This is a genomic window from Bacillus sp. FJAT-50079 (genome assembly GCF_018343515.1).
In the GTDB taxonomy this organism is placed as follows: domain Bacteria; phylum Bacillota; class Bacilli; order Bacillales; family Bacillaceae_C; genus Lederbergia.
In genome coordinates this window covers 288,358-346,028 of the sequence record NZ_JAGYPD010000004.1, presented here as the reverse complement: position 1 = coordinate 346,028, position 57,671 = coordinate 288,358, and the positions used below count along the sequence as shown (strand labels likewise).

The window sequence follows — 57,671 nt, the reverse complement described above, 5'->3', positions numbered from 1 at the left end:
CATTTCTTCATTGGGTCCAGATTCTGAATTACGGTCGTTCACTCCTATTCTAAGCATTGGCACGGGATGTTCTTCAACAAGTACTTCAGCAACAGCACTAGCAAGCCCCCCATAAATACTATGCTCTTCAGCCGTAACAATGACGCCTGTTTTTTCAGCCGCTTGAACAATCGCCTCGCGATCGATCGGTTTAATCGTTGGCATATGAACAACAGATACAGAAATCCCTTCCTTTGCAAGCTGTTCGGCCGCTTCTAGAGAGCGACTCGTTTGTGTCCCTGTTGAAATAATTGTCATTTCGTTTCCATCTATTAATGTGACCGCTTTTCCAAGTTCAAAGTTATAATCCTCCGAGAAAATAATGGGATATTCATCACGTGCAAGCCGAATATAAACGGGACCTTCATATTTATTGGCATATTCCATCATTTTTTTTACTTCTACACCATCCGCTGGTGCAAGAACGACCATATTAGCGAGAGTACGGAATATAGCGATGTCTTCCAATGCTTGATGCGATTTTCCAGTTAATCCAGTTAAAAGACCACTATATGCCCCTATCATTTTTACATTTAAATTCGGTTGAGCAATTTGTACTTGAATTTGATCGATTGCTCGTTTTGATAGAAAAGCAGCAAATGTCGTTGCCCATGGTTGCAATCCTGTTGATGCTAGTCCTGCGGCTACACTCATCATATTTTGTTCTGCAATGCCCATTTGCAAAAACTTACTTGAATTTTTACTAGCAACCACATCTACTTTTGTCGAGTTTGCTAAATCACCATCTAGCGCATATACTGTTTCATCCTCTAATGTAAGTTGAAGCAATGTTTCTCCAAATACATCTCTCATAGAAACTTTTTCTGCTGATAAAGTGCTTGTCATAGATTAAACCTCCATTTCAATTTCTTGAACAGCCTGTTTTAATTCTCCATTTGTAGGAACACGCGAATGCCACAAGTAAGCATTTTCCATAAAAGAAACGCCTTTTCCTTTGATTGTGTTTGCAATAATTATTGTCGGTTTCCCTTTTACTTCGCGTGCTTCTTTAAATGCCTTGTTTATTTGCTCAAAGTCATGTCCATCGATGGTAATGACATAGAAACCAAAAGCTTCCCAACGTTTTTTAGGATTAGTCACTGGGATTTCTCTACTTTCTCCTTCGCCATCCCAACCAAATTGTTGTAATTTATTGTAATCAAGAATAATAACAAAATTATCCAATTTATATTTAGAGGCAATATCGGCAGCTTCCCATACTTGACCTTCTTGGGACTCTCCATCACCAATCATGCAATACGTACGGAAATTTTTATTTTGGAGCTTGGCACCTAGAGCGATTCCAACAGCTGCAGAGATACCTTGACCGAGTGAGCCTGTTGACATATCAACGCCAGGCAATGCATTCATATCAGGATGTCCTTGTAATCTTGAATTCAACGCGTCAAATGTTTTTAATTCCTCAATCGGTAAATAACCTCTAATCGCTAAAACTGAATAAAGTCCGATCGCGGAATGACCTTTTGATAAAACAAAACGATCACGGTCTTCAGCTCGTGGATTTTCTGGATCAATATTCATTTCATTAAAGTATAAATGTACTAGTACATCGACGGCTGACATAGGTCCACCAACATGACCAGCCCCAGCATGATAGACACTTTCAATAATTAATCTTCTTGCCTCTATTGATGTTTTCTTTAATAACGTGATTTTATCTTCTGTAAGAGTTGCACTCACTTTCCATTCCTCCTTCATTGCATTTCGTGGTAAAGTTTTGGTTAAGCGCTTAATCAAATAGATAGAATTAATAGACAAGGCAAGCACTCTTGCTTACCTTGTTCTATTAATCATTGTTTCACAGTTTCCAAATTCATTTTTACTGGTCGCCCTTCCGCAAAAGATTGTTTTGCAGCGTTCGCTATTTTCTCCGCTTGATAGCCATCATTTCCCGTGCAGCGAAGTGGCGTACTGTTTAATATTGAATCAATAAATGCATAAGTTTCAGAGATGTAAGCATCTTTATATCTTTCTAAGAAAAAATGCTTTAATTTATCTCTAAATACCCCAGCTTCTGTACTAATTTCCGCACTCGTTGGACGATCATTTTCAACGGTAATACAACCTTTCGATCCAAATACCTCCACCCGTTGATCATAACCATAGACTGCTTTTCGACTATTATCAATGACAGCTATTGCCCCATTTTTAAATTTCAATGTAGTAACGGCAGTGTCTATATCCCCGACTTGACCAATCGCAGGGTCGATTAAATTAGCACCATGTGCATATACTTCGATGACTTCACTCCCCGTTACATAGCGAGCCATATCAAAATCATGAATGGACATATCGAAAAACAAACCACCCGAGTTTTTAATATACTCTACCGGAGGGGGTTCAGGGTCTCTAGAAGTAATTCTTACGATATGCGGTTCACCAATTACACCATTTTTTATAGTTTCATGGATTTTCAAGAAGTTGCGGTCGAAGCGCCGATTGAAACCTACTTGCAAATGGACTCCAGCTTTTTCTACCGCCGCCAACGCAGCTTCTGTTTCCTCGATAGAGAAGCTAATTGGCTTTTCACAAAATATATGTTTTCCTTTCTCTGCTGCTTGTAAAATAATCGGAACATGCGTATCCGTAGGTGAACAAATAAAAACAGCATCAATTTCTGGATCATTTAAAATGGCTTCATAATCCGTTACTACATTTTCAATCCCAATTTGCGCTGCCCATTCCATTGCATTTTCTGCGAAAATATCAGAAATGGTTTTAATTCTCACTTGTGGAATATGAATAATATTTTCTGCATGTAAACGCCCAATTCTACCAGCACCGATAATTCCAATTGATATTTTCTCCATATAAGTCACCCACTTCTTATATTTGTAAAGCGCTCTCTTTAAGACATCTTTTATTTAAGTATTTCATTTGCAATGATCATCCTTTTACAGCCCCCATCGTCATGCCTCGAACAAGATGTTTTTGGACAATGAAGGAGAAAAATAGAACTGGTAAAATAGATACCGTTGCGGCTGCACATAATGCACCCCAGTTTGTTTTATACTGTGTAATAAACGTAGAAATACCTGCTGGTAATGTCATTACATCGGTAGAATTAAGTAAGAACATTGCAAAAAGAAATTCATTCCAAGTTAAAATAACAGTAAATATAGATGTAGCCACTAATCCAGGAATCGCCAATGGCAAAACAACTGTAAAAAACGCCATTATTCGAGAATGCCCGTCTATCATAGCCGATTCCTCTAATTCAACTGGAATTTCTTCAAAAAATGCTTTCATCATCCAGACGACAAATGGTAAATTAAACCCCGTGTAGACGATCAACATCGCCCATAATGTGTTCACTAATCCAAGTTTTTGCATGATTAAGTATAATGGTATAACGACAACAATTGGTGGCAGCATTCTCGCTGTTAATATAGCAAATGAAAGTCTCTCGGTTCTTTTTCCTTTTAATTTAAAGCGTGCAAGGCTGTATGCTGCAAAAGCGCCAATCGTTAAACAAAGGATCGTCGAAACAGAGGATACGATGGTACTATTAATAAAAAACTGCATAAATGGATTATTGGAAGAAAGGATCCCTTCAATTGAATCGATATAATGCTGCCATGTAATATTTTTCGGAAAGAATGTTTGTTTCGCTGCAAACAATTCGCCTTCCTTTTTAAAACTAGTAATGATCATCCAATAAAGTGGAAATAAAATAAACAGAATGGTGATTGTTAAAAAACAAGCCCGAAATAATTTAACTTTTATGCCGCCATCTCTTATTGATTGGACTGATTGCGCCATTACGTTTGTCCTCCTCTTAATTTAATTGTTGCGAGCGGTTCATTAGTCGAATAAGTGTAGATGAAATAATGATTGTAATGATAAGAACAATGAACAACCCTGCTGCTGCGAAACCAAAATCGGAAAACTTCATTGCAGTCCGATACATTAAGAAACTAATCGTTTCTGTAGCCCGGCCAGGACCACCTTGTGTCAAAACGAAAATTTGGTCAAATGTCCTTAGTGCATCCATTGTACGCATTACAAGCGCAACAATTAAAACAGGTTTCAACATCGGGATCGTGACATAGCGGATAATTTGAAACTTCGTTGCTCCATCGATTTCTGCCGCTTCAAATGGATCTTGTGGCAACGCCTGTAATCCAGCTAACAAAATTAAAAATACCATTGGTGTCCATTGCCAAACATCAACAAGAATTAAGGAAATAAATGCTAAAACAGGTTCCCCTAAAAAGTTGATTTTTGGAAGGCCCATCCCTTGCAACATATAATTGAGAATTCCCATATCTGTGTTTAACATTAATCGGAACACAATTGCCACGACTAAAGGAGAAACCATCATAGGAACGATTAATAGCCAACGTAATAATTTCATCATTGACCCATCTTTAGAAACACTTAAAGCAAGATTAAAACCTACAAATAATTGAACGGATACAGCTAAGGCAGTAAATGATAATGTGATGAAAATGGAATTCCAAAAAACTCCAGAAGTTAAAGCTTTTGCATAGTTTTTCAAGCCTGCGAACCCTGACATATTTCCAAATGTATCATAGGTAGACATTGACACAACAAGAGAATATAAAATCGGAAACACTGTGAGGAGCAATAAAAGAATTAATGTCGGTGCCATTAATAGATACGGAAGATTTTTGTCACTTCCTAGATTATATTTCCTTTTCTTGCTCTTAACTGAATTATTAACCCTTATTTCAGACAGGGTTATATTATTTTTACTATCCATTTTATTGCCTCCTTAAAGGTGTTGATACAGTGTAGACACTGTATCAACACATCGTTTAACATCAATACCCGTTGCTTTCCATCAATTCGCTGATCTCAGTTGCGGCTTTCTTTAGTGCCTCTTCTGGGCTTATGTCACCGATTAAAGCCTGATTTAAATACGTACCATAGAGTTCTTCAATTTGCGAATACAATGGTGTACGTGGACGGAAATTCGCATTTTCAAGACCAATGCTCACCGCTTCTAAGTATGGATATTCCTGTAATAAATCTGAATCAGTCAAAACACTCGTTCTTGTTGGAATTCCACCTTCTTTTGTCATCTCAACTTGAATTTCTTTTGAAGAAGCCCACTCAATAAATTTTAAAGCGTCTTCTTTTTGTTTAGATGCCTTTGGTATTCCAAAAATCCAGTTCCCAATCATTGGAGCATGATCTTCTCCTTCTGCTTTTGGCACTAATGAATAACCTATTTTCCCAGCAACCTCTGATTTTTCAGGATTTTCCATTGTTTCTCCCCAAGAAGGCCAAACGATTGCTGATAAAGCTTCACCTGTTGCCATTGCTCGCCCAACCTCATCTGCATTATAATTCGCAATTCCATCTGGGGCCGTTTCTTTGAAATTCACATATCTTTCCAATGCTTTGATTGCTTCTGGACTATCCAGTATGACATTCCAATTCTCATCGAAAAAGTCTGCTCCATGTGACCATAAAAATGCATTAAAGTTCGTTGCAATCGCATTCCCTTTCGCTCCCCGAGGAACGAAGCCATATTTAATGACATCTTTATTTTCTTGAATCGCCGCTTCAAGCTCTTCCCATGTTTCAGGTGCTTCGCCTAAAATATCTTTCCGATAAAAAAATAATTGAACATTTCCTACTTGTGGAACACCATAATAACGAGATTCAGCATCCGCATCTTCTCCTGGCAAACGCGGGCCGCTCGGTGCTGGCCACATCGCTACTTCTCGAGACATTTTCGCAAAATCTTCATCAGGTGTGTAGCCTAATTCATCCAGTGGGGTTAAAAATCCACCACCAGCAAACATTGGCATCCATGGATCATCTGCAAAAATAACATCGTACGACCCACCTGAGTTTCTTAAATCATTATAAATTCGCTCATATAAAGTGTTATAATCAAATTCATTCCACTTCACTTTAATTCCCGTTTCTTCTTCAAATTTTGGAATTAATTGCTTTATTGCTGACGATTCAGAACCTGCGACCATTGCAACTGTAATTGTCCCATCTTCACTTGAATTTTCTTTTTTATTAGTACCTCCCGTATTGCTTCCGCCACAGCCTGTAATCATAAGCAAGACAAGAATAGATAAAAAGCTAATTATTTTTTTCATATTAATCCCCCTAGTTTCTTTGGTTAAGGTAAGCGCTTACCAAAAATTCGATTCTTTGATAATATTAATCTTCAATAATACGTTTCTTACACGTATTAAATGTTTCCAACCTTTTGCAATAATTCGACTGTCGCCCCTGTTCGAATCGATTGAAAACACGCTTCTAGCACTTTCATATTGCTAATGCTACTTTCAGGTGTTTGTATAGGGAATATACCAGTAAGTAAACAATTCGATAAATGTTCTACCCCTAGCTTGTAATAATAATCTGTAATCGTCTCTTCTCTTCTCTTCCCATTATCAGTCGTAATTACAATGACTCCTTCTCCATCGACTCTTGGTATAAAAGCTCTTGGAACTTCGATTTTTCCTTTTGTTCCTACCACTTCATAAGAATTACGTTCAGTCATATTCATACCACAGTCGAAGTATGCTTTCATTCCATTATCTAGCTCCATGATTGCCACCGCGGACATATCTACATGATGAATTGGATGATTTTCTTCCACCGCATAAACTCTTACTGGTTCTCGATCTAAAATCGTTCGAATTGCATGGATACAATAACACCCAATATCATATAGACTTCCACCACCTAACTCCTTACTCATTCTAATATTTCCGTTCAGCTCTTCGAGTTGAAAAGTAAAGCTTGATCTCATTAACTTCACTTCACCAATTTCTCCTGAATCAATGATATCCTTTACTCTTTTGTGTTGTGGGTGGAATTGATACATTAAGGCTTCCATAAATAAAACGTTATTTTCCCTGCATACTTGAATCATTTCTTTCGTTTCCTCAGTAGTTAATGCTGCTGGTTTTTCACAAAGCACATGCTTTCCATGTTTCGCGGCTTCTTTGACCCATTTTGAATGCAGACCGTTAGGTAATGGAATATAAACTATATCAATCTCTGGATCGGCAAGTAGATCTTCATAACTTTCATATGTTTTAGGGATATGAAATTGCTTTGCCACTTCAGAAGCCTTACCACTTTCGCTTGCAATTGCAATTATATTTGCATTTTCAGCTTGATGGATAGCCGGTATTACTTGTTTTCGGGCGATTGTAGCGGTACTTAATATACCCCAATTAACGGCGTTTTTTTTCATCTATCTTCCTCCAACTTTAAGTAAAATCGCTTGTCCACTTTTCCAGCCTATAACAAGTATTAGGTTTTGCATTAATGTTTACTTGTTTTTCCTCCCCCTTATTCACACTTACTCAAGCTAGGGAGAGCGCTTAACTAACCAACCGCATTGATGAAATAACTTTATGTATCACTTGAGTAAGCGCTTCCTCTATCTGTATCATAACACAAGTTTTTCGGAAAATAAAGATGATTTTAATTATTCTTTCTCTTTTAACTCACTTCGTTTATGTTGAAATTCACTTTAAGGAGATACAATAATTTTTATCGCTTCTCCCTTTCGCATTATTTCAACCCCGTCATTTATTTGCTCTAATGAAATTTTATGTGTAATCAGGTCTTCTAAATTTAATAATCTTGCCTCTAAAATTTTTATTACTTTAGGGAAATCATTTTTTTGAATATAAGTCCCCTTTACATCTATTTCATTTAAAGTAAGATCATATTGTTTGATCGCTGGGTTCGCATGTTCATTCATTCCACATAGTAAAATTTGGCCACCTTTACGAACTAAATCTATCGACTGATTAAATAAAGCTCCTACGCAATCAATTACAACATCTGCTCCAACATTCGTTATTCTTTTAACTATTTCTAACACATCTTCTTTTTCAGGATTAACGATATGCGTAGCTCCAGATTTTTTTGAATAATTTAATCGATAGTCCGATAAATCAACACAAATCATTATACCTGCACCGGCGGCTTTTAGTACTTGAGTAAACAATTGCCCCATTGGACCTGCCCCTAGAATTACAACACTATCACCTGGTTGTACATTTATTTTTTCACTACCATTTATCACACAAGATAACGGTTCGGCGAAAACAGCTATTTCTGGTGGTACTTCCTTCGAGATTCTATATACATTTTTCGAAGGAACTACGCTATAACGTGCCCAGCCACCGTCAAGGTAAATACCAATACTAGAACTATTATTACATAGATTTTGCTCTCCAATTTGGCAATAATAACAGGAACCGCAAGTAGTTGTTGGATCAACAACTACGCGATCACCGATCCTTACATTTGTAACGTCCGATCCAATCTCAACAATTTCACCGACATATTCATGCCCTTGGATAATTCCTGGTGTCGCTGGATGCCCTGGTGGGTCCGATAAAATATGAACATCCGTTCCGCAAATACTTGCGACCTCCACTTTAATTTTTACATCTAGGGATGAAGAAATCTCTGGTATTTCCTGGTCTTGTAAAGCTAACTTGCCCCGCTTCTCAAATACAGCTGCTAACATATTGATTCCTCCTCGTTCGTTTTACGAGATATTATTGTATAAAATCGATATGTCTGTTAACGTTATATTTTTCCTGTATATTAAACCCTTTCCGCTAGTTTTAAATGAACGGTTTGCCCTGTTTTATATGATTTCGTTGCTGCCGTAGCAATTTCAAGAGCTACCTTTCCATCTATTGCTGTACATACTGGTTGTTGACCTTTTTGTAAACAATCAATAAAATGAACCATTTCCAATAAATAGGCATCATTAAATCTGCTCGGGAAATCTTGAATTAAATCGTGGGAACTCCCATTTTTCGTAAATATATTCACATCGTTATTCCGCATCGACCCAATTTGAATCGCTCCCTCCGTTCCAACAACTTCTCCGCGAATATCGTATGCGTATGGAGCAACGCGCATCGTTTCGATGTCTCCTGAAGCTCCTGAATCAAAAGTTAAGTATGATAGCCCTTGGTCGACATCCTGATATTTTTTCATAAATTGGTTTGAATCTAGTAAAATATTTCCGTTTGAAGTAATCGAGCTAACTTCCTGGTTCATCAAGTAACGAGCAATATCATAATCATGAATAGCAATATCTAGGAAAATTCCTCCGCTATGTTTAATAAACTCCTCATGCGGGACGTTTCCATCTCTACTAACGCCTTTAAAATAAAGTGGTGTTCCGATATCTCCAGCGTCAATTCTTTTTTTCGCCTCTGCATAGGCTGGATCAAATCTTCTCATAAACCCTACTTGGCAAATCGTTTTCTGTTTTTCAATGACTTCAATGACTTCATCTGCTTCATCTAACTCTTGAGTAAGTGGTTTTTCAACAAAAACTTGCTTTCCATTCTCGGCAGCTCGTATAATCATCTCTGCGTGTGTGCTTGTGGGTGTAACGATTACAATAGCATCAATTGTATCGTCAAAAAAAGCATCATCTGGATTTTGCGACCAATTCTTTATTCCTAGTTCCCTCGCCACTTCTTCTGCTCTACCTGCAAGGGGATCAATTACGCAAACCAGCTCGGCACCTTTAATTTTCGTCGCCAGGTTTTCAGCATGCCAATATCCTAATCTTCCTAGCCCTAAAACTGCACAGCGAATAACTTCTTTCATCAACTGTCAACTCCTTATCAATTAAGTAAACGCTTAATATATCCTTGTTTAAAATTAAGTTACTTTTACATTTAGGTTGGAATCCTTTCTATAAAATTCTTCTTTATTTAACGCCTTCCAAATTATTTTTTTGAATTTGTTGGATAAGTTCCCCAATATATTGTTTTGATTTTTTTGCATATTCATAGGGATTACATATTAATGGATCCTGCTCTCCTTCTATTAAAGCCCAATCTTTATATCCTTTTTCAATTAATATGTTAAAAACACCAGAAAAGTCGAGACATCCGTCTCCTGGAACTGTGAAAAGACCACTTCTAATACATTGTCTAATGCTGTATTTTTCCTCTCTAGCTTTGTCCAACACTTCTTGTCTCACATCTTTTAAATGTACATATTTAACACGATCATAATATTTTTCTAATAGCTGAACAGGATCATTTCCACCGTAATAACCGTGTCCAGTATCATATAATAGAGAAACTAAATGAGGATCACTCATTTCCATTAAACGGTCGATTTCCTCAGGTTGTTCCACGACAGTACCAGCATGATGGTGATACACTAAGTGCATTCCGTTTTCACGGCAAATTTCTCCCGCTTTATTCAAGCCTTCTACCATGTATTTCCATCCATCATCATCAAGCCGCTGAACATCCGTTTCGTCCTGTCCACGCCGAGGATCTTGATTAAGCATCGATCCACCAATTTCAGCAGTACTAACGACTTTACAACCAAATTTTTTTAAGAACTCTACATGTTTACGATAGGCTCTCAATTCACTTTCATGTCTATTCGGATCAGAAAAAAAGACAGATTTCCATTGGGTTGTTAACTGAAGTCCATAACGGGTAAGTGCCTTTTGCAACTCCACAGGATCTTCCGGAAATTTCCTACTAATTTCCGTACCTTTAAACAGTAATGATGAAATTTCTTCCATTACCTGCTCATATGTGTAAAATTCCCCGTGCTCCAATACATCTTCTCCTACCCAGTTAATTGGATGAATGCCTAGATTAAACGGAAGATTGAACGATGACATTTATATCCCTCCTATAATAGGTTTTTTCTTGCTTTAAGAAAGCACGTAGATGTTCACAAAGTCATGAAATGGACTTTGTGAACCTTCTTCATTTCGCTCTTCGTCTTTATGCACCCGTATATGATTGATCACTTCATTAACCATTCATGATCTTTGTCGTTTGTAAACTGCCATTTTCTGATTGGCCCTGCCATTACATTTAAATAGTATAAATCGTATCCTGGTGGAGCTGAAACCGGGTGATATCCTTCCGGCACAAGAACAACTTGCCCATCCTTTACAACAATCGTTTCATCCAATGAACGGTCGTCATTATATACACGTTGGATAGCAAAGCCCCGATCTGCCGGATTAATTTTATGATAATACGTTTCTTCCAAATACGTTTCATGCGGCAAATTATCTTGATCATGTTTATGAGGTGGAAAGCTTGACCAGTTTCCTTGTGGTGTAAATACTTCAATGACAAATAGACTATCTGCATGCTTGTTCTCCGGTAGAATATTGTGAATTTCTCGCTGCATGCTCCCCGATCCACGATTAGCGACCTCAACATCTTCAGGGCTAATCAGTCTCGCTTCATATGTACCTTTTCCAGGGGCAGTGCATACTGCGATTTCTAAATGAGTAAGCGCTTCTATTTTTATGGCATCATCGTTAGGAATATAGACAGTGTAAGCAGGTGTTTTTTCAAACACACTCATTCTTTTACCAATTTGATTCAAAGATTGAAGTTTAGTCGTCGCATTTGCAAGACCCGAAAGCAGCACAACTGCCATTTCCTGATCATGTGTTTCTTTTTCAAATACTTGCCCTTCTTTCAGCTGATACACTTCAAAGCCAACGTATTTCCAATTAGCGGATTCTGGAGTGATTCGTAAAATATTCCCATCTTGTTCAGGTTGCTCTTTTGACGGTACGACTAATTTCGATGATTCTAGTAGTTTTGACATGTTCTTTTCCTCCTCATTAATATTTTCTTGCTTCTTCTGCCTTCGCTTCCATATCTCTATGTGCTCGTTGTACCTTTTCACTGTTTGAGACTTCTGGCACTCCTAAGCGCCACCATGATTCATATCCAGTTGTACATGTTCCCGGCAACACTTTAATATCTATCAATGTAGATACTGTTTCGTTTTTCGCATTTTCTAGTGCCCCTTTTAATTCATCAAGTGTGCGAACGGAGTACCCTTTGGCTCCTAAACTTCTTGCATTTGCAGCAAAATCTATTTGTAGATATTCTCCTGTTAGTCGATTATCTTCCTCAGAACGATAACGGAACTCATTCCCGAATCCATCGCTTCCTTGGCCGACTTGTAAGTTATGAATGCATTGATACCCATTATTATCAAGCAGTAAAATCGTAATTTTCTTCTTTTCCTGTAAACTTGTCACAAGTTCTGAATGCATCATTAAATAGCTTCCATCCCCAACAAGCGCATATACTTCCTGATCTTGCTCCGCCATTTTTATTCCTAATGCCCCAGCTACTTCATATCCCATACATGAAAACCCATATTCCATATGATATGTTTTCGGTTCTGTCGTTCTCCAAAGGCGATGCAAATCTCCCGGCATACTTCCGGCAGCACAAACAATAATATCTTTTTCATCAATGAATTGATTAATCTCACCAAGTACGCGCGTCTGTGATAATCCATTATCACGTATATCTGCATATAGTCTATCCACTTCTTGATTCCAGTTTTCTTTCAACTCTTGTAATCTGCTAATTTCATGACGACTTTGATAGTCTTTAGCTTGCAGTTCATTCGTCAATAGTTGTAAAGCCGTTTTTGCATCTGCTACTAGCATTTGTGAATCTAGCTTCATCGCATCGAAAGGGCTTACATTTATATTTAGAAATTCAACCTCTGGATTTGCAAATGCTGTCTTTGAAGAAGTAGAGAAATCGGATAACCTTGTCCCGATGGCTATAACAAGATCCGCTTCTTTTGCTAGAATATTAGAAGCCTCTGACCCGGTTGCCCCGATACTCCCCATATTCATTTCATGCTTCCAAGATAGTGCACTTTTTCCTGCCTGCGTTTCCCCAACAGGAATATTAAATGTTTCTGCAAAGGTAGCTAGTTCTTCTGTTGCAAATGAATAGTGGGCACCTCCACCTGCAATGATAATTGGATTTTTCTTTCTAGAAATCAGTTCAACTGCCCGTTGTACAGCTTCTATTGATGGTGTTCTTCGCTCAATATAATGAACACGTTTTTTGAAAAATTCTTCTGGATAATCATAAGCTTCAGCTTGTACATCTTGTGGTAGAGCTAACGTCACCGCTCCAGTTTCAACTGGATCAGTCAAGACACGCATGGCATTGATCGCTGCAGTCATTAACTGTTCTGGTCTTGAAATTCGATCCCAATATTTGCTCACTGGCTTAAATGCATCATTCGCTGATATCGTATAATCTGCTGGATCTTCTACTTGCTGTAACACCGGGTCTGGCTGGCGGCTTGCAAAGATATCACCAGGTAACAAGAGTACAGGGATTCGATTGACCGTTGCAGTTGCTGCTGCAGTCACCATATTTAATGCACCAGGTCCGACTGATGAAGTACAAGCATAGATTTCTAATCTGTTTTTTTGCTTTGCATAAGCAGCTGCGGTATGAACCATCCCTTGCTCATTCTTACCTTGCAAATAGACAAGGTCTCCTGCCGCATGTTCTAAAGCCTCTCCCATCCCTGTGACATTCCCATGTCCGAAGATTCCAAATACTCCTTTTACAAATTTTCTTTCCTCTCCATCAAAATGAACATATTGTTTGTCCAAAAATTTTAAAAGCGCTTGTGCCATCGTTAAACGAATTGTTTTCATCGATTATTCTCCCTCCACAAATATTATAGAAAAACAACTTCATTCTTTTTAAATGAACGATCAGCCGCAACAGCTACTTCTAAGGAAGCTTTGCCATCATGTTCATCTACAAGCGGTCTCCTGCCCTTTTGAATACAGTCGATAAAATCCTCTAACTCAAGTAAAAATGAATCTTGGAATCTAATCGGAAAGCTCGGAACATTATCATGGTAGCTTTTATTTTTCGTTAAAATGATATTGTTATGGTATTGAAGTGAGCCAATTTGAATGGCTCCCTCAGTTCCTACTACTTCTCCACGAATATCGTAACCAAACGAGGAATTCCGACTTCCTTCAACGTCAGCAGCTGCACCGTTTTTAAAAGTAAGGAAAGTCATTGATTGATCGACATCTCCATATTTTTTCATAAATGGATGTACTTGCACTTCACCAAACGCTTGAACTGATTTCACCTCATCTCCAATAAGAAAACGAGCAATGTCAAATTCGTGAATACACATATCAATGAAAATACCGCCGCTATATTTAATAAAATCTTCTGGAGGTGAACCAGGATCACGGCTTATCCCTTTATAATAAAGAGGTTTTCCAATATCCCCTTGCATAATTCTTTTTTTCGCCTCCGCATAGGCTGGGTCAAAGCGTCTCATAAATCCAACCTGGCAATATACGTTATTTTCAGCAATCTCCTTAATCACTTCATCAGCTTGTTCAACTGTTTCAGTTAGTGGCTTATCAACAAAGATATGCTTTTTACTTCTAGCTGCTTGGATAATTAATTCTGCATGAGTCGTTGTTGGACTAACAATAATGACGGCATCAATGGAAGTATCATTAAATACGTCTTGCGGATTATCTGTCCAGTTTTTTACTCCTAACTCGCGAGCAGCCTTTTCTGCACTTTCCTTTCTTGAAGCAACGATTGTTACAACTTCTGCATTTGGAATGCGAGTCGCTGCATTCGTTGCATGAACAAATCCAAGTCTTCCTACACCAAATACAGCACAACGAACTTTTTTGTTCATACCATCATACCTTTCTCCATGGCGTTATCAGTTACAAAAATCTATTACATACAAACGTAAATAAAGCGCTTACCTAAGTAGTTCTCTGAACAAAACAAACAATGATATACTATGTTTTATTTTTGAACAACAAGTTAAGCGCTTACCTAAAAGAAGGCACTTTAGTAAAGCTGTCTTCCTTACACACTTTTCATTTTATTTTAACTTGTGTGAAAAATCAATACTTTTATAAGTAGTTTTATTAATTACTTCCATTTATTTACTACTGCATTTTGCAACATCATTTTGTTTTAAATGAACCGCTGATTCCCTTATGACCAAAGACGGAAGAAGCGTCATTCGTACTTTCTCTTTTCGTTCCCCTTTTATCATAGAAACCATTAAATTCATTACTTCAGTCCCCATATTTTGGATTGGTTGGGCGATGGTTGTTAAAGGGGGTTCTACAATCGTTGCAATAAGCGTATTATCAAAACCTACAACCGAAAGTTGTTCTGGTACATTTAATCCATATTCCTTCGCTGCTTGAATCGCGCCAATTGCCAACAAATCGTTACAAGCAAAAATAGCAGTTGGTCTATTTTGTTGAAGTAAATACTTATTCATAATCTCTTTCGCAGCTTTCACATGATCGATCCCTTTTCCCGCTTTCATATCACTAATATCTTTAATAAGTTCAAAGTAATCAATGAATGTTAGATTATTTTCCGCTAATGCCTGTTTAAAGCCACGAATTCTTTCCCTATTGCTCCAAACATCACGACCTATTACACCAATCGTTGTATGACCTAGTTCAATGAGGTGAGAGGCTGCTAAATATCCCCCCATAAAATCATCCAAAGCGACAGCATTAATGGAAAACATCGGAAAATCACGAGCAACGATCGCTACTGGTATCTCTTGTTGCATTAATTCTTTTACTTTATCTAAATTTTCAAATCCAGAAGCAAGAATAAAACCATCAACGCTTTTTTGTTTTAAAAGGCTTAAGTATTTATTTTCCTTATCCATTTGATAATCGGTGCTGCAAATGACAAGATTATATCCCAACTCATGACCCTTATCTTCAATACTTCTCGCAAGTTCTGAAAAGAATGGGTTAGCCAAATCCGGAATAAGTAATCCAATTGTTTTTGTTTGTTTTCCCATTAATGCAGATGCTAACATATTGGGCTGATAATCGAGTTGTTTCATAACTTCAAGCACTCTTCTTTTCGTTCTTTCACTGATGCGCCCCGTTTTATTAATGACCTTTGAAACAGTTGCAATCGAAACATTCGCTTCTTTTGCCACATCATAAATCGTTACTTTCATTTTTTCTCTCCTCATAAAATAAGTAGCCTTGTAAGTTTACTTAATTCTATATATTCAAACCATTTAATTATACTATTAGAATTAGCGTTTTCACAAATATTACTTATTTATTTATGCATTTCCTATCTTTGGAGCTTACTCGCCATTAGGAATAAACAGTACCTTGTATGCTTGTTTATTATCAACCATATCAATTGCTTCTTGCCATTGATCCAAAGTAAATTTTGTAGAAATTAATGGAGCTACGTTGACCTGTTTATTTTCTAACAATCTAAGCGCCCTTTCCCAAGAGGTTGGTTCTGATGCAAAGCCATTTGTTATATTAATCTCTTTTGTTAGAGCTAAGTCCATATCAAACATGATGTTTTTTCCATATAACCCAACCTGGATATATAATCCTGTCTTTTTCAACAATTTTAAACAATTATGAGCAGATGCTTCCACTCCAGCACATTCGAATGCAACATCTACGCCCGAGCCGCCGGTGATTTCAGTGATTTTTTGTTCCACGTCCTCTTCATCAATAACAATCGTTGTAAAAGCGCCTAACTCTGCGGCCAGGTGCAACCTTTCACGATCCGCGGAAGTACCAATGACAATTACATTTCCTCCATTCGCTTTTGCAACTTGCATAGTAAGTAAACCAATCGTCCCCGGTCCTGAAATAAGCACATAGTCTCCCGCTTTTACTGATCCTCTTTCGATAACACAACGAACCATACAAGCCAAAGGCTCAGTCAATGCAGCTTCTTCTAGTGTTACATTAGAGGGAATTTTATATGCAATTTCTTCTGGTATTACCATGAACTGTGCGAATGCACCATTTACGCCGGAACCTATTGATAATCGCTCATCACATAACATAAATAATCCAGATCTACAATACTCACAATCTTTGCATGTAACAGCGGCAGTTAACGAAACAACTCTATCACCAATTTGGAATTCAGTTACTTCAGAACCTACTTCCATTACCGTTCCCGCATATTCATGCCCCATCACAACAGGATAGTTGCATGGATATTCATCTTTAATAATATGCATATCTGTCCCACAAATGCCCGCAGCATGAATTTTCACTTTTATTTCCTTACTTTTTATCTGCGGTTCTTCTATTTCTAATAATTTTACTCCGTCTAAACCTGGTTTCACCTTTGTTAACGTTTTCATCTAACTCCTCCTATTTTAGTAGACTAACCCTCTAAAAGGTTAGCGCTTACTCACTTAGTGTAATGCTAGATAATATCATATTACCATCAAAATTTTAAAGCGTCTATTAGATTCTGAATTTACGGTCAATTATCTCCCTAATTACTTGATTAGTTATAAATTCACTCCAGCGAAGATTCATCAGCTCCACTTTATAACAAAAGTATTACCGCGGGAAAGATTAAGAGAAAAAATATTCCCTACCAATAATCCTTTAGATATCAAGGTAGGGAACTATAACTTTTGATTTATATTTTTAAGTCCATCGTATTTTGTACCATCCCGATTTTTACTAAATACTCTCTTGTTCGTTTAGCTATCGGAAAAGGCTTATCAAATGGAGCTGGATACATATCTTGCTCAACAATTGCCCAACCATTAAAATTTACGTCGCGCAAAACTTCCGTCAGTTCAACCATATTTACCACACCGAACTTAGGCTCACACATGATATCTTCACTCACAGCTTTAGCTAATGACCATTGTTCCTCTTTCATTCTTTCTCTTATCCTTAAATCACAGTTTTTTATATGAAGATACGAAATCCGTTGATGATATTTTTGCATAAATGCAACAGGATCACCACCAGCATATGCATGATGCCCTGTATCAAGACAGAGTTGTACATCTGTATTCTTTAATAATCGCTCAATTTGTTCTTCTGTTTCGACATGGGTTTCTGCATGTGGATGAAATACTACTTCAAGACCGTACTGTGATTTTGCATAATTTTTGATTAGATTAATATTTTGAATGAGCTTATCCCATTCAGAATCATTTAATATTCTTGGCCTAATTTGTTTACCAGTAAAAAGATCCGTATAGCAATCATCGATTAAAACAACATACTTAGCGCTTGGAAATTTTAATTGTAAGTGCGCCATATCGTCTAATAATGCTAGCATTTCTTCTGTTTTTCTGTCAGAGGTTAAATCGCCCATAAGTGTTGTTGCTGTCAGTTGAAGATTTCTCTTTTCCAGTTCCTCTTTTAGTCGCTTGAATTCATTGGGAAGATAGCCCCATGGGCCAAGCTCAACGCCTTCATATCCTGCATTTTCCATCTCATTTAAACAGCGTTCCCAAGGTATTTGTTTTTCGTTTTTAGGAAACCATATTCCCCATGAGTTTGGAGCAGTACCAAGCTTAATATTCATACGATTGCCTCTTCCTTCTTATTTACATTAATCCATTGTTGCTCAGCTGCTGATGTTAAAATTGCACTCACAGTTTGGTCAACACGAGCGCCGAATTCAAAGTCACAAATATAAGGTGTTCCATTTGCAATTGCTGACAGAAGTTCATGAACCTCTAAGATTTTAATATCATTAAAGCTAATATTGATTCCTGGAGCTGGATTAAATGTACTGTATCCGCGATGGTCTGGTCCAAGATAGACCGTTCTGAATCCTCGATTCATGCTTTCGTCGGATGTGAAATACACATTTACTTCATTCAATCGTTCAAGAGAGTAATGAACAGTGCCTTTCGTACCTTGTATTTCAAAAGCAAGGTAATTCTTCCGTCCGGTTGCTACTCGACTCGTAGATAGCGTACCTATTGCACCATTTTCATAATTTGCTATCACGGTTAAAAAGTCTTCATTTTCAACTTTTTGCATTTCAGTGGAACCTGGTGCGGAAGGTCTTTGTTTAATGAATGTTTTAGTTACAGCGTTTACACTTTCTATATTCCCAAGTAGAAAGTGTGAGACACTTAGAAGATGAGTACCAAGATCACCAAGAACTCCACTTCCCGATAATTTGTTTATATGGCGCCATGTAATTGGTAAGTTAGGATCCAATAACATATCTTGATCATAAGTACCTGAGAACCTCATAATCTCTCCTAATTTTTCTGAGCTTATTAGTTCTTTAATATAATGAGTTGCGGGATTCATGACATTATTAAATCCGACATAATTAACAACACCTTTTTCTTTAGCTAAAACCGCTAATTCTTTTGACTCCTTATAGCTAAGGGTTAATGGTTTTTCACAATAAACATGCTTTCCGTTTTCCAATGCAGCTTTCGCGATTTCATAATGGAATGCATTTGGAGTAGCAATATCAACTACATCTACATTTTTGTCTGTCACAACCGTTCGCCAATCTTTTGTCCATCTTGAAAAACCAAGCTTCTCACATGCTGCTTGTGCTGCTTGTTCACTGACATCTGATACTAGCTCAAATACAGGTTTTCCTGCTTCGGGGCCAAAAGCCATTAAAGCGTTCACAAACGCATTTGTATGAGCCTTCCCCATCCAACCAGCTCCAACAAGTCCAATACGAATTTCCATGTTTTTCCTCCTCATTAAAGAAATATTGCTATTTGATTTTTAGTCTATTACACTGATAATATACAATCATTAAATAAAATTGCTCTTTCTTTTAAGTTTCTTGCTAATCATTTGCTGAAAATTGCTATTTTCCACTTTTATTAGGAATATTGCTATTTTTCTTAAGGAGAGATCTAATGAAAGAAAAAGGGGTTTTACCGAGGTCTAGGATATATTTCCATACATCAAGTATGTTTGCTAAACAATCTCTTTATTATCTTTCCAATGCCGGGTCTTACTTCAGTTCGAATCTTTATGAGACAAAAAGGGATAAATATGAGCAATACTTATTTATCCATGTAAAAAAAGGGACAATGAAAGTCAAGTATGAAGATCAAGAGTTTATCGCTACTGAAAACTCTTTTATCTTTCTTAATTGTTATCATCCTCATTTATACAAGGCTTTGGAAAATACCGTTTTCGACTGGTTTCATTTTTCAGGAAATGCTAGTAAAGAATATTTTGACCTGCTTTTTCATAAAAGCGGATGTGTATATTCATTAGAAAATCATTGGATAATTCCTGAATACATAAGACGTATTTTAACGATGATGGAAAATAATAAAGTAGATGAACATGCTGCTTCCATTATTATTCATAAAATTCTTTATGAGCTAGACAAGCTTTCCAATCAAACAAATGACTCTCGTGAAGAGACTATTATAAGAGCTATTTCATATATCGAAAATAATTATAGTGAAGATATATCATTAACGGCTATTGCAAACGATGTAAAATTAAGTCCTTACCACTTTTCAAGGCTTTTTAAAAAACAAATGAATTGCTCACCGCATCAATACTTAATTAATTACCGGATCAACAATGCGAAAAAACTCTTATATAATACCAAGCTATCTATAAAAGAAATTGCATTTACTTGCGGATTTAATAGTGTTTCCCACTTTACAACAACCTTTAAAAAACATGTCGATGTTTCTCCTAATAAATTCAGAGAAACAATATTTTAATGTAATTCTATAAAATCAACAAAACCGGCCCCCAATAACGGATAGCCGGTTTCGTTTTTACAATTTTAATTCCCCCATGCGTAGTAGTTCCACAACGGCCTGGGATCGTCCCTTGACGCCCAATTTTTGCATGGCGTTCGATATATGGTTTCGAACTGTCTTTTCACTAATAAATAACTCGTTTGCAATGTCTTTCGTCGTTTTATCTTGGACTAACAGTTCGAATACTTCTTTTTCTCTTTTTGTGAGCAGCGGTTTATGTGTGAACTCATTCTCCTTCAACTATTGTAACCCTCCTTGCCTTCGCCAGCTTTAAACCGCGGGGATGGGTATTTTGGTTGTCACCTTATCATATGTGAATGGAATAATGTGAGTGACATTTGCAAGCAAGAAAAATTGAATTAGGCGAAAGTAAGATAAGGTTTGTATGATTTCCCCTCTTCATACAGGACTTGTTTTTTAATTAGTACGTAATTTCAAGCAAAGTATACGTAATTAAATAATATGCTTCCTTGGAAACAGCTGCTACAAAAATTGATATGCCTTCTATACAAAGCAATGTAATAAAACATGAATATCCCAGAGAATTCTGCTCCACCAATTATAGAAAAAATTAAAAACGATGTAATTATACGAACAAGAAATTGGACTTAATTTCTAAAGGAATTACTGCATTAAACAAACGAGCCGGGAACGTTGAAACGAAAAGCATTTTAGAATACCTTGAGTCTAAAATCGGATTCAATATATAATCATCAATAACAAAAAACATAACCAGAATTTTACCAGTGTTACCCTTCTGACTATGTTCATTGTTAATGTATAGTTGGCATTTTATCCACAATTCCTACTTCGTGTAACCCCCCCTCCCTTCTGATACAGAATCATCAAAATTGATGATATAAAACCAATCACCGCAAAACAAACCCACGGAAGAAGCAAATAACCGTTAAGACCTAAATCAAATAAATACCCGCCAAATAAATTTCCAAATAATCCGCCGACCGCAAGTGCTAAGCCGTTAAAGCCGAAAAAGGAAGCGACCAATTCAATTGGCGCGACTTCTGAAATTTGCTTGCTCATCATCGGTTGAACAAACATTTGCCCAAGACTAAAGCAAACAACACCAAAGCTAACAAGCAATACCGTTGGTGACAAACCAATTAATAAAAGACCGCTGGCGATCAATGAACTGCCAACCGCGATTAACAATGGAGCCGAATAATGACGGCTTAACATATTGATCAATGGTACTTGAAATAGAACGACGACAATTGCTCCTGTGCTATAAATAAGCCCAATATTTACATGCTCCATTTCTAACATTTGCAGTTTGACGGGAACGGCAATGTAAAGCTGAGCGGTCAAAAACCAAACACTCATCATAATGAGGCAAAATTGGGTATATCGTTTATTCATTGTGATTAATTTTAAGTTTGCTAGAAATGACATGGATGTCGGCTTTCCGATATAGTTCGGCAATCCAAGCAAGCTGATAAAAAACACGATAAGGAACATGATACCAGCAGCGATGCATACCCATTTAAAATTGATATGTAATAACATTGCGCCGATGACCGGCCCAAAGATAAAGCCAACATTGCTTAACATATCTCGAATCGAATAAACAGTTGCTCGATTTTCTTTCGTTGATATGATCGTATAAAGGGCAAAGCTGGACGGGTGAAAGAAAGCCCCGCCCAGCCCTGAGAGGACTGCTGCAATGAGTAATAATGGAACAGATTCCACAAAGCCAAATAAGATAAATCCGATCGCCCGTATAAATACTCCCCAGCAAATAACCGTCTTATACCCTAGCCGATCAGAAACAAAGCCCCCGGCAAGCATGAGTCCTTGTTGAAAAAAACCGCGTACACCTACGATTATGCCAACGAGTGTCACTGGTAAGATCAAGCCTTCTAATAAATATTTTGCCAGTAACGGGATGAGCATGAAAAAACCGATCGCCATCGTAAATGTATTGATGAATAAAATCCAAAGAGGGGCTGGAATTTGTTTTAAGTTGATCTGCATGTGATTATTTAGCCTTCTCCACGACCAATAATGGCCATCTTCCTGAGCTTGAATCCTCTTTTGAATAAATCGTTACATTTCCATTTTGCCCCTCTTGATCTGCGATAAGAAAACTAACTTTTCCGTTATGCTGCTGGACAAACTCACTAACATCCAAATTAATTGTGACAGGGTCTGAGCTATTGATTTCAATCGTCCCAAGCAAAAAAGCTGTCTCGCCAATTCCTGTTACATTCACTTTATCCAGCTCATGATTTGGCGAATTACTCCAAGTAATCGTTTCCTCATCCCATTGATGATCCATAATTCCAAAGACAGCCAATGTAACAACATCGGTATTACTACCTGTTTTTGCAGTTAATTGTAGCTTTGCATTTTTTATATGGTCATAGTCTTGCAAATCAAATTGCATATATGCGAGCCTTCCCTTCGACCCGTCCGCATTCCGTTTTACATTGAAATATTTATGAAAGTTTTGATCGGGTGCTGCTGCATCGATTAACGCCTGATCTGCGATACCGTAATTACTGTCAGGTCTTTCAATATCAACCAATGCGTCTTTGCTTGGATCGAGTGAAACAGTCAGAAGTTCCTCATCTTCCCCATCGTCTTCGTCATTAATAAGTGAAATAAAATCAACTTCGCGGGAGTTCTTTATTTTATTGTTTTCGATGATGATTCTTTTTCCTGCTTCTATCCTCATTCCATTCGTATTATTCATGACCTTATTATTTTCAACGACGATATCTTCAGGAATTCCGGCACCTTTTCCACCATTATTGCGATCACCAAAATCTTCGGCAATAAGAATGCCCCAAAAACCTGCCCCGCGATTGTTCATAATTTTATTGCCCTTCACAATCGTACGCGGCGCATTGAGCAAGTAAATTCCGCGGGCAACTGCCGGTTCAGTCGTATGCATAATAACATTATCTTCAATTCTCGTATCTGGCGACCCCATTAGTACAGTAATCCCATCACGCGTATTCGTTAAGTTATTATGATGAATATAATTGCCAGCACCAGACGCGGAGTGGCTGTTTGGCGGGGTTCCGCCCGTATTTCCAACACCTATGCCGCCTCTTGGAATATTTTTCACCGTATTATTGCGAATTTCGTTTAAATATTCTCCCTGTCCATGTAAATCAATTGCGTCATGAATGTTGCCATCATATGTGTTGCCATCGACTAAGTTGTTATGGGCAAAATTTTGAATAAGCGTTCCGTGTCTAATATACGGTCCAATGAATTTACTATCTCGTACAATATTAAAATACGTATCATTCGCATGGCCTAAACGATGAATCCCTTGTACGCCTTGAATAGCGACACCATATCCAGCACCGCCTCCGCCAACATCTGTCGCATATTGAAACGTAGAGTTTTGAACGATAATCCGGTTGCTTTTTTCAATTCTTACACCCATTCTTTGAAACTTTTCGACTGTTACATGATCAACCGTAATATGATAAGATGGCTTACTTGCATAGTCAGCTAGAAAAATTCCGTAAGCAGGACCGCCACGTTCCGAATTATTTTGTCCAGGATCATCTGAGTACGTTCTATCGAATGTAGATGTTAAAGTCATATTTGAAATGACGACATCGTGTTTTCCATAGCCGGTAATGATTTTGCTGCTTGGTACGTTTTGAACATCGAAATGTGAAACAAGCTTTACATGTTTTTCACTTTGTCCACGTAAATTGACTCCATCTTTTAAGTATATATGCGATGTACGATCATTGGGCATCGTACTGCGAAGCTGATACACTCCTTTTGGAAAATAAACCTCATCCCCCGGTTCTGCTTCTTCAATTGCCGCAAGAATCGCAGGTAAATCATCGTGCTCCTCATCCTTTGGATTGGCACCGTAATCAAGGACGTTCAATGTTTTTCCTATCACTTTATTTGGTGTATGAGGCTTGTATTTCGTTCCGTCTGGATACACGAGCCCTGGTTCAATAAACGGCTCCGCTTCCGGTTTTGGTCCCGGATGTACAGCTTCTAGTTCTTCAACGATTGGTCCTGCTGGATTTGGTGCATACACGTGAACAGCCGTTAAGCTATTCCAGTCATTACGCGAATTTCCAAGCCCGATAAATTTTACGTATCTTGCCGGTTGATCTTGAAAATCAAACGCTTCAAGATTGACAGAAGCTCCACTGCTCGCTTGATTTTCTAACACTCGATTCCATGTAACACCATCTGCTGACAACTCTAAATCAAAAAATGTTTGCCGAATATCACCACTATGGAAAGCTAGTCCAACATAACCAACTTCCGCCACTTTTCCTAGATCGACAATTAGCCATTGGCCTTCTCCTTGCGCAGACCAACGCGTGCCCAAATCATCATCAATTGTGTTTTCTGGAACATTTCCATCATGCTCGCTTGCTGTTACATCAACGATCTCATATTTAATCGCTGCCTGTTCAGCAGAAGCTCGATCATTTCGATTCGTTAATCCAATACTTCCTAAAATAACTAAAAAACAAGCAAATATTATCGTTATCTTTCTCATCCGGCCATCTCCTTTTCCATTATAAAAAGCCTGCCCGCAAATCGCTTCATTCCTTCGATAAACTGCCATTTTTATCTTGGTGGAAATCGCTCATTCTTGTGGACAGACTTTCTATTTCACTTAGTATGCTTTTGGTACTTCGACTCGGAATGTGTTTCCATCTTCCGTAAAATAACATTGTAAACCATGATCTTGATCATCGATAAAATGTGATACATATTTTGGCTGTGTCTTTTTCATCGGCTGCAGCAATGTGACGATGCGATGGCGCTTCACAGCTTTCGTTTGCGCTTGAATCCGCCAAGGGATTGGTAAATCGCCGATTTCGGACAAATCGACCTCAGGAAAATCTTGATGCCTATCAAGTTGCATTTCTCCACTTGAAGAGTAAATAAATTTCCCTTCTAAGCTTGCTTTTTCCCCTTCAATGACAAACCCTTGGTGCTTTACTTTCGGCTCATAAAGGGAATGGAGCAACCAATCAATTGTTCCTGGCTGTTCAAGATCAACGGTATCAATGATGACGAAGTAAGAACGATTCACAAAATACGTTTCTCTTTGATAATTTTCAATTTCAGGAGAATAATGCTTATATGCCTTCGTAGCATTCGCTCGGATATATACATATTCATCTGTTTCTTCTACTGCTTCGATTTTTCCTTGTGCGTTTTTCGCAATGAACTTATCTTTCTCAGCAAATTGACCTTTACCATTGATGAGAATAGCATTCTTCGAGATTGTCTGCCTTCTCCAACGCATATGCATTGTACTATTAAAGGCGACGTAATATCCGCTATGCATAGCTAACGGATCCCCAAAGGCATGGAGAATAAATGCATTTTGGTCACCATGGCTATGGCTGATTGATCCATAATGACTGCTTTTCGTTAAAAACATAATGTGTTCATTCGGATCATCCATTCGGTTATGAATCGCTACCCAATCGACATCTTTAAACCATTTTACAACCGGCAGATCAGCTGGAGATTTTGCTTCAATTTCAGGGAAATCATGTAAATACATCATTTCGTCGAAATAAAAATCCCACCAGCCCTTATTGTAAAATATATCATGCGGATCTTTATCTAGCTTTTTCGTTTGCTCAAAATACCATTGGTAATATGGATTGCCAGTCACTCCCGCGAACTGACGAATATTGAAACCAACCTTTAAACCTGGACGGTCTCCCAAATTGGATTGGTCACCAAAGCTTGAGCGATATGTTGTCGGAGGATACGTAAATAATGGGAAGTCTCCTGTTTTCTGAAAGAATGGTCTTTTATAAAGATCATAGCCATTAAATTTTTTCACGAGATTAATCGCATCAATAACATAGGCCATTCCTGTCATCCAATAATGCGGACCTTCTGCCCAGCCGCCATCCGCTCCACCCCAAGGTGTGTACAAGGCGTTATAATATTCCAATGTATAATCAAGCCAATCCTTCGCTTTTGGTTCATCTTCCAATAAGGCAATACAGCACGGAACGAGTACGGATGAAAGGGAGCGAACAGCATGGCTATCATATGGGACGTGATGAATTTTCGAACGTTCGATTACATGGTAGGCTACCTGCTCTGTTCGTCTATACAATTTTTGCTTTACTTCTTCACGCTCTTCGTCTGATAAATAATGATAAAGCCAATCATACCCCCATGCAAGCGCACCGGCAATTCGAAATGCTGATTCATCATTATAATCTCGAGCTGTTGTTCCTTCGGTATCCCATGAGCATAAATGCATGAGCCACTCTTTCGCTTTTGCAAGGATAGCTTCATCCTTTAATACAACACCAGCAACACTTAAATGTCGAACGGCATGGAGTGCCTCTTGGCAATCTAAGTACATTTGCCGCCATAAATCAGCAACTCGTTTATTGTTCGGATAAGGAGCAGGTTCTTTCGTAAACGGCAGTTCCATAAACGGTTTTACGGCGTTTTCTAAAAATGCGCTCCATTGACAATAGCTTTCGTCCTCTTCGACCTTGATACGAAATGTTTCCAATTCTTTTGGTGATAACCAAAGGCGCGGACGCTCCATATTGGCTTGATTGTAGCGTGCTTCCCTCGATGGTAATGGAGTTTCCGCTAATTCGTCTGGAACATCAAATCGCCGGACTCGACTCCAATCACTAATCCTTATTTGCATCGTTTCAAAGTCAAGCAATGCATATCTCCAATAGTACGTCCCAGGTAGTAAAACTTGATCAGGTGTAAAAAAATTATAAGGAATTGGCTCAAAACGAATCGTATCTTCATTAAGAAACTTCTCGGAATTAGATATTTCTAGCACATATACTTCTTCATCTAGTTTTGCTGGCATCCAAGTAAATCGTGGTGGATTTTCTATCAATTTTGTCGACTCATCGGGCTTATATGGAACGAATAGTTCCCCACTTTCTGGTTGATATAATCGAATCAAAGTGTCATTCATTGGATCTCCCCCTTAACGCATAAACATTCCGCCGTTAATTTCAATCGTCTCCCCAGTTAAAAATCTACTTACATCAGATACGAGATATAAAACAGCACCGGCTACATCCTCTGGCTTTCCTCCTCGATTTAACGGAATTTGTTTCACTGAATTTTTTCTTCCTTCTTCTGTATTAAAGACCGTGTGGAATGGCGTTTCATCAATAAATCCTGGCGAAACTGTATTTACATTAATATTGTAAGCAGATAGTTCTTTTGCAAGTCCTTTTGATAATGTGAAGATTGCCGCTTTTGAAGCCGCATATGCAGCCGCACCAGGTCCACCGCCATTATGGGCAGCTAGCGAAGCCATATTTACAATTTTACCGCCATTTTCTTTCATAAGAGGAATTGCTTTTTGAGTGACAAGAAACGTACTCGTTACATTCACATCGATGATTTTATGCCATAGCTCTTCGCTCATTTCTTCGATTGAAGATCTTTGAACAAGATGACCGGCATTATTGACTAAAATGTCAAGCTTACCGGAAAAAAATGTTTCCGTTTCTTTTAACAATGCTTCGATTTCATTGCTTTTCAGTACATCCGCTTGAACCGCAAGCGCTTTTCTCCCCATTTGTTCAATTTCTTTTACAACCTCTTCCGCCCCAGTACGATTGCTTCCATAATGGACGACAACATCGGCTCCAGCCTCTGCTAGTTTTAAAGCGATGCTTCGTCCAATTCCAGTACCTCCACCCGTTACTAATGCTTTTTTCCCCGTTACATCAATCATCTCAATCACCTTACCCTTTCCAACATATTTTTCATACTTTTCGTATGGTATGTACGAGCCAACCAGCTAATAGAAAGCGCTTACGATTTTTATGTTATCACTGTTTTTCATCCAGCCCTTAGGATTTTTTTTGATATATGTGGGATATTTTTAGGTACGCAAAAAGCGAACGACCCATAAATATCGTCGTTCGCTTTTTATTAAGCAGAATCCTTTGTCCACTCATTTCTCGGAAACGTTAATGTAACCGTCGTTCCTTCGTCTTCATTTCCAGTAATATGCAAGCCGAAATGGTGACCGTAAATCAATTGAATTCTTCTATGGACATTGCTCACACCAATTCCCATATTTTTATCGATGTCAAAAGATTCTTCCGCCTTCAAACGATTGTTGATTTCCTGTAATCGCTCTTCCGTTATGCCCGCACCATCATCACATACTTGAATCGTGAACGTATTTTCTGTAACGCTTGCACAAATATGGATTTCCCCGCGGTATCCCTTCTTTCTTAATCCATGATGTATCGCATTTTCAACGAGCGGCTGTAAGCTTAACTTTACCATTTCCTCACGCTCTAAATGCGGAGGGATATGTAAATGAACGCCGATCTTCTTTTGAAAGCGATGTTCTTGTACAACAAGGAAGTTTTTTACATGTTCGAGTTCTTCTTGCAATGTGACAACTTCAAAATTACGTACGGAATAGCGGAACATAGATGATAACGCTTCAGCCATTTCCGAAATCTCGTCTGCATCGTTTAAAATCGCATAGGCATTCATCGTTTCAAGTGTATTATGTAAAAAATGCGGATTAATTTGTGATTGCAATGCTTGCAGCTCTGATTTTTGTTTTTCAATCAATACTCTCTGATTTCGCAATTCAGATTTATATAAGTCCTCCACAAGCTGTGATAGTCTTTGAATCATTTTATTATAGCTATGAACTACACTGCTTATTTCATCATTCCCTTGCAGTGGTTTGATCATTTCCCATTCGCCTTTTTCCATTTTTCGCATTCCATTTTGCACTTTACGCAAAGGCTTGACAATGCTGCGTGTAAACACAAATGAAAAAATAACCGCAAATAAAATGGCAATCGCAGAGGCGACAAGCGCATTTTTCTTCACACCTGAAACTGGCTCAAGTATTGCTGATTCTGGCGCCATTGCAATCAATGTCCAACCTGTGTAAATTGATGTTGTATAATAAAATAACGTCCGTTCGTCTTCCCAGAGATCAATGAATGAACCTTCCGCTTGCTGCGAAAGTCTTTCTTGCAATGATCCAGCTACTTTTTTCCCTAAAAGGTTTGCATTAGAGTGATAGACAATTTTTCCTTCTGGATCCATAATCCATAACGATGTATCATTTTTTAATTGGCCGATATTCCATAGTTTTTCCAACGCTATGGCGTCAATATCAAATCCTAAAATTCCTTTTGGTACGAAGCTTGCCATGCCACGGGTTTGTCTTGACATACTAATAACGTATTGTGCTTTATCATAAATGCTTGGATTTCCTAGAATACTAATTTGGCCCGAGTCTGGGGTGATTTTCTTTAGATGCTCATAAATCTCGTAATTAGACGTCCACTCCGTTAAGGAGATCGGTCTATCTTCTGATAATACAACTTTGCCATTTTCTCCAACTAGATAAATCAAATTAATATCATTATTTTGAATGGAAATCTTTTGCATTTCCTTCTTGATTTCTTGTGTATAATTATATCGATCATATTCCTGATGATCTTCTAAGTCTAAAAAACCTTTCACAAAACGATTATTCAATAATGATAGTGAAGCCAATTCCAGACGCGATATATATCGATCCGTTTGATAGCTCGTATTTTTCGCAATATGCTCCAAATAGACACGTGTTTGCTTCTGTATTTGTGTTGTCGCTTCTTGATAAATAAGCCAGGAGGCAACGGTAATTGCGACAATAATGACTGTTGAAAAATAGAAGAGCATACGCTGGTTAATGTTTAAGCGGTAAATCCATCTTCTCATTACCCAATCCCCATCTTATTGCGGAATTCAGTTGGTGTTTGTCCCGTATATTTTTTAAATGTTTTTGTAAAATGTGGGTGATCATTTAACCCAATCATACTCGGAATATCAATGATGCGTATATCATTTTTCAATAATAATTCCTTTGCCATGTCCATCCGCAATCTTATTCGGTATTTAACAAATGTTTCTCCTGTTTCTTTCTTGAATAATTGACTGAAGTAGGAAGCGTTTAAGCCTAAGCGATTAGCAACCTCATCCAAGCTGATTTCCTTATCAAGATGATCGAGAATGTATTGCTTCGCCGCTTCGATTGGATCGATCTCATTTCCTTTCCTTCTCTCAGCAATCAATTCAATAATCTTTTCGCATCTTTGCATAAATAGATCATTCGATTGTTCGACTGTTTTCCCATTGATTTGGCCACTCGATGCTTGCACAATTTTACTTCCCCGCTTATTTAAGCGTACAAACAATGTATCTAAAACGTACGATAAAACATCATTATAATACGTAATGAGGAAGTTTTTATGTTCAATATTGCTTTTCCACGAACGAAAATGGACATGTAATTGTTGGTTATCGATCGACCATATCGCTTCCTCCACCTCATTTAAGAAATCTTCCAAATTTTTTGCCTCAACAAAATCATTACCGCTTTGATTTTTCCTCATTTCCAAACATCTTTCAATCGTTTCTTTTATTTTTATTTTTGCAACCGGTTTCAATAAATATTCTTTGACACCATAGCGAATTGCTTTTTGAGCGTATTCAAAATGGTCGTAGCCAGAAATAATTACCCACTGGGTATCTTCTCGTTCTTCCCTCCATTTTTCCATTAACTCCAATCCATTTTTATCCCCCATTTCAATATCGGTAAAAATGAGATCAAATACCTCTGTTTGTAAAAGTTGGTCTGCTTCTTCTGCATTTTCTGCTTCTACTAACTTATGAATATGGAAATCTTCCACGTCCGTTTGCATTAAAAGCTTACGAATTCCTTTACGGATCATCGGCTCATCTTCAATTAGTAAAATTCTCATTCAATATCCCCCTTAATTGAAAGCGCTATCGTTTTTTTCTCTATTATACTGTATTTCCCTTACTGTTTTTCGACAACTTTATTTTCCATCAAAAAAAAACACAAATCGGGCAAAACTTTCACTATTGTTGAAAACCCTTTCATTGATTACGATTGGTTACATAGACAACTAAAGGGGGATTACAATGAAGGCTAATCATATTGAAGAAAGCATTGACATGAATCAGTCGATACCTGTTAATGAGATCGTTCTTCCATCAAAAGCAAGCAGGCTAGCGAGAGCGATTTGGAAACATAAAGCATTGTATATCATTGCACTTCCGGGAATCTTTTATTTCTTTATTTTTAAATACATTCCCTTGCTCGGTACGGTGATTGCATTTCAAAACTACAATATATTCCAAGGGGTTACGGGTAGTCCTTGGGTCGGCTTCGCCCAATTTGAAAAAATGTTCATGTATCCAGAGTTTGCGAGAATTTTAAAAAACACGTTGATTATTAATTTCTATGATTTGCTTTTTGGCTTCACTGCGCCGATTATATTAGCGCTTATGTTAAATGAAGTAAGGAAGGTCCTTGCTAAACGGATTATCCAAACTGTCATTTATATGCCGCACTTTTTATCTTGGGTGATTATTAGTGGAATTTTTATTGGGATTCTTTCTCCTTCAACCGGGATTGTCAATACTCTTATTAAAGCATTTGGCTATGATCCTGTTTATTTTTTAGCGGAAGAAAGCTTCATTCGGCCGCTCATCGTCGGTTCGGGAATGTGGAGAGATGTAGGATGGGGAACGATTATCTATCTCGCTGCATTAGCAGGTATCAACCCACACTTATATGAAGCGGCGGAAGTAGATGGGGCGAACCGTTGGCAACAAACATGGAATATTACAATTCCATCATTGCTTCCAACAATTACAATTTTATTTTTATTGCAAATTGGTAACTTCCTAGATTTCGGCTTTGAACGAGTCTATGTATTTCTCAATCCTTTAAATCGTGAAAGCGGAGAAATTTTTGATACGTATATTTATCATGCCGGATTGCTGCAAAATCAGTTCAGTTATACGACAGCAATTGGAATTTTCAAATCGGTAGTAGGACTGATTCTCCTCGTTGGAGCCAATTTCCTTAGCCGAAAAACAACAGGAAATAGTTTATATTAAGGGGGATCATTATGGCAATTAAAGATAGCCCAGCACGTAAAGCTTTTTTAACAACAAATATGACGCTGCTTATTATCCTTTCACTCATTATGCTTTTGCCTTTCATCCATGTCATTGCCCAGTCGTTCAGTAGTTCCAGTGCAATCGACCGTGGTGAGGTCATTCTTTGGCCCGTGCAAGCGACATTGGATAATTACCAATATGTCTTTCAAGATAATACGATTTGGCGCGCTTTTAGTGTAACAATTTTTATTACGATCGTGGGAACATTGTTTAATTTATTTGCGACGGCTTCCCTCGCCTATCCACTATCTCGACAAGAATTTGTTGGCCGGAAATTTTTACTATTTATGGTTTTGTTCACAATGATTTTTTCGGCACCACTAATTCCAACGTATTTACTCGTGCAAAAATTAGGCCTGCTTAACTCAGTCTGGTCGTTAATCATCCCATCTGCGATTAGTGCCTTTAACTTTTTCGTTATGCGCTCGTTCTTTTTACAAATTCCAACGGAGTTAATTGATTCGGCACGAATTGATGGATGCGGAGAAATGCGCATTCTCTTCCAAATTGTGTTGCCGCTGTCCAAACCGGCACTTGCCACACTAGGAATTTTCTATGCGGTATTCCATTGGAACACATATTTCAATGCTTTGATGTATATTGAAGATCGCAAGCTTTACCCGCTTCAAGTAAAATTGCGAGAAATGATCGTCGATGATACTTTAGTCGCTGACCCAACATCCGATCTCTTTTCAACGATGCTTTCAAGCTCACCTGAAGGGATCAAAATGGCGACAATCATTGTCGCAACTGTCCCGATTTTGCTAGTCTATCCATTTTTGCAGCGCTATTTTATTAAAGGATTTATGCTTGGCGGGATTAAGGATTAATAGAAAAAGCCCTACGTTGTTATTACGAAACAGCGTGGGGCTTTTTGGCGACGATGATAAATCGATGCTCAAAAGTTTCAATATATCCCTCTTTTTCAAGCGTTTGTTGTAGTTTTATTAACTGATCTCTACATTTTTTTACGGAAAAACCAGGAAATTCCCATTCGATAATTTTTGCATAATAAACAATAGCTCCTACATCAAAGAAACGTAAATATGGAAAGTACTCCTGATTGAAGAGAAGAACAAAGTCATGTTCCATAAGTTTTTTACGTTCATTTTCAAGACAAAGGTTAGCGTACATCGGCCGATATGATTCAATTAACGAATGTGATAAGCACTCATTATTTTCCCCGCCAACTTGCTGAGTGATGAACATTCCACCTGGCTTTAAAATCCGCTTTATTTCCTTGACATCATACGCTTCGTGGCGGTTTATGATCATATCAAATGAAGGATCGGGAAAAGGCAAGTGCTCTTCCTTAAATAATTGCTTAACTGTAATTCCTAACGGTTCGAGCCTATTTTTACATTGTTCTACATTCGGTTCCCACGCCTCGGTTACGGAAGTGTTTTCGTATGGATGTCCAAGCGTTAATAGAAACTCTCCCCCACCCGTTCCCATATCTAATAGCTGATGATTGGGCTGCAAATATTGCAAGATAAACTTTTTATACTTCCAAGGAAGGCCTTCTTCATGCCATCGACCAGATAAATGGGTAAAGTCCCAGCCAAAGAACGGCTGCTGTTCCTCTATTAACCAGTGATTATATAACTCTTGTCTATCCATCTTCACCCTCCTCATTATTGGCTGCCCTAAAAATTACACAAATACAACTATATTTTTCACATTTCAAATTGTATCATAGATTGATAAATTAATTAATGAAAGCACTTACATATTTGAAGGGGGTACATTATGTTAAAAAGAAACGCTTTTCTTATTTTCTTGCTATGCTTGCTTTCAGCCCTATTGATCGGCTGTAATCAACAAGGCGCTTCATCTTCTGGAGATAATGAAGCACCAAAGGCAAATGAAGAAAATGACAATGCAGACAATGAAAACAAAGAACCACTTGCCTTTTCAATCTCTATGCGAACATTGGCAACACCGTATGTAGAAAATCACCCTGATATCAATGAAGATAAATGGGTAAAAGAGCTAGAAGAATTAACAAATACGGACTTAAACATTCGCCTCGTTCCGCATAAAGAATATGTAGAAAAAATGACATTGATGCTTGCATCAGGCGATATTCCAGATGTGGTTCAATCATCAGGTGGATTAAATGGCGCAGAATTAGCCGGAGCTGTACAAGCTGGTGTGTTCATGCCATTAAATGATTTACTTGAAAAACATGGACAAAATTTATTAGAAGTTATTCCACAAGCGGCTTGGGATCAAGTAACAGCTAGCGATGGAACGATCTACGCAATTCCTGACTATTTAGCGAACCGCAGCAGACGTGGACTTGCGATTCGGATGGATCTATTAGAAAAAACAGGACTTGATGTTCCAAAAACAACAGAGGAATATTTGGAAGTATTGCGTGCATTCAAGGATTTGGGTATAGAAAATCCTTACCAAGGACGCGAAACATTTAAATATGCTGACACGTTCTTCGGTGCTTTCGATGCATACCCATATCAATGGGAACTTTATGAAGATGAAGTTGTTCCGAAATTCATGGCTGGCGACAAAATTAAAGACGCCTTACAATTTTATAAAACAATGCATGACGATGGTTTAATTCACCCTGAATTTTTAACAACGCCACAACCTGAATACCGCAGCAATATTATCGCCGGAAAAGCAGGTATGTGGAGCATGAACGCCGAGGAAGTTCTTGCATGGGAACAAGAAATTAAACAAAATGTTCCTGAAGCAAGAGTGGAAATTATCGCTTCCCCGACCGGACCAGACGGACAAGGCGGTCATTATCTATACAACAGTGTTACACGTTCATTTTTAATTAATGCAAAAACAAAGGTAGATGTGGAGCGCCTGATCCAATTCTTTGATTGGCAAGTATCCGATGAGGCTTATAATTTCTTCACATATGGTGATCCAACTGGCAACAACGGCTATGTCATTCCAGAAGATTCAAACGGCTTAAACGAGCAACGTTACCGTACGTACTGGCTCTGGTTAATTCGCGATTCCACATACACAAAAGGAATTTTAGAATTAACAGATGACGGCAAGAAATTAATGAGCATTTTTGATGATCTACTCGCAAAAGAAGGACGTGACAGCGTTCAATTCGATCCACCACTAGAATCACTTGAAGCGAACCCAGACATTCGACCTGGCAGTGACACTCCGGCAGATCTTTGGATGACCGGTGCAGCTAAAATCATCCTTGGCCAAGAACCTATCGAATACCACGATAAAATCGTTGAAGATTGGCTGAAAAAAGGCGGACAACAAGCCATCGATGAAGCAACAAAACGCTATAAAGATAAAAAAGACATCACAATGCCAGAATAAGCAAAACGAGGTGGGGATTTTCCCACCTCGTTTTTTGTATGCTTCGATCTTTATTCCTCCGGCCTAGAGATATGTTTAACGAGGGTAAGTTCGCTTTTTCGCGGGCTTAGTTGTGCTTGTTTGTGAGCCATTTTGGTCTGATTTACGTGGCACTTACTCTGGTTACAAGCCACTCTCCTTGAGTTACAAGCCACTCTCCCTGAGTTACAAGCCACTCTCCCTGATCTACAAGCCACTCTCTCCGGTTTACAAGCCACTCTCCTTGAGTTACAAGCCACTCTCCCTGAGTTACAAGCCACTCTCTCTGAGTTACAAGCCACTCTCCCTGGTTTACAAGCCACTCTCCCTGAGCTACAAGCCACTCTCCCTGAGTTACAAGCCACTCTCTCCGGTTTACAAGCCACTCTCCTTGAGTTACAAGCCACTCTCCCTGGTTTATAAGCCACTCTCCCTGAGTTACAAGCCACTCTCCTTGAGTTACAAGCCACTCTCCCTGAGCTACAAGCCACTCCCTCTGAGTTACAAGCCACTCTCCCTGGTTTACAAGCCACTCCCTCTGAGTTACAAGCCACTCCCTCTGAGTTACAAGCCACTCCCTCTGAGTTACAAGCCACTCCCTCTGAGTTACAAGCCACTCCCTCTGAGTTACAAGCCACTCCCTCTGAGTTACAAGCCACTCCATCTGAGTTACAAGCCACTCCCTCTGAGTTACAAGCCACTCCATCTGAGTTACAAGCCACTCTCCCTGAGTTACAAGCCACTCTCCTAATTTCAGCTATTTTACTTGAATATACTTATAAAGCTGCGGCTAGTCCTCCATCTACATTCACCGCTGTTCCTGTTACATATGAGGCAGCATCTGAAACAAGGAATGTAATGACTTTTGCTGCTTCATCTGTATTTCCGATACGTCCAAGAGGTACTTGATGATCACCCTCCCTCGCATATTGTTCCCATGTAAGCTCAGGAGCTTGTTGTTTCCACCTTTTCTCAAGTTGATCACTGCGAATTAAACCGATACAGACAGTGTTCACTCGAATATTATCAGGTCCCAGATCCTTGCTCATTGCTTTTGTAAGAGCCATCCCCGCCGCTCGACTTACTGAAGTTGGTAAAGAAGAGGCTGGCGGAGTTTTTGCGAATGAGGCCGTCACATTTACAATCGCGCCACCACCTACTTGACGCATAAAAGGGATCGCATAGCGGGAACAATGGATCGCCCCGAATAATTTTAAATCAAGGTCCGCTTGCCAAAGCTCAGATTCAACCTTTTCAAACGGATGGGCTGAAGATGTGCCAGCATTATTGATCAAAATATCCAATCGGCCATACTTTTCGACAGTTGACATAACAATTTTTTTGCAGTCCTCTTCCTTTGTCACATCAGCCTCGATGTAGTGCACTTCAATATTAGTTTCCGCGAATATTTGATCAGCTGCTGCTTTTAGATTTTCCATATTTCGTGCACAGATGGTTACTTTCACACCTTCCTTAGCTAGGTGTATTGCCGTTCTCAGTCCTATTCCTTTACTAGATCCCGTAATGAGTGCTACTTTATTTTTTAAACCCAAATCCATTTTTACCTCTACCTCCCTTAAATGATGAATTATAAATAATAGTATAAGTGAGAAATTTAAATCGTGCGAATCATACATTATTCAGCCGAGTAAAATCATTTGTGCAGGTTCAATACTATTGCCCTCTGCCGGCATCAACTCACCATTCGCAAACACATATTCGCATGTTAATATGTAATCAATAGAGGAGGGCTAATCATGGAGAAATGTGAATATGTACAGTTACGTCATTTTTCAAATGTATATTCGGATATATTAAATTCCTTTGAACTTCCTAATGAACAGGGAAAATTTACATCATTGCCAAAAGAATTTCAGGAACATGTAGAGGACCAATATCGAATTGTTATTTTACATAAGTCAGAACCAGTCGGTTTCTTTATATTACACGCAACCGATCGCGTAAAAGACTATACGGAAAACTCAAAGGCGATGCTATTAACTTCATTATCAATCAACCATGTGCACCAAGGAAAAGGGTTCGCAAAACAAGCTATGTTTTTACTAAAAAAGTTCATTTCAATCGAGTTTCCAACCTGTAATGAAGTCGTTTTAGCCGTTAATCATAAAAATAATGTTGCCCAACAATTGTATGTAAAAGTTGGATTTCAAGACACAGGAAAGAGAAAAATCGGTCCCATTGGCGAGCAGTTTATAATGAAATTAATGATCCAGTGAGGGCAAGGGAAGAAAGTCGAAGTTTTAAAATGTGCTAATAGTTGAAGTGCGATTACCAAAAGAGTATATAGTAAGCCTAAGAGATAAGTTTAATAAGTTTGAGGATTATGCCTTATTCGCACGTAAATTGATACTGGAGACTGCTGCCACAGTCGCTCCCTTTTCATGGTAAGAACAAAAAGAAACACCTTTCTTGTAAAACGCTCAAATACAAGAAAGGTGTTTCAATCTAGAAGAATTAATCAAATCTCTTTCGCAAACATGACGTACATATTGGCCATCTTCCCTTCATCGTGATCTTGATTCCCACCAAGCGTTAATGTCGTATTCGCATTAACTGTTTTAGAAAATACTCTATGTGTAGACCCATTAATTGTAATGCCATCCTCCGCATCGATGAAACCTTCCATTAGCCATTGCGGTCTTTCTAAGCGGTCATCGTGAGCAATGTACACATTCGCGTTATTACCAATCGTAAAATGCATAAGGTCTAATGCTTGATATGATGCATCTTCATTCGCTACTTGTATATATTCTCCGCCAAGTAAATCATCCGGAAGGTTTTCAAATACGAAATCTTGATCAGAATAGATTTGATCACCATTTTTCACATTTACTTGAACACCATTTGAACAGTGAATACCAGAATATGAGAAATCATGGATGAGTTGTCGCTGAAGTTCTTTTGACCGTTTTACTCTTGTATCCTTAGGCCCTTCACCGATTGACGGTTCCACACCCGTTAAAACTAATTCAGGTATCAGCGGCATTTCCACTGAAAGTCCATCTTCGATTAATACTGGATGCGACATCACGTTTATCGTTGCCGATTTTAATCCTTTGATTTGCCCAGTCACTGTAATTGTTCCCGGAACGAGTGTTGACCGAACAGCTACACGATTGATCCCAGCTTCAATCTCTAAATGTAGATGATTCGTGGAGGCTTCCTTACCACTATTATAACCGCCTCTCCATATTCCCGGCCCTGTGATCGCAAAGTCAATTCGTCCATCGAAAGTTGAAACACGATCACCATAAATATCTACAACTTCCGCATCAATTAATACGACATCAGATCGGTCAGCACGCAATCCTTCAGGTCCCGTTATTGCGGTCAATTTGACTGCAACTGGTGCACCTGTTGTTTTCTTTTCATGTATGGCAATGACTTCATTATCTGAATTGTATGCAACTGCTTTAATCGTTCCCGCTTGCCAAGCAACATCATGAAATGTGAATAAATACGTATCACTTTTTGAACCGAATCCTAATGATTTCTCGTTAATAAAAAACTCAACACGATCACCATTGGCCATTACATATATGTCCTTCACCGTTCCTACTGGATAATTCCAATGACCAATAATATAAATTTGCGGATCATTTCTAAAGATCGCTTTGATCGCATAATATGCCTCTTTTGGAAGCATCACACCATCCACTTCTCCACTCGCACGGGCTACTTCCGAATGAACACGTCCATGACTTGTTGAGTCCGAGAAAATCCAATTCGCTCCGCCACAATGCTCAGGAGCGCTAATTTTTGCAAATTGACTCGCTTGGTTTTTAGCAAAATCTTCTGCCGTCAAATTATACGATGAATCAGGGGAAGTTTGGTAGTTTTCATAGCCTGGCGTGTAACGATCCCAAACGCGGCGCGGCGCTTCTTCTCGATTATATTCCCCTTCAACGACCGGGTGACCAGAGCCTTTTAATTCCCAGCTTCCCTCTGTCCCAATCGAAAGATCAATAAATTTATCCATTGCCGCATCGCTTCTTCGATGTGCATAATTTCTTCCACCATGTCGATCCCATTCTTGAACGATTTCTTTCAACGTCTCCGCTTCCGCTACTGGCACACTTTGATTCCCGCCTTCCCACGAAAGGATCGATGGATGATTTCGATAATAAATAACCATATCGCGGAAGGCGCTGGCTCTTATTTTATAAGCAACATCACTGTATACACCACCAACTGTGCTTCCTTCCCCATCTACACCAGGTTGAAGTGTGATCATTCCATATTTATCTGCTACTTTTAAATGTGTCGGCGAACCGGCCACATGTCCCCAACGGATAAAGTTGCCGCCGGCATCTTTCATCAACTTGATGACATGGTCATGCATCCAATCAGGATAGGCAGCACCTAAACCAGCCCATTCATTCGTTGCCTTTTGCCCCCACCCCTTTAGTTTCATCTGCCGACCATTAATAAAAAATCCTTGATCATTCGTAAACTCGAATGTTCTTATTCCTAACGGAGTAACGTACTCATCGACAATCTTATTTTCTACCTTTAATTTTGTTACCACCTTATATACATATGGATAATCAGGTGACCAACGATGTGGGTTCTTCAAAGTTTCCGTTGTAGCAAAAACAAACTTCTCCCCTGCCTCTACTTTCTTTTGATCTCTCATTGTGAGCACGACCTTACCCATACGATCAACGACTTCAACGATATAGTCTACGAATTTCGAACGACTATCCTCATTAAATACTTCCGCTTCAACCGTCACATCTGCCGAATCCTTCGTAATATTTGATGTGTGCACATACGTTCCTTGCGATTCTAGAAAACTATACAATGGCAATGTAATATGAAGCTTGTCCGTAATCGCCAAATAAACATTTCGATAAAGTCCGCCATGTGTCGGATGCCAATGGGAATCATGCCAGCTTAATACATCATCTGTCCCTTCCGACTTATAAGGGAAAGTATTATCTACCATGACAGCGATCAGATTTTCTTGGTCGCCAAAATAGAGATGCGGTGTCAGGTCATAGCCAAATGGAATAAAGCCATTTTCACATTTTCCAGCAAGTTTTACTCCATTGATGTAAACATCTGCTGTTTGACGTACGGCTTCAAATTCGATAAATACTTTTTTATCTTTATATTTTTCCTTGATTTTGAATTGTTTACGATACCATGACTTACCCGTGTACATATTTCTTTCGCCATTATGCCCTCCCTCCATAAAATTATCGAATGTATCGATGTCATTGAATGTATGTGGAGTACTGACCGTTTCCCATGTAGAATCATTGAATGAAGGCTCGTACGCATCTTTTATGTCTTTCTTTATAAATTTCCAGGCAGCGTTAAAATTACTCTTCAGCCTTGGCTGATCTTTCTTCGCTTTTTCAGATAGATGGCTATGCAGTTCTATTTTCCTCCCCATTTTCTCTCTCCTCGTTTTCATCCGACTATGTAAAAACGTCTTTACCTTATTCTACTACTATATATTGACAGCCAATTGTAAACGTTTTATTTCATGTTGTAATTTTTTTATATAAAAAAACAGGACTTGTCCCTATTGGACAAGTCCTGTTTAATCTTATTACTCTACCATATTGTCGCTTCCGAAGAAGTTTTTGAACATTTGGATGTTCGTCGCGCGGTTCATTGCTGCAATGGAAGTTGTAAGCGGAATGCCTTTTGGACAAACTTCCACACAGTTTTGTGAGTTACCGCACTGTGAGATTCCTCCATCGCCCATTAATGCTTCCAGACGTTCGTCTTTGTTCATCGATCCAGTTGGATGTGCGTTATATAAACGTACGAGTGAAAGAAATGCTGGGCCAATGAAATCTGTTTTGCTGTTTACGTTTGGACATGCTTCCAGGCAAACCCCGCACGTCATACATTTTGACAGCTCGTATGCCCATTGACGTTTTCTTTCCGGCATACGTGGTCCTGGTCCAAGATCGTGCGTTCCATCAATTGGAATCCATGCCTTGATTCGCTTCAATGAATCAAACATTCTGCTTCGATCAATAACAAGGTCACGAACGACTGGGAATGTAGCCATTGGCGCCAATCGAATTGGCTGTTCCAATTTATCAACGAGCGCTGTACAAGATTGACGCGGTTGGCCATTGATTACCATTGAGCAAGCTCCACATACTTCCTCAAGACAGTTCATATCCCAGTTTACTGGCGTTGTTTTTTCCCCTTTTGAATTGACCGGGTTACGGCGAATTTCCATAAGCGCAGAGATGACGTTCATGTTTGGTCGATAATCAAGAACGAATTCTTCTTCATATGGTTGAGATTCTGGATGATCTTGACGAGTAATAATAAAAGTAACAGTTTTCTTTTCACTCATGTTAATTCACCTCTTTCTGTTTTGAATAGTCGCGTTTACGTGGTTTAATTAAAGTGACGTCGACATCCTCATAACTGAATTCTGGTGTGTTCGTACTTGCATTATAATTCGCCATCGTTGTCTTCAAGAAGTTATCATCATCACGTTCTGGGAAGTCCGGCTTATAATGAGCTCCTCGGCTTTCATTTCGATTCAATGCACCAATCGTAATAACACGTGCAAGCTGCATCATATGCCAAAGCTGTCTTGTAAATAGTGCACCTTGATTGCTCCAGCTCGTCGTATCGTTAATATTGATGTTTTTCCAACGCTCCATCAATTCAATAATTTTATTATCGGTTTCTTGTAATTTATCATTGTAACGAACAACCGTTACGTTATCTGTCATCCATTCACCAAGCTCTTTATGAAGGACGTACGCATTTTCAGTACCATCCAAAGCCATAATATCTGCCCATTTTTCCTCTTCATGCTTTTGCGCACCTTCGAATAGGGATGATGGAAGAGCATCCGCGCTTTTCGCCAAGCCGCTTACATATTTAACTGCTTCAGGTCCCGCGACCATTCCACCGTATACAGCAGACAATAGGGAGTTAGCACCTAAACGGTTTGCTCCATGTTGAGAATAGTCACACTCACCTGCAGCAAATAAGCCTGGAATATTCGTATGCTGCTCATAGTCAACCCACAGTCCGCCCATAGAGTAATGAACAGCTGGGAAAATCTTCATTGGCACTTTACGAGGATCGTCACCAGTGAATTTCTCATAAATTTCAATAATACCGCCAAGTTTAATATCAAGCTCATGTGGATCTTTATGGGAAAGGTCAAGATATACCATGTTTTCTCCATTGATGCCAAGCTTCATATTGACACAAACATCAAAAATTTCTCGTGTGGCGATGTCACGCGGTACAAGGTTCCCGTATGCTGGATATTTTTCCTCAAGGAAATACCATGGTTTTCCATCTTTATACGTCCATACTCGTCCACCTTCCCCACGAGCAGATTCACTCATAAGGCGAAGCTTATCGTCTCCTGGAATTGCAGTCGGATGGATTTGAATAAACTCTCCATTTGCATAGGTTGCCCCTTGTTGATATACAATCGAAGCGGCTGAACCGGTATTAATTACAGAGTTTGTTGACTTTCCAAATATAATTCCTGGCCCACCTGTTGCCATAATAACAGCGTCAGCTGGGAATGATTGAATTTCCATTGTTGTCATGTTTTGAGCAACGATCCCTCGACAAACTCCATCATCATCTTTAATGATTCCCAAGAAGTCCCAGCCTTCATATTTGTTAACAAGGCCAGCTACTTCGTGACGGCGAACTTGTTCGTCAAGTGCATAAAGAAGCTGCTGTCCCGTTGTCGCACCCGCAAACGCTGTACGATGATGCTGTGTACCACCGAAGCGTCTGAAATCAAGTAACCCTTCAGGAGTACGGTTAAACATAACACCCATACGGTCAAATAAATTGATAATTCCTGGCGCAGCTTCACACATCGCTTTTACCGGAGGTTGGTTTGCTAAAAAGTCTCCACCATAAACTGTATCATCAAAATGGATAAGTGGAGAGTCCCCTTCACCCTTTGTATTTACTGCACCGTTAATTCCACCCTGCGCGCAAACAGAGTGGGAACGCTTTACTGGAACAAGTGAAAAAAGATCCACCGCGTTTCCTTGCTCAGCTATTTTTATAGTTGCCATCAGGCCGGCTAATCCACCACCGACCACGATGATTTTACCGTTACTCATCGTGTCATTCACTCCTTTTGTTTTCCCATGCCTATCCGTCTATTACATCATCGTTTAGACAAATAAATCTGGGTATACGAACGCAAGTGCCGCTCGGACACCAATGATTGAAGTAATAATAAATACGCCTCCCATTACCCAAGAAGAAATTCGTTGGGAGCTTGGAGATTGCGTAATTCCCCATCTTACTAAAAATGACCATAGACCATTAGAGAGATGGAATGTAGCGGATAAAATCCCTACCAAATATAAAATCAACACAACTGGGTTAGATAAAATATTTTCCATCATTTCAAAGTTAACTTCAGCACCGAAAAATGCTTTTTGAATTCGCGTCTCCCATACATGCCAAGCGATAAATAATAATAAAAGCACGCCTGTGAATCGCTGAATTGTAAACATCCAGTTTCTGAAATAACTAAGTTTCGTCGGATTGTTTTTAGCGGTGAAAGCAATGTAAAGTCCTAGAATTCCATGAAACAAAATTGGTATGTAAATGATTGCGAATTCAAGGAATATGACAAATGGTAAACTTGCCATAAAATTTGAGGCATTGTTAAATGCTTCTTCTCCGCGTGTAGCAAAGTGATTGATAATCAAGTGCTGCACTACAAAGATCCCTACTGGAATAACCCCCAGCAAAGAGTGCAGTCTGCGCATATAAAATTCATTTTTCCCTGCCACAATTTACCCCCCTTAGTAGTTACGCCTCTGTGTTGTGGACAAAATGTGATTGGAATATTCCTACGTTGTCGAACAACACAAAATTTTATAATTATGTGACATATCTATTCTACTCCCCACTTTATAAAGCGTCAAGGCAACGGTTTCATTTTCTCATTTTGATAAAAAAACAATTCTTCATGATAAATTCATTGTTTTTCATCAAAATGCACCTTTTTTTGTATATAATAGCTTTATACTGAAAGAGGGGAATCGATCTTTAATGACTAATAAACTTCAAACTCCACCTGTGATAGAAGAACTTCAATCTGTACCGGTTTTCGGTTATGAGCTCATTCGGGACGTTCTTCTACCTGACTTACTTGGAAAAGACACACCAGAAATTACGTATTGGGCTGGCAAGCATCTTGCACGCAAATTCCCGCTTCTTTCATTTGATGAAATGATTTCTTTTTTTATCGACGCAAGCTGGGGAACATTAACCGTTATAAACGAACGGAAGCACGAATTACAGCTCGAATTATCCGGTGACATTGTTACAAGAAGAATGCAATTGCATGAAGAACCATGCTTTCGATTAGAGACAGGTTTCATTGCTCAACAAATCCAATCGCAAAAAAAAGCTCTAACAGAAGCTTTTGAAGAAGTTCAACAACGCCATAAAAAAGTGCTGATCACGGTCCGTTGGGACTTGAAAGATCCTATTGATAAATGAATTGAGTGCTGAATACTGGATTTATATACAAAAGAGGTCTTGCTCTAATTGATAAAGCAAGTACCTCTTTTTCATAAGAAAAGAAAGTATTAATTTTTCGTTGCATTCATTTTGAAATAGCATATTCTTGTCTAGCTCCAGTCGCCCAGCGACTAGCTATACGATAAGTCAACATCGGCTCTATAGAAGCTGTGTTTAGGCCTGCATGATGCAGGTCACAACGGCGTTGCCACAGGACGTGGCGGTTTTAGCCGTTGATCTCATAGAATCTCGTCAGAATCGCAAAGGAAGTACGTCGCTAAACGGGCGCTTGCGCTTTTCTTATTTACTGTACTTTTTCTTCGACAAGCTCGAGATGAAAAGCATCGTGCAAAACTTGTGCAGCTTCTGTCATTTTTTCTTCTTCAACGACTGCAGATACTTTAATTTCTGATGTGCTGACCATTTTAATTTGAATACTCTCATCAGCAAGCACTTGGAACATTTTTGCAGCTACACCTGGATTGGAAACCATTCCAGATCCAACGATCGATACTTTTGCAAGTCCTGCTTCATATTCAATATTTTCAAATCCGATTGATTCTTTATGGCTTTCAAGCACACGAACAGCGGCTTGACGATCTTTATTATCAATTGAAAAAGATAAATTCGTTTTATTTCCGTCTGTTTGACTTTGGATGATAATATCCACATCGATTTGATTGTCAGCCAAAACAGAAAAAATAGAGGATAATCCTGTTATTTCATTTTTCAGACCGAACACCGTTAATCTCGTAATATCCTTTTCAAAGGCAACGCCTCTAACAACTAAATTTTGCTCCATTGATACTTCCTCCTCAATAACCGTTCCTTCCTCATTTTCCGTGCTTGATCGAACTTCTAATGCGACATTATAGTTTTTTGCAAATTCAACCGCTCGTGGGTGAAGCACACCTGCCCCCAAATTCGCTAGTTCTAGCATTTCATCATATGAAATTGATGCAAGTTTACGCGCTCCTTTTACAAAACGTGGATCTGTCGTAAATACTCCTGTTACATCTGTACAAATTAAGCAGCGTTCTGCTTTTAGAGCAGCGGCAAGGGCAACTGCAGTCGTATCTGATCCGCCTCTTCCAAGTGTTGTAATTTCCCCATCTTCCGTTACACCTTGGAAACCAGCACAAACGATAATATTTCCTTCATTCAATTTTCGCTGTACTTGAACCGTATTGACATCAATGATCCGCGCGTTTGAATGAACTTTTTCCGTGACAATTCCTGCTTGCCATCCTGTAAAAGAAACGGCTGGCATACCGATTTCGGTTAATGCCATTGATAATAATGAAATCGATACTTGCTCACCAGTTGCTAGCAGCATATCCATTTCACGCTTGGCCGGCTCATTCGTAATTTGGCCAGCAAGCCCTAATAATTGGTCGGTTGTTTTCCCCATTGCAGACACAACGACGACAACATCTTTTCCATTTTTCTTTTGTTCTGCAACTCGTTGTGCTGCATGTTTAATCTTATCTGGCGTGCTTAATGATGATCCGCCAAATTTGATAACAATTGTTCCCATGAATCTGCCCACTTTCTATAAATAGTAAAAGGCAATGAGATTATCTCATTGCCTGTGATACGCATCCATATAAACTGCTTTTACACACGATGAGATAGCTCTCCAAAATGAATCGATCATTTTGACAATCCTACATTTATTCAACGCAGGACCAGCAGAAAAATAACAAGGGGTTTTTCTCCACTTCGGCAAACATCCCTTTCAAAACCCATCCTTGAAGCCCATTCTTCTCCGGATTTTTACTCTTGATCGTTCGCAACCTCTATCAGAATTATGAAATTGGAATTATTATACCATCTTGTTTTTTCTTTTGCAACTCACTTTTCCAAATTTTCTTTCAGCGTCTTGGCAACATTGGCTGGTAAACCAAGTTCAATCAGCGCTTCAACTGAAGCTTCTTTTATTTTTTTCAATGAGCCAAAATGGCGTAAAAGGAGCTTTTTCCTTACCGGACCGAGGCCTGGAATATCGTCTAAGGCGGATTGGAAAGCCGATTTTCCGCGTAATTGGCGGTGAAATGTAATCGCAAACCGGTGTACTTCATCTTGTATCCGTTGCAGTAAATAAAACTCTTGACTATTACGATCAAGAGGGACAACTTCTAGTGGGGAACCAAATAATAATTGTGATGTCCGATGCTTTTCATCTTTCGCCAATCCAGCAACGGGAAGATGAAGCCCAAGCTCGTTTTCTAAAATATCTTTTGCTGCATCGATTTGTCCTTTTCCACCATCGATTAAAACTAAATCGGGTAGTGGCAGTTTTTCGCGCAACACACGTGTATATCGTCGCCTAACAACTTCTCTCATCGATTCGTAATCATCAGGACCTTTCACCGTTTTTATTTTGTATTTACGGTATTCTTTCCTCGCCGGCTTTCCATCGATGAACACCACGAGCGCAGAAACGGGATCAGCCCCTTGAATATTGGAATTGTCAAATGCCTCAATTCTAAATGGTGTATAGATGTCCATTGCCGCACCGAGCTTTTCGATCGCGTGAATCGTTCGCTCCTCGTCACGCTCAATTAACGCAAATTTTTCACTCAAAGCAATTTTCGCATTTTTACTTGCTAGCCGGACAAGTTCCCGCTTTTGTCCTCGCCTCGGCTTGGACACTTTAACTTGTACGAGCTGGGTCGCTAACTGCTCATCAACGCTTTCAGGTATTAAAATCTCTTTTGGCTTTAAATTCTGCGGCTGTGAGTAAAATTGACCAAGATACGTGAGAAATTCCTCTTCCTTATCCCCGTATACCGGAAATAATGATACGTCGCGCTCAATTAATTTTCCTTGACGCATAAAAAATACTTGAACACACATCCAGCCTTTATCAAGATAATATCCGAACACATCGCGGCTCGTGAAGTCCGAGGTCATCATTTTTTGCTTTTCCATCGTCGTTTCAATGTTGGAAATTTGATCACGATATTCCTTTGCTCGCTCAAACTCAAGCTTTTCCGCTGCTTCTAGCATTTTCCCCTGCAATTCTTCCTTAATCTCTGTATATCCGCCATTTAAAAATCGGACGATTTCATCGGTGATTTCTTTATATGTCTCCGGCTTTACCTCATTAACGCTCGGCGCTAAACATTGTCCAAGATGATAATAAAGGCAAACACGATTACACATCGTATTACATTTTCTAAGCGGATAAATTCGATCAAGCAGCTTCTTCGTTTCGTTCGCTGCTTGGGCATTCGGATACGGTCCGAAATATTTCCCTTTATCCTTTTTTACTTTACGAGTAATGATAAGACGCGGATGTCGTTCATTTGTTAGTTTAATATACGGATAGCTTTTATCGTCTTTTAACATGACATTGTATTTCGGATCATGTTTTTTTATTAAGTTCATTTCTAATATCAATGCTTCAATATCAGACGATGTAACGATGTATTCAAAATCTACGATTTCGCTGACAAGACGCTGTGTTTTCGCATCATGTGATCCTGTAAAATAAGATCGCACGCGATTTTTTAACACTTTCGCTTTACCGACATAAATAATGGTTTCGTGTCGATCTTTCATTAAATAACAGCCAGGCTGCTCTGGTAACACTTCCAATTTATGTTTAATATTTTCATTCATACAAACACCTACCATACTAATAGATGAGAGGTGTGTGCTCCTCTCAGATGTTAAGAAAAGCGTAAGCGCACGTTTAGCGACGTACAAACTGCGCAACAGGATGTTGGTGTGTCAACGTTGCCACAGGAAGTGGCGATCTTAGTCGGAATCCTTCAACCGAGATAAAGGAAACACGGTGAGCCCCAAAAGGCGAGCCGATGTTGACTTATCGCAGGAAGAAGAGTGAAGTTTGCTAGTCGCTGGGCGCTGGAGCTAGACACCAATACCTTGCCTTATAAATAAAGGCTGTACTAATTTTATATACTTTCATAACCTTTGAAAAAGAGACTGCCCCATTAGTGCGCGGCACTTTGTTTTGGGTCAGCCTCTTGTTTTTCAGATTACATATGTTTTTCTAATAATGCTGCTAGTTGGTCTTTTGATTGGAAGCCAACTGTTTTATCAACTTGTTGTCCGTCTTTGAAAACAAGCAATGTTGGAATGCTCATAATTCCGTATTTACCAGCTGTTTCTTGGTTATCGTCAACATCAACTTTAACGATTTTCGCTTTATCGCCAAGTTCTCCGTCAAGTTCTTCCAAAACTGGAGCGATCATTTTACATGGTCCACACCAAGGTGCCCAGAAGTCAACCAATACGACGCCTTCGCCAATTTCTGAAGCAAAGTTTGCGTCAGTTGCATTTATAATTGCCATTTACATTACCTCCTAATGAATACAGTTAAAACTAAAGCAAGTATATCATTCTGTTTTAGAAGTGGCTAATAATTTGCTTTCAAGAAGATTTAATTTTTTTAAATTCCTCCGTCAAAAGTGGCACGACTTCAAATAAGTCACCAACAATGCCATAATCTGCGATACTAAAAATTGTCGCTTCCGGATCTTTATTAATCGCAACAATGATTTTGGAGTTAGACATACCGGCTACATGTTGGATTGCTCCGGAAATGCCACATGCGATATATAAATCAGGTGTGACTACTTTCCCCGTCTGCCCTATTTGCAAAGAGTAATCGCAATAATCTGCGTCACATGCTCCCCTCGATGCACCAACTGCGCCGCCAAGCACTTGAGCAAGTTCCTTTAACGGTTCAAATCCTTCTGCGCTTTTTACCCCACGCCCTCCGGCAACGATCACTTTTGCTTCAGATAGGTCCACACCTTCACTCGCTTTTCTTACAACATCTTGAATGACCGAGCGCAAATCTTTGATTTCTAGTTGTAATGAGGTGACATCTCCACTTCTTGTCTCATCTTTTTCAAGTTTATCGATATTATTAGGACGAACCGTAATAAAAGCAAGCCCTTCTGAAATCATCTTCTTTTCGAACGCTTTCCCGGAATAAATTGGTCGGATAAAAATAAGCTCTTCCCCATCATTCTCAATCGATGTCACATCGGAGATTAATGCCGCTTGCAATTTATTGGCGATTTTCGGCGATAAATCTTTTCCAAGTGCTGTATGGCCAAAGACAATCGCTTCAGGCTTTTCTTGTTCAACAACAGCGAGAAAAGCTTGAGAAAATCCGTCTGACGTATAATGGGTTAGTTTCTCATCTTCGACAATAATGACTCGATTAGCTCCATAATGAATCATTGCTTGCCCGAATGCTTTCACTTCATTTCCTAATAAAACAGCGACTACTTCGCCACCATTAGCAAGTTGTTTCGCAGCAGCGATCGCTTCAAAGGAAACATTTCTAAGCGCGCCATCTCGCAATTCACCAAGTACTAATACTTTCTTGCTCATGTCGAACCCCCCAATTGTCTCAAATGACTTTCGTTAATAAGCTTGCCAATTCTTTCACCTGATCTTTGAGCTCACCTTCGAGAATTCTTCCCGCTTGTTTGGCAGGAGGAAGAAAAATCTCAACCGTTTTTGTTTTAACTGCCACATCATCTTCATCTAAATCAAGGTCATCGATTTCCAATTGTTCAAGTGGTTTTTTCTTCGCCTTCATAATCCCAGGAAGAGAAGGATAACGCGGATCATTCAACCCTTGCTGTGCAGTAACGAGCAATGGCAGCGTCGTTTTAATGATCTCTGAATCTCCTTCCACATCGCGTGTTACCGTTACCGTTTCTCCGAAAATATCCAATTTCGTAATCGTCGTAATATAATTCATATTTAATTGATCTGCAACCCGTGGTCCAATTTGCCCTGATCCACCGTCAATCGCAACGTTTCCAGCGAGAATGAGATCAGCTTCTTTATCTTTTAAATACTCTCCAAGAATTGTTGCAATCGTATATTCATCGCTTTCTTCTATGTCATCTTCAATATTAATCAATGCAGCTTTATCTGCGCCCATCGCAAGTGCCGTACGCAACTGCTTTTCCGCCTCTTCATTGCCGACCGTTACGACTGTAACTTCTCCGCCATGATCGTCGCGAACGCGAATCGCTTCTTCGATCGCATATTCGTCATAAGGATTAATAATAAACTCGGCATTTTCTTCATTGATAAGACCATCTACGATCGAAATCTTTTCCTCTGTATCAAACGTTCTTTTCATGATTACAAAGATATTCATAGAACATGCCTCCCATTATATGAATCTAGCTTATTTTCCTTTAAATTGCGGTTCTCTTTTTTCGAGAAAAGCACGGATTCCTTCTTGAGCATCTTCAGACGTAAATACAACACCAAATTTATTCGCTTCTTCTTTAACCCCTTCATAGAATCGATCAGATTTGCTATAACGGAGCTGATCAATCGCGGCTTTTAAAGCAATCGGGCTCTTCTTCGCTATTTTTTGCATCATCTCAAACGCCTTCGTTTGCAATACTTCCTCTGGATAAGATTCATTTGCAAGACCCCATTGCACCGCTTGCGCCCCCGTCAGAGGCTCACTCGTAAATAATAACTCTGCAGCCTTTGCAGAGCCGATCAAACGCGGGAGCCGCTGTGTTCCAGCAAAGCCAGGGATAAGTCCGAGCTGTAATTCAGGTAACCCAAGCTTCGCGGTTTCACTGACCAGCCGAATGTGACAGGCCATTGCTAGTTCCAGACCACCACCTAATGCAGCGCCATGAATCGCCGCAACAATTGGCTTTGGAAAGCTTTCAACCTTTTCAAACACATGTTGTCCGATCATCGCAAGTTTTGAAAATTCCTCTCCAGTTGTTACGGTTGTAAATTCCTTAATGTCAGCACCTGCGGAAAAAAACCGCCCTTCCCCATGAATTAAAATCGCACGGACTTGATCATCCGTTTCCAACTGATCAAGTAATTGTCCTAATTCCGTAATGAGTTGAGATGACAATGCATTCGCAGGTGGACGATTAATCGTTACCGTCGCTATTTTTTCATTTATTTTTACCATTAAATGATTCATAGGAACCGTTCCCCCTATTCGTAATTGCCTCCACAGCCATTGATCATCAAGTTTACAATCTTAGGTGCAAGTGCAACAAGGTCATATTTTTGTTCATTCATAACCCATGTTGTCACCGTTTCATCCATCGTGCCGAAAATCATTTGTCTTGCAAGACGAACATCGAGATCTACATTGAATTCTCCATTTTCTTTCCCAAACAGAAGGATATGTTCGATCAGCTGCAAATATTCCTTTAAAACTTCGTTAATCTTTATGCGTAACTCTTTATTCGACTGCCGTAATTCAAGCTGAGTGACTGTCGCTAAATTACGATCCTCTGATAATATATGAAAATGATTTTCAACCATTATTAATAATTTCTCTTTTGCCGTTTCTTTTCCTGCTACTACATCTTCAAGTTGATCAATAAATACCCCCATTTTTTCTCGAAAAACTGAAATGAGGATATCCTCCTTATTATTGAAATAAAGATATATCGTACCGTCTGCGACACCAGCTTGTTTAGCAATTTTCGAGACTTGCGCCTGATGATAGCCATTTTCTGCAATGACAACAACTGCCGCATCAATGATTTGTTTATATTTTGGTTTATTCCTTCTCAACCATTTTCACCTTCTATACATTAATATGAATGACCATTCATTCATATTATGATCATAAATTGGAAGCGTTCGTAAGTCAAGGGAATCCTCCTTTTTTATGCTCAGATTACCATTGTTAGCGTATTTACATCATAGAAGTAAATCGAACTCCACTATCCTTCTCCCGCGAAAAATCTTCAATAAGGTCAATCGAAACACGCTCGATTGACCCTCTCAGGAAAAAAATCTTAAATACGATCAATCAAGCGCACGTTATTTACCAAAAGCCTACTCTCTTATACTGTATTAGCTTTTAGACAGCCCCTATCCAAGCTTCTCATCATTTTCCAACCTTCTTCTTTCTTCATCGATGAGTGCACGTCGCAATATTTTTCCGACTGCTGTCTTCGGTAATTCTTTACGGAATTCATAAATGCGTGGAACTTTGTAGGCCGCCAAATATTTTCTGGCGTATTCGTCTAATTCTTTTTCGGTGATAGAGGCCCCTTCTTTTAAGACGATGTATGCTTTGACCGTTTCTCCACGATACGGGTCTGGCACTCCTGCAACGACCATCTCCTGAATAGCAGGATGCTCATATAAAACGTCTTCGATTTCACGCGGATAAATATTATATCCACCAGCGATAATCATGTCTTTTTTACGGTCAACGATGTAAAAATAGCCTTTCTCGTCCATATAACCCATGTCACCAGTTAGTAGCCAACCATCTTTAAATGTAGCGGCTGTATCATCAGGACGATTCCAATATCCTTGCATGATTTGTGGTCCTTTTACAACAATTTCTCCTATTTCGCCAGGCTCAGCCCGCTCGCCTGTTGGCGTCATAATCATCGCATCTGTATCGGGCCATGGAACGCCGATGCTTCCCTTTACACGCTCTCCCTCCCATAAAAAATTCGCATGCGTGACAGGGGATGTTTCCGTTAAGCCGTATCCTTCAACAAGCTTCCCACCCGTTACCTTTTCAAACGCTTGTTGGACTTCAACCGGAAGTGGCGCCGATCCACTTAAACAGGACTCAATCGATGTTAAATTATATTTTTTTAAATCAGGGTGATTCAATAATCCAATATAGATCGTAGGCGCTCCAGGAAAAATCGTTGGCCGCTGTTTATCGATCGTTTTTAATGCTGTCTCGACATCAAATTTTGGCAATAAGATCATTTTGTATCCTTCCATGACAGCCAAAATTAATACAGTCGTCATTCCATACACGTGGAAAAACGGGAGAATGCCAAGAATTCGTTCTTCCCCTTTTTTCGCTTTATATAACCAGGCATCACAAGCCGTCGCATTGGCGATTAAATTTTTATGTGTAAGCATTACACCTTTTGGATAGCCCGTTGTACCACCTGTATACTGAATAAGAGCAAGATCCTTTTCCGCATCAAACTCTACATCTAATGGTTCTGCTTGCGTTTCGCTCATAATCGTTTTAAATAGATGATCGTTTCCTCCATGTTTTACATTGACAACGATGCCTGACTGTTTTTTTTGGATAAATGGGTAGATGATATTTTTAGGAAATGGTAAATAGTCTTTGACAGCGGTTACAATCGTATGTTCGAGATTTGTGTTTTTCAATACTTTAGAAATGCGTGGATATAAAAGATCGAGTGCAATAATCGCTTTTGCTCCGGAATCTTTCATTTGGTATTCCAATTCTCGCTCCGTATATAGTGGATTTGTCTGTACAACAATACCGCCCGCATATAAAATGCCATAATAACTGATGACACTCTGCGGACAGTTCGGCAGCATGATCGCTACTCTGTCTCCCTTTTCGATGCCAATGCCACGTAAATAATTGGCCATCTTCAATGAACATTCGTACAACTCCTTATACGTCATTTCTTTTCCCATAAAATGTACGGCAGGTTTATCACGATATGTTTTAGCTGCTTCTGTTAAATATGATTGAACAAGCTTCTTTTCGTAAGTCAATGAGGTCGGTATTGTATCTGGATATAAATCTAACCACGGCTTCGTTTCCATACAATCCCCCTTTTCCTTATAGAAAATCGCAACTTCTTTCTATATTATAGTATATTGAATCAATTCGGACAATTGAATCATGAACAAAGATTAAGTCAAATTTTATTGGAATATTTTCTAGAGAGCAATTCCTTTGTTTTAGCATTTGACATCTCCTTCATATTTCTTTTGGTGCCCTATGAAGAAGTAGCAGTGACGACTCGAATATTTCCTTATTACCCCAATTTACAAATCACTTTAACATAGTATTGGGATATGTTAGAAGTATCTTCAGGAGTAATTGTTTAGTTATTCAATAAATAGGGCCACCTCCAATGAATGAAGTGACCTCATTATTTTCTTTAAGCTTATAAATCGATTGATTCAGGATTAAAAAATAGTTCCATAGTAATTCTAGCTATCGCTTTATTATAGATATTCCCCTAATTCAACATAACTTACTACGAACGAATGGCTAGTTGTTACCTCGTTCCCCTACCTTTCATCCTTAATTTGTTTCGGCATTCAAAATTTTTCTAGCAGTAAATTCATCAATTACTAATGAATTAATATATTTACCACGTATTGCTCCAAGAGTAATATCATTTTTAAATGAGTGGGCAACGACTCCAATCGACCACTTTTTCTTCAATAAAGAATCTAATGGTACTCCGATAACATAATTATTTGGAATTTTAACCATTGTTCCCTTTTCATCAACCATTTGCGCGAGGATATGACCAACTGCCCCCTTTTCAATATATTCATTCCTTCTCGCCTCATCTAAATAGCCAGATCTATGTAAACTTGAATTTACTTCTGATAGTGAGCCAAGTCCCATTAATACAATATTACAGTCTTCAGCCGCCTGTAACACCTCTTGGATTTGCTGTTGATTGAGCAAAGCATTTTTTACTTGTTCATCTAAAACAACCGCAGGGGAATTAATATATTTATAGCTACCTTTCAATCTCTCAGCCAATTTATACGCGAGCTCAGGTCCATCGATGGCAGGGTCCCCGCTTCCCAAAGATCCGACTAATTGAATAACATTAACATCCGTGAAATCCGTTTCAGTAATGGAATCTACTACGTGTTTAATCGTTCTTCCCCATGAAATTCCAATTAGGTCATTGGGCTCAATTAAACTAAGCAAAAATCTTGAAGCAACATACCCAATGCGCTTTAATGTTTCATCAGAGTTTTCATCACCCGTCTTAACGACCAATACATCTTTTAGATCAAATTTATTTTTTAGTTGGTCGGATAAATTATAATCCAGCTCGACAGGTGTATTAATGGAAATACTTACAAAGCCCCGCTTTTTTGCCTCTTGGATCATTCGTGACACAGTTGGCCTTGAAACCCCTAACATTTGTGAAATCTCTTGCTGACTTATTTCTTGTTTATAGTACAACTCGGCTACTCGCAAAACCAGATAGTCTTTGGAACTCATTTTTCCTCACCTTTAAAGTTTATTTACAATAATAGTAACATACACTTCATTTAACAAATAATAAAAAAAGCACCCTTTGGGAATTTTAACATCACCAAGGGGTGTTTACCTTATAATTAAACGTATTTTTCAAACTTCCTATTCCTTTAAGGTATTCATTTTATATAATCAAAATCTTATGCATGTTTATGCAATGGAACCTCCATTTTTGTTCTTTCTGACCTAGGAAGATTTAAATCTTGGATATTTATCCCTTTTCTCTCTAAACGTTTAACTAAGAAAGTGATAAATAACGGCAGTCCTATTAAACCTACCACCACTGAGGTTGCGATCTGAACAGTAGCAATCTCCATTATGGGTGCAAATGCGGGACTTGCTGCGGCGATTATTGCAGGAGTTGCAATAGCATTACCCGCAATCGTTCCTTCTGAAGCACCGACAATCGGATTCCATCCAAACCAGCTGTATACAATATAAACACCTCCACCAGTTAGAATAATCGTTAAGATACCGATGAGTACTCCGCCAATTCCACCTGCAATTAATGATTGCAGTGAAATCCCCATCCCAATACAGAATGCAAAAAATGGAATTAATAAATCTGTTCCTTTTGATAAAAGGCTGCGCATATCTTCGTCAAAATTTCCTAGCACAGCACCAATCATTATTGGTAAAATAACTGAAATTAAATCTGTAATCTTAAAAAGACCATCAACAAAACCCATCATCCCAAACAAGGAAAGGGTTATCATTGTTAGGAAAGGACCATCACCAATCGCTATAAATGGATACGCAGCAGTATCATCTTCACGACCATACTGTCCAGCAATTGCCAGATATACTGAGCCCGCACTGTTACTCATGCCAGCGAGAATAGCAATCGGTGCCATTCCAAGAAACAAACCTTCCATACCGGCGACAGCAAAGCCAATTAAAGCAACAACAGCAGCAACAAACCATTTCACAGAAAGGAGGGTAAGACCTTTTTTAAAAGCGGAACCAATCATATTCACACGAACTTGAGCACCTATACATACTAGAAATAATGCAATGAACGGCATCGTACCATTCACTAGCAGTGCCTCAGTAAATCCACCAATTCGTAATAGGCCTGGAGAGACTGAATTAATAATCATCCCTAAAAATAGAGGAACTATTACCATTCCGGCTGGGATTCTTTCAATAGTCTTTTTTATTTTCATTTTACACACTCCTTTTAATTAGAAATTTGAAACTCCAATTAATACTCCAAACATCGTTAAAGGATTTCTCCTACCAACATTATTTCCTGAAAAGGCGTTCCATTTAATTAAGCGCTTACAAATCCTGTAAAAAATCAATTAACAACATTGAAATTCTTATTTATTAA

Annotated in this window: 47 protein-coding genes and 1 riboswitch (1 of these 48 running past the window's edge); of the genes, 6 read left to right on the top strand and 41 right to left on the bottom strand. The window is 38.8% G+C overall.

Annotated features, from left to right (window positions below):
• The 17 genes from KHA95_RS12550 to KHA95_RS12470 all read right to left on the bottom strand — a co-directional run.
• Positions 1-885: the 5' portion of a transketolase family protein gene (locus tag KHA95_RS12550; RefSeq protein WP_213137847.1), read on the bottom strand. Its footprint begins 72 nt before the window's first position; the window shows 885 of its 957 coding nt (coding positions 1-885); the start codon lies at positions 883-885; its stop codon lies beyond the left edge, outside the window.
• 3 nt (positions 886-888) lie between these two features.
• A complete protein-coding gene (locus KHA95_RS12545) occupies positions 889-1,740 on the bottom strand; it encodes a transketolase (protein WP_349305474.1) in 852 nt (283 codons plus the stop codon).
• Positions 1,741-1,850: 110 nt separating this feature from the next.
• A complete protein-coding gene (iolG, locus tag KHA95_RS12540; protein WP_213137846.1) occupies positions 1,851-2,870 on the bottom strand; it encodes an inositol 2-dehydrogenase in 1,020 nt (339 codons plus the stop codon).
• Between the two features lie 76 nt (positions 2,871-2,946).
• The gene (locus KHA95_RS12535) at positions 2,947-3,822 is read right to left on the bottom strand and encodes a carbohydrate ABC transporter permease (RefSeq protein WP_213137845.1); all 876 of its coding nucleotides are present in this window, start codon (positions 3,820-3,822) and stop codon (positions 2,947-2,949) included.
• Positions 3,823-3,838: 16 nt separating this feature from the next.
• Positions 3,839-4,786: a carbohydrate ABC transporter permease gene (locus KHA95_RS12530; protein WP_213137844.1), complete on the bottom strand. Its 948-nt coding sequence runs from the start codon at positions 4,784-4,786 to the stop codon at positions 3,839-3,841.
• A gap of 61 nt (positions 4,787-4,847) precedes the next feature.
• Positions 4,848-6,146, bottom strand: coding sequence for an extracellular solute-binding protein (locus KHA95_RS12525; RefSeq protein ID WP_213137843.1), 1,299 nt, complete (start codon positions 6,144-6,146; stop codon positions 4,848-4,850).
• Positions 6,147-6,241: 95 nt separating this feature from the next.
• Positions 6,242-7,258 carry a Gfo/Idh/MocA family protein gene (locus KHA95_RS12520; RefSeq protein WP_213137842.1) on the bottom strand — a complete coding sequence of 339 codons (1,017 nt, stop codon included), beginning with the start codon at positions 7,256-7,258 and terminating at the stop codon, positions 6,242-6,244.
• Between the two features lie 282 nt (positions 7,259-7,540).
• Positions 7,541-8,551, bottom strand: a complete 1,011-nt coding sequence (locus KHA95_RS12515) for a zinc-dependent alcohol dehydrogenase (RefSeq protein WP_213137841.1) — start codon at positions 8,549-8,551, stop codon at positions 7,541-7,543.
• Between the two features lie 80 nt (positions 8,552-8,631).
• On the bottom strand, positions 8,632-9,657 hold the full coding sequence (locus tag KHA95_RS12510; protein ID WP_213137840.1) for a Gfo/Idh/MocA family oxidoreductase: 1,026 nt from the start codon (positions 9,655-9,657) through the stop codon (positions 8,632-8,634).
• A 103-nt stretch (positions 9,658-9,760) separates the two neighbouring features.
• Positions 9,761-10,699: a myo-inosose-2 dehydratase gene (iolE, locus tag KHA95_RS12505; RefSeq protein WP_213137839.1), complete on the bottom strand. Its 939-nt coding sequence runs from the start codon at positions 10,697-10,699 to the stop codon at positions 9,761-9,763.
• A gap of 128 nt (positions 10,700-10,827) precedes the next feature.
• On the bottom strand, positions 10,828-11,652 hold the full coding sequence (gene iolB / locus KHA95_RS12500; RefSeq protein WP_213137838.1) for a 5-deoxy-glucuronate isomerase: 825 nt from the start codon (positions 11,650-11,652) through the stop codon (positions 10,828-10,830).
• A gap of 16 nt (positions 11,653-11,668) precedes the next feature.
• Positions 11,669-13,534 carry a 3D-(3,5/4)-trihydroxycyclohexane-1,2-dione acylhydrolase (decyclizing) gene (gene iolD / locus KHA95_RS12495; protein ID WP_213137837.1) on the bottom strand — a complete coding sequence of 622 codons (1,866 nt, stop codon included), beginning with the start codon at positions 13,532-13,534 and terminating at the stop codon, positions 11,669-11,671.
• Positions 13,535-13,557: 23 nt separating this feature from the next.
• Positions 13,558-14,559, bottom strand: coding sequence for an inositol 2-dehydrogenase (iolG, locus tag KHA95_RS12490; protein ID WP_213137836.1), 1,002 nt, complete (start codon positions 14,557-14,559; stop codon positions 13,558-13,560).
• A gap of 255 nt (positions 14,560-14,814) precedes the next feature.
• The gene (locus tag KHA95_RS12485) at positions 14,815-15,873 is read right to left on the bottom strand and encodes a LacI family DNA-binding transcriptional regulator (RefSeq protein WP_213137835.1); all 1,059 of its coding nucleotides are present in this window, start codon (positions 15,871-15,873) and stop codon (positions 14,815-14,817) included.
• Positions 15,874-16,008: 135 nt separating this feature from the next.
• The gene (locus KHA95_RS12480; protein WP_213137834.1) at positions 16,009-17,043 is read right to left on the bottom strand and encodes a zinc-dependent alcohol dehydrogenase; all 1,035 of its coding nucleotides are present in this window, start codon (positions 17,041-17,043) and stop codon (positions 16,009-16,011) included.
• Between the two features lie 287 nt (positions 17,044-17,330).
• Positions 17,331-18,236, bottom strand: a complete 906-nt coding sequence (locus KHA95_RS12475; RefSeq protein WP_213137833.1) for a sugar phosphate isomerase/epimerase family protein — start codon at positions 18,234-18,236, stop codon at positions 17,331-17,333.
• Positions 18,233-19,378: a Gfo/Idh/MocA family protein gene (locus KHA95_RS12470; protein WP_249316854.1), complete on the bottom strand. Its 1,146-nt coding sequence runs from the start codon at positions 19,376-19,378 to the stop codon at positions 18,233-18,235. Before KHA95_RS12470 ends, KHA95_RS12475 begins: the two co-directional genes overlap by 4 nt.
• Before the next feature lie 176 nt (positions 19,379-19,554).
• Between KHA95_RS12470 and KHA95_RS12465 the strand changes: the two genes are divergently transcribed.
• The gene (locus tag KHA95_RS12465) at positions 19,555-20,385 is read left to right on the top strand and encodes an AraC family transcriptional regulator (RefSeq protein ID WP_213137831.1); all 831 of its coding nucleotides are present in this window, start codon (positions 19,555-19,557) and stop codon (positions 20,383-20,385) included.
• A gap of 57 nt (positions 20,386-20,442) precedes the next feature.
• Here the strand turns inward: KHA95_RS12465 and KHA95_RS12460 are convergent, their stop codons facing one another.
• The 7 genes from KHA95_RS12460 to KHA95_RS12430 form a co-directional block, all read right to left on the bottom strand.
• Positions 20,443-20,667, bottom strand: coding sequence for a helix-turn-helix domain-containing protein (locus KHA95_RS12460; protein ID WP_213137830.1), 225 nt, complete (start codon positions 20,665-20,667; stop codon positions 20,443-20,445).
• 552 nt (positions 20,668-21,219) lie between these two features.
• Complete coding sequence (locus tag KHA95_RS12455; RefSeq protein ID WP_213137829.1) at positions 21,220-22,419, bottom strand: MFS transporter; 1,200 nt, start codon at positions 22,417-22,419, stop codon at positions 21,220-21,222.
• Between the two features lie 4 nt (positions 22,420-22,423).
• Positions 22,424-24,940: a DNRLRE domain-containing protein gene (locus KHA95_RS12450; RefSeq protein ID WP_213137828.1), complete on the bottom strand. Its 2,517-nt coding sequence runs from the start codon at positions 24,938-24,940 to the stop codon at positions 22,424-22,426.
• Between the two features lie 120 nt (positions 24,941-25,060).
• Positions 25,061-27,373: a DUF4962 domain-containing protein gene (locus KHA95_RS12445; protein ID WP_213137827.1), complete on the bottom strand. Its 2,313-nt coding sequence runs from the start codon at positions 27,371-27,373 to the stop codon at positions 25,061-25,063.
• Positions 27,374-27,385: 12 nt separating this feature from the next.
• Positions 27,386-28,147, bottom strand: coding sequence for an SDR family NAD(P)-dependent oxidoreductase (locus KHA95_RS12440; protein ID WP_213137826.1), 762 nt, complete (start codon positions 28,145-28,147; stop codon positions 27,386-27,388).
• Positions 28,148-28,347: 200 nt separating this feature from the next.
• Positions 28,348-30,156 carry a sensor histidine kinase gene (locus KHA95_RS12435; protein ID WP_213137825.1) on the bottom strand — a complete coding sequence of 603 codons (1,809 nt, stop codon included), beginning with the start codon at positions 30,154-30,156 and terminating at the stop codon, positions 28,348-28,350.
• Complete coding sequence (locus KHA95_RS12430; protein ID WP_213137824.1) at positions 30,156-31,199, bottom strand: response regulator transcription factor; 1,044 nt, start codon at positions 31,197-31,199, stop codon at positions 30,156-30,158. The genes KHA95_RS12435 and KHA95_RS12430 overlap by 1 nt, the downstream gene beginning before the upstream one ends.
• A gap of 217 nt (positions 31,200-31,416) precedes the next feature.
• On the opposite strand from KHA95_RS12430, the gene KHA95_RS12425 reads away from it, so the two are divergent.
• Positions 31,417-32,367 carry an ABC transporter permease gene (locus KHA95_RS12425; protein WP_213138083.1) on the top strand — a complete coding sequence of 317 codons (951 nt, stop codon included), beginning with the start codon at positions 31,417-31,419 and terminating at the stop codon, positions 32,365-32,367.
• An 11-nt stretch (positions 32,368-32,378) separates the two neighbouring features.
• A complete protein-coding gene (locus KHA95_RS12420; RefSeq protein WP_213137823.1) occupies positions 32,379-33,260 on the top strand; it encodes a carbohydrate ABC transporter permease in 882 nt (293 codons plus the stop codon).
• Positions 33,261-33,282: 22 nt separating this feature from the next.
• On the opposite strand, the gene KHA95_RS12415 is transcribed toward KHA95_RS12420, so the two are convergent.
• Entirely contained in the window at positions 33,283-34,050 is a 768-nt protein-coding gene (locus tag KHA95_RS12415) for a class I SAM-dependent methyltransferase (RefSeq protein WP_213137822.1), read from the bottom strand.
• A 129-nt stretch (positions 34,051-34,179) separates the two neighbouring features.
• On the opposite strand from KHA95_RS12415, the gene KHA95_RS12410 reads away from it, so the two are divergent.
• On the top strand, positions 34,180-35,751 hold the full coding sequence (locus tag KHA95_RS12410; RefSeq protein ID WP_213137821.1) for an extracellular solute-binding protein: 1,572 nt from the start codon (positions 34,180-34,182) through the stop codon (positions 35,749-35,751).
• A gap of 142 nt (positions 35,752-35,893) precedes the next feature.
• On the opposite strand, the gene KHA95_RS12405 is transcribed toward KHA95_RS12410, so the two are convergent.
• Together KHA95_RS12405 and KHA95_RS12400 are read right to left on the bottom strand one after the other, a co-directional pair.
• Positions 35,894-36,475: a hypothetical protein gene (locus tag KHA95_RS12405; protein ID WP_213137820.1), complete on the bottom strand. Its 582-nt coding sequence runs from the start codon at positions 36,473-36,475 to the stop codon at positions 35,894-35,896.
• Between the two features lie 70 nt (positions 36,476-36,545).
• A complete protein-coding gene (locus KHA95_RS12400; RefSeq protein WP_213137819.1) occupies positions 36,546-37,328 on the bottom strand; it encodes an SDR family NAD(P)-dependent oxidoreductase in 783 nt (260 codons plus the stop codon).
• A 198-nt stretch (positions 37,329-37,526) separates the two neighbouring features.
• Here KHA95_RS12400 and KHA95_RS12395 point away from each other — a divergent pair, with 198 nt between their 5' ends.
• Positions 37,527-38,006, top strand: a complete 480-nt coding sequence (locus tag KHA95_RS12395; RefSeq protein WP_213137818.1) for a GNAT family N-acetyltransferase — start codon at positions 37,527-37,529, stop codon at positions 38,004-38,006.
• A 242-nt stretch (positions 38,007-38,248) separates the two neighbouring features.
• On the opposite strand, the gene KHA95_RS12390 is transcribed toward KHA95_RS12395, so the two are convergent.
• From KHA95_RS12390 to KHA95_RS12375, 4 genes are all read right to left on the bottom strand, one after another.
• Positions 38,249-41,191: a glycoside hydrolase family 2 protein gene (locus KHA95_RS12390; protein ID WP_213137817.1), complete on the bottom strand. Its 2,943-nt coding sequence runs from the start codon at positions 41,189-41,191 to the stop codon at positions 38,249-38,251.
• Positions 41,192-41,350: 159 nt separating this feature from the next.
• On the bottom strand, positions 41,351-42,118 hold the full coding sequence (sdhB, locus tag KHA95_RS12385; RefSeq protein ID WP_213137816.1) for a succinate dehydrogenase iron-sulfur subunit: 768 nt from the start codon (positions 42,116-42,118) through the stop codon (positions 41,351-41,353).
• Position 42,119: 1 nt separating this feature from the next.
• A complete protein-coding gene (gene sdhA / locus KHA95_RS12380) occupies positions 42,120-43,880 on the bottom strand; it encodes a succinate dehydrogenase flavoprotein subunit (protein WP_213137815.1) in 1,761 nt (586 codons plus the stop codon).
• Between the two features lie 54 nt (positions 43,881-43,934).
• Positions 43,935-44,564, bottom strand: coding sequence for a succinate dehydrogenase cytochrome b558 subunit (locus KHA95_RS12375; RefSeq protein ID WP_213137814.1), 630 nt, complete (start codon positions 44,562-44,564; stop codon positions 43,935-43,937).
• A 262-nt stretch (positions 44,565-44,826) separates the two neighbouring features.
• Between KHA95_RS12375 and KHA95_RS12370 the strand changes: the two genes are divergently transcribed.
• Positions 44,827-45,279: a YslB family protein gene (locus KHA95_RS12370; RefSeq protein ID WP_213137813.1), complete on the top strand. Its 453-nt coding sequence runs from the start codon at positions 44,827-44,829 to the stop codon at positions 45,277-45,279.
• Positions 45,280-45,604: 325 nt separating this feature from the next.
• Here the strand turns inward: KHA95_RS12370 and KHA95_RS12365 are convergent, their stop codons facing one another.
• The 10 genes from KHA95_RS12365 to KHA95_RS12320 form a co-directional block, all read right to left on the bottom strand.
• A complete protein-coding gene (locus KHA95_RS12365; RefSeq protein ID WP_213137812.1) occupies positions 45,605-46,837 on the bottom strand; it encodes an aspartate kinase in 1,233 nt (410 codons plus the stop codon).
• Between the two features lie 87 nt (positions 46,838-46,924).
• A riboswitch (Lysine riboswitch) is annotated at positions 46,925-47,110 on the bottom strand.
• A gap of 44 nt (positions 47,111-47,154) precedes the next feature.
• Positions 47,155-48,927 carry an excinuclease ABC subunit UvrC gene (gene uvrC, locus KHA95_RS12360; protein WP_213137811.1) on the bottom strand — a complete coding sequence of 591 codons (1,773 nt, stop codon included), beginning with the start codon at positions 48,925-48,927 and terminating at the stop codon, positions 47,155-47,157.
• 380 nt (positions 48,928-49,307) lie between these two features.
• On the bottom strand, positions 49,308-49,622 hold the full coding sequence (gene trxA / locus KHA95_RS12355) for a thioredoxin (protein ID WP_213137810.1): 315 nt from the start codon (positions 49,620-49,622) through the stop codon (positions 49,308-49,310).
• A 79-nt stretch (positions 49,623-49,701) separates the two neighbouring features.
• A complete protein-coding gene (locus KHA95_RS12350) occupies positions 49,702-50,676 on the bottom strand; it encodes an electron transfer flavoprotein subunit alpha/FixB family protein (RefSeq protein ID WP_213137809.1) in 975 nt (324 codons plus the stop codon).
• A gap of 19 nt (positions 50,677-50,695) precedes the next feature.
• Positions 50,696-51,460, bottom strand: coding sequence for an electron transfer flavoprotein subunit beta/FixA family protein (locus KHA95_RS12345; protein ID WP_213137808.1), 765 nt, complete (start codon positions 51,458-51,460; stop codon positions 50,696-50,698).
• Positions 51,461-51,490: 30 nt separating this feature from the next.
• Positions 51,491-52,264, bottom strand: coding sequence for an enoyl-CoA hydratase (locus KHA95_RS12340; RefSeq protein ID WP_213137807.1), 774 nt, complete (start codon positions 52,262-52,264; stop codon positions 51,491-51,493).
• Between the two features lie 14 nt (positions 52,265-52,278).
• Complete coding sequence (locus KHA95_RS12335; protein WP_213137806.1) at positions 52,279-52,869, bottom strand: TetR/AcrR family transcriptional regulator; 591 nt, start codon at positions 52,867-52,869, stop codon at positions 52,279-52,281.
• 303 nt (positions 52,870-53,172) lie between these two features.
• The gene (locus KHA95_RS12330; protein ID WP_213137805.1) at positions 53,173-54,867 is read right to left on the bottom strand and encodes a long-chain-fatty-acid--CoA ligase; all 1,695 of its coding nucleotides are present in this window, start codon (positions 54,865-54,867) and stop codon (positions 53,173-53,175) included.
• 487 nt (positions 54,868-55,354) lie between these two features.
• On the bottom strand, positions 55,355-56,302 hold the full coding sequence (locus tag KHA95_RS12325) for a sugar-binding transcriptional regulator (RefSeq protein ID WP_213137804.1): 948 nt from the start codon (positions 56,300-56,302) through the stop codon (positions 55,355-55,357).
• 176 nt (positions 56,303-56,478) lie between these two features.
• Entirely contained in the window at positions 56,479-57,504 is a 1,026-nt protein-coding gene (locus tag KHA95_RS12320) for a 2-keto-3-deoxygluconate permease (RefSeq protein WP_213137803.1), read from the bottom strand.
• Between the last annotated feature and the right edge of the window lie 167 nt (positions 57,505-57,671).

Excerpts from the sequence above, each read along its gene's own strand:
- iolG (WP_213137846.1), bottom strand. The coding sequence starts at position 2,870 with ATGGAGAAAATATCAATTGGAATTATCGGTGCTGGTAGAATTGGGCGT.
- KHA95_RS12535 (WP_213137845.1), bottom strand. The coding sequence starts at position 3,822 with ATGGCGCAATCAGTCCAATCAATAAGAGATGGCGGCATAAAAGTTAAA.
- KHA95_RS12530 (WP_213137844.1), bottom strand. The coding sequence starts at position 4,786 with ATGGATAGTAAAAATAATATAACCCTGTCTGAAATAAGGGTTAATAAT.
- KHA95_RS12525 (WP_213137843.1), bottom strand. The coding sequence starts at position 6,146 with ATGAAAAAAATAATTAGCTTTTTATCTATTCTTGTCTTGCTTATGATT.
- KHA95_RS12520 (WP_213137842.1), bottom strand. The coding sequence starts at position 7,258 with ATGAAAAAAAACGCCGTTAATTGGGGTATATTAAGTACCGCTACAATC.
- KHA95_RS12515 (WP_213137841.1), bottom strand. The coding sequence starts at position 8,551 with ATGTTAGCAGCTGTATTTGAGAAGCGGGGCAAGTTAGCTTTACAAGAC.
- KHA95_RS12510 (WP_213137840.1), bottom strand. The coding sequence starts at position 9,657 with ATGAAAGAAGTTATTCGCTGTGCAGTTTTAGGGCTAGGAAGATTAGGA.
- iolE (WP_213137839.1), bottom strand. The coding sequence starts at position 10,699 with ATGTCATCGTTCAATCTTCCGTTTAATCTAGGCATTCATCCAATTAAC.
- iolB (WP_213137838.1), bottom strand. The coding sequence starts at position 11,652 with ATGTCAAAACTACTAGAATCATCGAAATTAGTCGTACCGTCAAAAGAG.
- iolD (WP_213137837.1), bottom strand. The coding sequence starts at position 13,534 with ATGAAAACAATTCGTTTAACGATGGCACAAGCGCTTTTAAAATTTTTG.
- iolG (WP_213137836.1), bottom strand. The coding sequence starts at position 14,559 with ATGAACAAAAAAGTTCGTTGTGCTGTATTTGGTGTAGGAAGACTTGGA.
- KHA95_RS12485 (WP_213137835.1), bottom strand. The coding sequence starts at position 15,873 with ATGAAAGTAACGATTTATGATGTGGCAAAAGAAGCGAATGTTTCGATT.
- KHA95_RS12480 (WP_213137834.1), bottom strand. The coding sequence starts at position 17,043 with ATGAAAACGTTAACAAAGGTGAAACCAGGTTTAGACGGAGTAAAATTA.
- KHA95_RS12475 (WP_213137833.1), bottom strand. The coding sequence starts at position 18,236 with ATGAATATTAAGCTTGGTACTGCTCCAAACTCATGGGGAATATGGTTT.
- KHA95_RS12470 (WP_249316854.1), bottom strand. The coding sequence starts at position 19,378 with ATGGAAATTCGTATTGGACTTGTTGGAGCTGGTTGGATGGGGAAGGCT.
- KHA95_RS12465 (WP_213137831.1), top strand. The coding sequence starts at position 19,555 with ATGAAAGAAAAAGGGGTTTTACCGAGGTCTAGGATATATTTCCATACA.
- KHA95_RS12455 (WP_213137829.1), bottom strand. The coding sequence starts at position 22,419 with ATGCAGATCAACTTAAAACAAATTCCAGCCCCTCTTTGGATTTTATTC.
- KHA95_RS12450 (WP_213137828.1), bottom strand. The coding sequence starts at position 24,940 with ATGAGAAAGATAACGATAATATTTGCTTGTTTTTTAGTTATTTTAGGA.
- KHA95_RS12445 (WP_213137827.1), bottom strand. The coding sequence starts at position 27,373 with ATGAATGACACTTTGATTCGATTATATCAACCAGAAAGTGGGGAACTA.
- KHA95_RS12440 (WP_213137826.1), bottom strand. The coding sequence starts at position 28,147 with ATGATTGATGTAACGGGGAAAAAAGCATTAGTAACGGGTGGAGGTACT.
- KHA95_RS12435 (WP_213137825.1), bottom strand. The coding sequence starts at position 30,156 with ATGAGAAGATGGATTTACCGCTTAAACATTAACCAGCGTATGCTCTTC.
- KHA95_RS12430 (WP_213137824.1), bottom strand. The coding sequence starts at position 31,199 with ATGAGAATTTTACTAATTGAAGATGAGCCGATGATCCGTAAAGGAATT.
- KHA95_RS12425 (WP_213138083.1), top strand. The coding sequence starts at position 31,417 with ATGAATCAGTCGATACCTGTTAATGAGATCGTTCTTCCATCAAAAGCA.
- KHA95_RS12420 (WP_213137823.1), top strand. The coding sequence starts at position 32,379 with ATGGCAATTAAAGATAGCCCAGCACGTAAAGCTTTTTTAACAACAAAT.
- KHA95_RS12415 (WP_213137822.1), bottom strand. The coding sequence starts at position 34,050 with ATGGATAGACAAGAGTTATATAATCACTGGTTAATAGAGGAACAGCAG.
- KHA95_RS12410 (WP_213137821.1), top strand. The coding sequence starts at position 34,180 with ATGTTAAAAAGAAACGCTTTTCTTATTTTCTTGCTATGCTTGCTTTCA.
- KHA95_RS12405 (WP_213137820.1), bottom strand. The coding sequence starts at position 36,475 with ATGGAGTGGCTTGTAACTCAGAGGGAGTGGCTTGTAACTCAGATGGAG.
- KHA95_RS12400 (WP_213137819.1), bottom strand. The coding sequence starts at position 37,328 with ATGGATTTGGGTTTAAAAAATAAAGTAGCACTCATTACGGGATCTAGT.
- KHA95_RS12395 (WP_213137818.1), top strand. The coding sequence starts at position 37,527 with ATGGAGAAATGTGAATATGTACAGTTACGTCATTTTTCAAATGTATAT.
- KHA95_RS12390 (WP_213137817.1), bottom strand. The coding sequence starts at position 41,191 with ATGGGGAGGAAAATAGAACTGCATAGCCATCTATCTGAAAAAGCGAAG.
- sdhB (WP_213137816.1), bottom strand. The coding sequence starts at position 42,118 with ATGAGTGAAAAGAAAACTGTTACTTTTATTATTACTCGTCAAGATCAT.
- sdhA (WP_213137815.1), bottom strand. The coding sequence starts at position 43,880 with ATGAGTAACGGTAAAATCATCGTGGTCGGTGGTGGATTAGCCGGCCTG.
- KHA95_RS12370 (WP_213137813.1), top strand. The coding sequence starts at position 44,827 with ATGACTAATAAACTTCAAACTCCACCTGTGATAGAAGAACTTCAATCT.
- KHA95_RS12365 (WP_213137812.1), bottom strand. The coding sequence starts at position 46,837 with ATGGGAACAATTGTTATCAAATTTGGCGGATCATCATTAAGCACGCCA.
- uvrC (WP_213137811.1), bottom strand. The coding sequence starts at position 48,927 with ATGAATGAAAATATTAAACATAAATTGGAAGTGTTACCAGAGCAGCCT.
- trxA (WP_213137810.1), bottom strand. The coding sequence starts at position 49,622 with ATGGCAATTATAAATGCAACTGACGCAAACTTTGCTTCAGAAATTGGC.
- KHA95_RS12350 (WP_213137809.1), bottom strand. The coding sequence starts at position 50,676 with ATGAGCAAGAAAGTATTAGTACTTGGTGAATTGCGAGATGGCGCGCTT.
- KHA95_RS12345 (WP_213137808.1), bottom strand. The coding sequence starts at position 51,460 with ATGAATATCTTTGTAATCATGAAAAGAACGTTTGATACAGAGGAAAAG.
- KHA95_RS12340 (WP_213137807.1), bottom strand. The coding sequence starts at position 52,264 with ATGAATCATTTAATGGTAAAAATAAATGAAAAAATAGCGACGGTAACG.
- KHA95_RS12330 (WP_213137805.1), bottom strand. The coding sequence starts at position 54,867 with ATGGAAACGAAGCCGTGGTTAGATTTATATCCAGATACAATACCGACC.
- KHA95_RS12325 (WP_213137804.1), bottom strand. The coding sequence starts at position 56,302 with ATGAGTTCCAAAGACTATCTGGTTTTGCGAGTAGCCGAGTTGTACTAT.
- KHA95_RS12320 (WP_213137803.1), bottom strand. The coding sequence starts at position 57,504 with ATGAAAATAAAAAAGACTATTGAAAGAATCCCAGCCGGAATGGTAATA.